Raw genomic sequence first — 57,671 nt, forward strand, 5'->3', positions numbered from 1 at the left:
CTTATTGCTGGTAGGTTGCTCCTCAGCAGAGCCTACTTCCTCTTAACATCCTGATACAAAGATAAATTATAAAAGTTAATTAATAATGAATTATCCAACTTTGTTTGGATTTTAAATGGAAAGTCTATATGAGACGTGTATTTTTGAGTTGTCTGTTATTTCAACTATTGTGTGCTTGCATGTTGTCGGCAGAGATCACCACTTCCATGGAGAAAATTTGTCGCCACTATGGAATTCTCAATGTGCAGCTACGGGATATTGAAAAGCAATCGGGACATCCCTCCATTGCTGGCATGAAGAGTATCTGTGAACAAGTGACAGCCGCTTTTAATCAATCGGATGATGGGGCAAGTGACGGGGAGAGCATGAATACGGGCTATTTGGCGGATGTAAAAGAGCAATTGTCTAGGAAATATCCTCAAAACAGGACGATTAATTTTGTGTTTCATGGGCATAGCGTCCCTAGTGGCTTTTTTAAGACCCCGGTTGTAAATACGTTGTCGGCTTATCCGCATTTGTTTTTTCATTCGCTAAAAAATAAATATCCCTATGCAGTTGCTAATGTAATAACCACTTCTATTGGTGGAGAAAACTCTGTTGCCGGTTGTAAAAGATTTAAGAAAGAGGTCTTGTCTCATCATCCGGATGTTGTGTTTATTGATTATGCCTTGAATGACCGATATGTAGGATTGGAAAAAAGTGAAAAAGCATGGCGTAAAATGATAGAGATGGCATTAAAGCAAAATATAAAAGTTATCCTACTGACACCGACGCCGGACTTGTCTGAAAAATTACTGGATCCTTTATCTCCTTTGGTAAAACATACTGCAATGATTAAGAGATTGGCAAATGAATATCAAGTTGGATTGGTAGACAGTTATGCTTGCTTTCAGGCTTTGGAAAAGGAGGGCAAAAGTATCAATGACTATATGAGCCAACAGAATCATGTAAATGCAAAAGGGCATCATGTGGTGGCTGAAGAAATAATGAAATATTTTTAACGTATTCGGAACGTTTGGGGTGTCGAGAAAAGATAATAATAAGGAATAATATCATGAGGAAAATTCTATTTTTATGGTTGGCATTGCATACAATGCTGTGTGCTTGGTCACAAAAGAAAGTTGTCAACCGGATAAAGCAGGGAGAGAAGCAGACGATTGTTGTTTACGGGACAAGTCTTTGTGCACTTCCTGACGGTACACTGACATGGCCTGCCATGTTACAAGACAGCATCAATGCGATTTACCCAGATGCCGTGGAGGTGATAAACTCTGCCCGCAGTGCAATGTGGTCGACATGGGGTGTTCAAAATTTGGACGAGAAGGTGTTGTCGAAAAAACCGGATATGGTATTGATTGAATTTGGCATGAATGATGCCTATTTGCCTTATCATACCTCTCTGGAGGTTTGCCGTATCAATGTCGAATATATGATAGACCGCATAAAGGAAGCGAACCCGCAGTGCGAAATTGTTCTTCAAATTATGAATATGCCGATCCGGGAGCATTTGGAAAAACGACCGCATATCAATGCATATTATGATGTTTACCGTAAAATAGCCCGTAAAAGGAAATTGAAACTTATCGACCATTATGCGTATTGGACTGGCATATTAAAACAAGGCGAAGAAGAGTTCCTGAAATATGTGCCGGATGGTATACATCCCCGGGCGTTGGCATGGAAAACGTATACGGTACCTTTTATCTTGAAAGAATTGGGTATAAAGTAATCCGGAGAACCGATGCCTCTTCAGTAGCATGCCATGGAAGTCGATGGTGTGAGGGGTAAGATATACGTGAGTTTAGGATAAGTGAAAAAGTCATTTCAGGTAATGTGTATTGTTTTGTATCAAAAAAGTAAGAGATGAATTATAGAAGTCGTAAATTGTTTTGGTCTTGTGCCATTTCCTTTTTGCTCATCTTCTCGTTTGGAGAGTTGAGTGCCCGGGACAAACAGGTAAAAACGCCCGTTGATTATGTCGAACCTCGTATCGATTCCCATAAATCACGTTGGTTTTATTTTTCTTCGGCTAGCCGGCCCTATGGAATGGTTAGTTTAAGTCCGGATACTTGGGTGAAGGGGAGTTGGAACTCCGGATATTTGTATGACTCTACCGAAGTGAGATGTTTCAGCCATGTTCATTGTTGGCAAATTTCGGGTATTCCGGTGATGCCGACAACTGGTGATGTGGAAGGGCATAAAGGCATGGAAGCTTGTAAATCCCGTTTTTCACATGATACGGAAATAGTCAGGCCCGGGTATCATAAGGTGATATTGGACAGGTATGGCATAACGGCGGAACTGACCTCGACTTCCCGGGTGGGGATGCACCGGTATACGTTTCCGAAAGGAGAGACTGCTAATATTTTACTGGATGTCGGGGCCTTTTTGGGGCATGGAGCCATGGAGAAGGCGGCTATTCGGAAGGTATCGGACAAAGAGGTTGCCGGATATGCTGTAATGGCGCCTACCATGAGGCGGAAAAAGAACTGTACGGTCTATTTTGTCGCCCGCTTCAACCAACGTATGGATGAATTTGGCGGTTGGGAACAGAAAGGGAAGGAAAAGCTACTGACCGGCAAACAGGCATTGGAAGGACAGCATGTGGGCGGTTATGCCCGTTTCAAACGGTTGGGAAAGTCGCCTTTGCTGATGAAAGTTGCCTTGTCGTATGTGGATGAAGAGCAAGCCCGCTTGAATTTGGATACGGAGCTGGATCATTGGAACTTCGATCGGGTGGTCAAGGAGTCGTATGCCGAATGGAACCGTGAACTGGGAAAGATCAAAGTCGAAGGGGGTACGGAGCAGGAGCGTATCAAGTTTTACACCGACCTGTGGCATGTTTTGTTGGGACGTCATACCTATTCGGATGTGAATGGTAAATACACGGACAACACAGGGGATAAATCGTTGGTTTGCCAAGTCCCGTTGGAGAACGGGGTACCCACACGGACGGTATATAACTCAGACGGTTTGTGGGGATCGGAATTTAACTTGAATATTCTCTGGTCTATCGCTTATCCCAAAGTAATGAGCGATTTCGTGTCGACTTTGGTCGGCTACTATCCCACCGGTGGCTTGATTGCCCGTGGACCCAGTGGTGGAAACTATACGTATGTCATGGTGGGCGACCAGGCAATCCCGTTGATTGCCGCTGCTTATAATAAAGGCATACGTGATTTTGATTTGGATGCCGCACTGGAAGGTAGTATCAAAAACGCCGAACCGGGTGGTATACGCGACCATGCCGGATATGAGACGGAAGTGAACGACTATATGACGCATTATGTTGAAAAAGGTTTTGTTCCTGAAGGAATAAAGGGCAATGGCGGTCATCGGGAAGGATGTGCGATGACGCTTTTCTTTGCTTACCAGGATTGGTGTTTGTCCCAATTAGCCAAAGGAATGGGGAATGACAGTATATACCGAAAGTATTATAACCGTTCATTTAATTACCGTTACATGTTTGACCCTCAGGCTGGCTGGATGAGACCTCGTATGAAAGACGGAAGTTGGTTGAAAGATTTTGCACCGGTGGGGGAAGGGTTTAACATGCCGGGATTCGTAGAGAGTAATGCCGCTATCTTTACGTATTATGTGCCGCAAAATATGCCGGATTTAATTTATTTGATCGGAGGAAAGGATTCGTTTGTGAACAAATTGAACCGGCAGTTTGAGTTGGCTGCTCCTACTAATTTTATTACTCCACATGGAAGCCATGCTCGTAATTGGGTCGATTATGAAAACCAGCCTTCCTTGCATATGGCTCATTTGTTCAGCCATGCCGGTGCTCCCTGGCTCACCCAGTACTGGGTACGAAGAATCAAGCAGGATGTGTTTGGTGATATAACCCCTTACGGAGGCTATAACGGGGATGAAGACCAGGGACAGATGGGAGCTCTGGGTGTTTTGATGGCAATCGGTCTGTTTGATGTACAGGGAGGAGCCTCCGTGGAACCTCGTTACGAAATAACTTCGCCTGTTTTTGACAAGATAACCATTCAGCTGGACAACCGGTATTATCCGGGGAAAGAGTTCGTTATCGCGGTTAAAAACAATTCAAAAGAAAACGTTTATATACAATCGGTATGTCTGAACGGTCAGGCTCTGAACAGTTTTCACTTCCCTCATTCCGAATTGGTAAAGGGGGGACTACTGGAAATTGAACTGGGGCCTGAGCCGAATAAGAATTGGGGAAATTAAGTATTTATAAATGATAAGATGAAAATAAGATCAGTATTATTGGCGATCGGCTGTTGTTGCCCGTTGGCATTGTACGCTCAAACCAAGTTCGAATCACAAAAGATATATCCTGCTAAAAGAGAAATCTATAAAAAAGGCTGGATTGACTTTAATAAGAACGGCAAGAAAGATATTTATGAAGATCCTGGACAAAGCATCGATAAACGTATTGATGATTTGTTGTCACAAATGACCTTGGAGGAAAAAACATGCCAACTGGCTACATTGTATGGCTATAAGCGGGTTTTGAAAGATGATCTGCCAACACGTGAATGGAAAAATGCAATCTGGAAAGATGGGATTGCCAACATCGATGAACATTTGAACGGGCTGGTCTCTACTCAATATTCTTTTCCATACAGTAGGCATGCTGAAGCGATTAATGAGGTACAACGCTGGTTTGTGGAAGAAACGCGTTTGGGAATACCTGTCGATTTTTCGAATGAAGGGATCCATGGTTTAAACCATGATCGCTCCACCCCGCTGCCAGCTCCTATTTCTATCGGTAGTACCTGGAATAAAACATTGGTGCGTGAAGCCGGACAAATCGTAGGAAAAGAAGCAAAAGCTTTAGGGTATACGAATGTGTATGCGCCTATTCTGGATGTCGCCCGCGATCAGCGTTGGGGAAGAGTACTGGAATGTTACGGTGAAGATCCTTTTTTGGTAGCCCAGCTCGGGCAACAAATGGTAGAAGGTATCCAGGAAAAAGGAGTAGCATCTACGTTAAAACATTATGCTGTATATAGTGTTCCCAAAGGAGGACGTGACGGATATGCCCGGACCGACCCGCATGTGGCTATGCGTGAGATGCATCAGATTCACCTTTACCCGTACCGGAAGATTGTGAAAGAGTCGAAACCGATGGGAGTGATGAGCAGTTATAATGATTATGATGGGGTTCCTATTTGTGCTAGCCATTATTTTCTAACGGATTTACTACGTGGCGAATACGGTTTCAGAGGATATATTGTATCTGATAGCGATGCGGCTGAATATACGCATTCCAAACATAATGTCGCTGAAAGCATGGAGGAGGCTTATCGTATGGAAGTAGAAGCCGGTATGAACGTCCGGACCAATTTCACCGAACCTGAAACGTTTATTTTGCCCGTGCGTAAGCTTGTCCGCGAAGGCCGTTTGTCAATGGAAACGATAGACCGGAATGTGGCTGATGTCTTACGTGTAAAGTTTCAGTTAGGGTTGTTTGATACTCCTTATGTGGAGGATACTAAAGCGGCGGATAAAATAGTAGCGGCACCGGAGTCGATGGAGTTTGTAAAACGCATGGCACGCGAATCGTTGGTTCTGTTGAAAAATGAAAACCAACTTCTTCCGCTGGATAGGACAAAGCTGAAACGTATTCTGGTAACAGGACCTTTGGCTGTTGATACGACTGCCTATATCAGCAGATATGGGGCGCAGAATCTGGATGTTACCAATGTTTTGGAGGGAATTGGCAACGCTGTCGGAAAAGATATAGAAGTACTTTATTCACAGGGATGTGAGGTCGTGGATGCAACTTGGCCGGAAAGTGAAATAATCCCTACCCCTTTGACTGATGCAGAACAAGATTTAATATCCCAAGCGGTAGAACAGGCTAAATCTTCGGATGTCGTGATTGCCGTATTGGGGGAGGATGCAGCTCGCTGTGGCGAAAATAATTCTCGTACAGGTTTGAATCTGCCTGGGCGACAATTTCAGTTAATACAAGCATTACAAAAGACTGGCAAACCGGTTGTCTTGGTTTTAATTAATGGACAACCTTTAACAATCTGCTGGGAGGACCGGTTTATACCGGCTATTCTGGAGGCTTGGTTCCCCAATGCTTGGGGTGGAAATGCCATTGCTGAAGTATTGTTCGGCGATTATAACCCCGGCGGAAAATTGCCGGTCACTTTTCCTAAAACGATCGGGCAGATTGAATATAATTTCCCTTTTAAACCGGGGGCACATGAGGAACAAGCTTCAGAAGGACCAAATGGCTTTGGGAAGACGGCTGTTTATGGTGCATTGTATCCTTTTGGCTATGGATTGAGTTATACCACTTTTTCCTACTCCAATTTGGTCGTCACACCTGAGAAAGGACATACGAAATCTAACATACAGGTGACTGTAAACGTAACGAATACCGGTTCACGGGAAGGAGATGAAGTCGTTCAGCTATATATCAAAGATTTGTATAGCAGTGTCACTACGTATGTCTCTCAGTTGCGAGGCTTTGAACGCGTGCATCTGAAACCGGGAGAAACGAAAACAGTTACTTTTGTTTTGAAGCCTTCTGATTTGGAATTATTGGATATAAATATGAAGTGGACGGTAGAACCGGGCGACTTTATGGTTTGTATCGGTAGCAGTTCGGAAGATATCCGTTTGGAAAAGCGGTTTACGTTGGAGAAATAATTTAAAAAGAATGGATATGAAGAAAAGGTTAGCTATCGTGTGTCTTTCTCTTCTCTGTATGACACAAGGCTGGTCTCAACACACCTACCAGGCCGGACCTGTTGACATGGAGGTTGTGCAACGCGGTGATTCGGAGTTCCCTGTCGGTTTTTCGGCATTTTCGTTGGAGGGCCATTTTGTCTGGTGTGGTTCGGCTATCCGGGCGGAAGAGGATGGAAGATACTATCTGTTTTATTCTGCCATGGAGTCTGGGCCTGGGCAGCCGCCTTTTGTCGATGCCTGGCTGTTAGGGTCGAAGATAGGGGTCGCTGTTTCCGATTCTCCTTATGGGGGATACAAAAATATTGGTTTTGTCTATAATAAGGACGGCTATACTCCGGACCGGAGTTCGTGGGATGCCCAGACCGTTTCGAATACACATATCAAGCGCTTTAATGGGAAATATTACCTGTATTACTGCGGTTCGGTAGACCCGGGAGAGGATGCCCGTATAAAAGGGACGCTGAGTAAAAGGGACCGTATCCAGCAAAACCAGAAACTGGGAGTGCTGTGTTTTAACTCCATAAAAGAATTGCTGGAGGGTAAATATACCTGTAATGAACAACCGTTGCTTATTCCCCGTTCGCGGGTAAAACCGAATAATGTGTTGGAGCCGTCTCCGGAAGGAACAGCGGTGAAACCGGATAACCTTATCATGGTGAATCCGGCTGTCGTTTATTGTCCGACAAACCGGAAATATTTCCTTTATTTTAAAGGGAATGTCTATGACCCCGGCTGGCGTGGTGTGCATGGGGTGGCCATCTCCGATGAACCCGCCGGCCCTTTCCGGGTATTGGACGATAATGTCTTTGAATTTGAAACAGGCACGGCACAGAAGTTGAATGCAGAAGACCCGTATGTTTGGTATCACCGGAAAGACCGATGTTTCTATGCCGTCTTCAAAGATTTTACCGGAGGATTTACTCAAGGTAAGCCCGGTCTGGCTATCATGTATTCAAAAGACGGGCTTCATTGGGATTTGCCCGAGCACTCTTTATTTATGAACAAGGAGATTATCCTGAAGAATGGCGAACATGTCGATGTGGACCGTCTCGAACGTCCCCAATTGTTTTTAGATGAGAACGATGACCCTATAGTCCTTTATTCCGCCTGTTCCATCACTCCGTTGAATCAGAAGAAAGATGGTAGTTCGTTTAATATACAGATTCCGATAGTGAGGCAGCAGAATGCACCGCATACGATTTTAAATTGATGCTTGAAGAAAGGAAGCCCAAGAGTTGGGTAAAGAGTATAAGTGCTTTTGCCAATGGTTTGGGCGGTTCCCTGTTATGGGGAGTGAGGTTCATCTTGATATTTATGATGACCGCCTTACTGTAATGAATGTCGGAGAGCATGACGGAGACTAAACTCACAGAGCGACAGATGAAAATGCTTAATCTTATAAAAGAGTTACCGACAATCACCGCCAAGAAAATGTCGGAGACTTTGTCGGTGAGCCAACGCACAGTAGAACGCGATCTTTCTACATTAAAAAATAAGGGAGTCTTAATGCGTGAGGGTAAAGATAATGATGGCTTGTGGCAAATACTAATAACAATGGGATAATACACAAAATAAACTTGATAGTTATATTATATGCTTGACTAATTATTCTTTGCACATAATTTTGAGACAATCTGATACAAGTAGGACTATAGTGCTGCCTTATCCGGCACTATAGTCCTACTTGTATCAGCACTACTGTGCTACAACCGATTAGACCATATTGTCGCATCTCAAATCCGCTTTGTCGCATTTGTCAACAAATTGTCAACAAAAATCCGGACAAGTTGTGTAATTGCCTTGTACCTTTATTCGGTAAGGGCTCCGGAAGAAAAAGGCTATAATAAATTAGTCGAATGGAAAAGCAAATTACACATCTTTGTGGCGGGTACTATCGCTCGTTCAAGCAGTTTAAAATACATGTAGAAATGATGGATAATAATATGACTTTTTTGCAGGAATGCGCACGTTTTCTGCTGGAAACGCATGAGGAAAAGAACGAGTTGAAACAATGTTTCACGAACCTTTTTTTTGAAACTTATGGACAACAGATCGCCGGAAACTGCGGCTGTTCACACCTGATTTTCGATCATCAACTGATCCCGGTAAGACAACCGGAATTTTTAATCGACCTGATGCATGTTACCCTGAATTTAGGGGTAATAGATTGTTCTTCAGATCATTTAGGCCGAAATCTTAATGCCGTTTTCAAAACGAAATTCTCCTTGTCGACCTTCCAGAGAAAGTTGCGCGCCAATACCCTCAGGGAAAGTATACTGTATAAAAAAATCAAATCATACAAGGACAAATAACCGGTCTGTACATAAAATAATCAACAGTAAACAGTAAGTTAAAAACGGCCGTTTTTCTTTCGGATACCTTCTTTTTTACGGTCTTAGCTGCAATAAAATTATACTCTTTTGCCTTTTCCCGTTTACTACCTTTGCCTCCGTGATCTTTTAAACGATGAAAGAGGAAACCTTTATAAGAGTCTTTATATAAGATATTCTTTATATATTAATAAGAGTGTCCGGCCGACTGTCCCACGACTGTCCCAAAGGTTTCGTTTGTGTAGGGTAGAGTATTTGAAAATGAGAGATTTACGCAACTGTGGTGCTGTCCCGTCCCTGTCCAGGTGACTGTCCCAGCCTGTAACATGATTGTTTAACTTAAATCGTAAGAGATGAAAGATGAAGATTATCAGAGTGTTAACCCCGAAAAAAGAAAGAAAGGGTTTTTGTGCGTCCCCAATTATTGGCTGGACGACTTTTACTCCGATGAACCGGAGCGGCGTAACAAGGCACGTATTTACCTCTGTTTGCTGAAACATGTTTATTTCGCGGATGGCGAGATCGTAGTCAACGGGCAGAGGATGCCTTGCCGTAAAGGGGAGTGGGTGACCACCTACCGGCAGCTGGAACAGAAGACCGGGGTGGCGCGGACGACTATCAGCCGCTTGATCAAGCTGCTGGCAGAAGAGGGGAACATCCGTATACGTTACGACGGTCATTTTACCTTCGTGCAATTTCCTCCGGCAGGAGTTCCGAAAGATGTTCCTGCTTCCGACGGAAAAGAGCCGCCTCCCGCCAAGCCTGCGAAGCCTCGTACTCCGCCTGCCAGCCGACCGAATTATAACAGATTTAAAGATAAAGAATCATGAAAAACGAACAACCGAAAAACGCCGGACAACCGAAGACAGTCAGTGTCGCAGCCGGCAATTACATGAGTACAGACAATGGGATGCCTTCGTCCGAAGAGATGGAACAGGCCGTCGTATTGGCCATCCTGACGCAGAGCACTGCCATTTGCGAAGTGGGCAACCACCTGCGCCCGGAGATGTTTACCAATCCTGCTTATTGCCTGGTTTACCGGGCGATGCTGGCACTTTACCAGCATGAGGCGGATATCGATATGTTGAGTGTGGAGCGGGAGATGCGACGGATCGACCCGGAGCATGCCGCGCAACTGAACGGGTTGGCTTTTATTGCCGATGGCATGTTGAAGGTGCGCAATGCCCGTTTCATCAAGACGTATGCTGCCTGGGTGATCCGTTGCTGGGTGTTGCGGCAGGCCATTGCCGGGATGACTGCGCGTATGATTGAAGCGCGTGAACCGGGTGTCGACGTGATGGCGTGGCTCAATGCTTCGCGAAAGGACCTGGAGAAGCTGGAAGAGGAATTTGCCGTGCATAGCACCACCCGTACGGCGGCCGAAGTGGGCGACCGGGTGCTGGCGGAGATTTATGACGAGCAGGAGCGGCGTCGTGCAGGCGAGCAATTGCAGATCACTACCGGCATCGACGAGTTCGACCATTATCTGGGCGGACTTTACCGTGGCGAACTGCTCGTGCTCGCCGGGCGTCCGTCGATGGGGAAGACGGCGCTGGCCCTTCACATGGCGTTGGCGGCGGCCCGGCAGGGAAAGAAGGTCTGTTTCTTCAGCCTGGAAATGACCGAACGCCAGCTGATCAGCCGCCTGTTATGCACGTTGAGTGGCGTGGAACCGGACAAGCTGCGTTTTAAATTGATGGATGCCGGTGACCGGCAGCGGCTGGATAAGGCGGCAGCCGAACTGCGCAAGCTGCCTCTTTTCCTCAATTATTGCAGCGGTTGCGGGTTGGCGGAGATACGGGCGCGATGCATGGTGCTGAACCGCAAGCATAAGCTGGACCTGATGATCGTGGATTATCTGAACCTGGTCAACGTCAATGCCGACCGGGGAGAGGTGAAGGACACGATGGACCTGGCCCTGGGCGAAGTGGCGGGAGGATTGAAGACTGTATCCATGGAACAGAACGTCGCCTGCCTGGTCTTGGCACAGCTGAACCGTAACTGCGAAACGCGCACCGACCATATCCCGGTGATGAGCGACCTGCGCAACTCGGGCGAGATCGAACAGATCGCCGACAGCATTGCGATGGTCTACCGTCCGGAACAGTATGGCGAACTGAGTGATCCTGTTACCCGCGAATCATTTTATCATGTGGGCCGCTTTTTCGTCATCAAGAACCGTAACGGCGGCACCGGCGAAGTGCGTTTCCGTTACAACGACAGTCTGACACAGATTTATCCGTATAAAAAATAAGATCATGAACATGCAACAACTGAAAGCCGCCAATCCGATAGAACGGGTGGCGGCACGCTACGGAACCTTACTGCGTTCCGGAGCCAATTACAAGATGCTTTGTCCTTTCCATGACGACCATCATCCTTCGCTCGGCATCCATGTGGGCGGACAGTATTTCAAATGCCATGCCTGCGGGGCGGGAGGTGATGTGGTCGGGTTGGTGATGGGGCTGGAGCATTGCTCCTTTGCCGAGGCGGTGAAGCGCCTGGGCGGGGATAGCCGTGCCGAAGCGACCCCGGCAACCCGGAACGTACAGGAGCAGACGAAGCAGGCTGTGCCTGAGCCGACCCCGAAAGTGACTCCGGAAGTGACCCCGGAACAGGAACTTGTCCGGAAACGGGGGATGGAGGCGAATGTTTGTTTTTTATCCTCCCTGGTCCCCTGTGCTTCGGGCCATACGGAATTGTCGGCTACCTGGCTCGACTTCGGTGTGGCGCAGGCAACGGTGTTTGTACCCGATGACTATCGTTACCTGCGTAACCGTATCGTTTTTCCCATCTATAATGCGGCTGGCGGGTTGACCGGTTTCGGCGGGCGGCGTCCGATGGCGGCTTCGGAGGAGGAGCCTAAATACGTGAATAGCCCGAACAGCCTTTGGTTTGACAAGAGCCGGATGTTGTACGGTATCCACCGGGCTGCGGAGGCGATCCGCCGGGAAGGGTTTGCCTACCTGACCGAAGGGTATAAGGATACGCTGGCGATGCATGCGGGGGGGTTGACCAATACGGTAGCCTTGGGCGGTACGGCTTTTACGGAAGGACAGGCGGAGGTGTTGCGTGGCTTTTGTGGGCGGGCGGTCCTTTTGCTGGATAACGATCCGGCCGGGCGGTCGGCAACGGAGCGTTTGTTGGCGCAGCCTCCCGGCGGCCTATCCCTGGACAGCCTGCTGTTGCCCACGGCGAAGGATGCCGACGAGTTGTTCCGCCGGCTGGGGCGTGATGGCTTTAACCGGTATATGCAACTGCTTACGGAAGAGGTGGGGAAAGGGGAGAAACGTCTGCTGGCCTTCTGCCTGAAATATCCCGAAGTCGCCTCGCATGTGGAACGGATGCTGGAGGAGGACGATCTGTCGTTTACCTCGGAGACGTATCGGAATTTATTGCATTTCACGGCGCAGGGTGTGGCTGTTTCCGACCTGCCGGTCCCCGAATCCCTGTTGGCGGAAATCCTTTCCGGTCTTCTTCCGGAGCTGCCGCTTCCAGCCGGAGTACCGGCATCCCTGTTGAGTGAAGAGGAAGGTACGGTCTGTCATGAATTGGCCGGACATTTCCGCCTGGAGTATTACGAAGAACGTATCCTGAGCGAAACCGCCTGCCTGAACGGACAGCTCCGGGCGGCAACGCCTGCCGACGGCTTCCGTCCCGCCTTACTGGCAGACCTTTCCCGCCATATTTCCCTGCTGGTCCGCCTGGGGGAAGACCTGCAGCGCACGCCGGTGGTGGAGAGGAGGTGGTTATAGTGAATGTTACCGGATGCTTCGCTTCACGCTCACCAGATGAGGCCTTTCATAGAACGCTTTGCGTTCTCCTGGGATTGCCGATACCGATTATCTCGCAAATACGACAAACAAGTAGAAATACCGACAAACAAGTACAACCGCCGACAGCCACCGACAATGGCGGACTGCGCCTTTCTGGCGGGGCGTATCTTTACGATGTAATATTACAAGAGAGAGTAAAACAGATTCAGTAACTTTTTAAATCGTAAAATTATGTCAGTAAAGTATCGATTGGTATTGCGGAAGGATATGACCAAAGGGGCGGCAGCCGACGCAAAGTTGTTTTATGCAGCGAGCAGTTCGAATGGAATGTGCGACCTGGCTGGTTTGTGTGATATCATTGCCGACCGTTCGGCAGCTACCGCCGGTGATGTGAAGCTGGTGCTCGATGGGCTTCTGTTTGTGGTAAAGCAGAAGTTACAGGACGGGCAGACGATCCAGCTGGGTGACCTGGGTTATTTCCAGGCAGTGCTGGGGAGTAAGGGGTCGCCTACGAAAAAGGAGTTTACCACAGATTTGGTGAGGCGGCCGCGTGTCGTCTTCCGTCCGGGCAAGACCCTGTTGGAGCTGACCAAGAAGTTGAAGGTGGAGCGTATGGTGCTCGATAAGAACGAACCGGATTCGGGGAGTGGCAGCGGTGGCGGAGATCGTCCGGAAATAGAATAGGCATCGTAGCCGGGATGCAGTCTGTCAGCATCCCGGTGGTCCCAGGTGGCGGAAGATACAGGCTGCCTGTTTAGGCGTCAGTAGCTTACGCCCGGGTTTCCAGCCATTGGCTCTAAGCTGGGACAATAGTTCCTGGCTGATCCCTATCCAGCGGGCGAGTTGCCTGGAGGCACTTTCGGGTTTGACATGCGGGAAATAGAGGATAGCCAGTTCCTGGTAACCCCATGACCGTTCTTTCCCGTAATCGGATTCGGCAGTCTGTTCATCTGTATTCATAATATACTGTTTTTGGATGGTTTACTGTCTCAAATATAGTGAATTATTCTTTGAATGTCAAGCTTTATGCGATGTTTTATCCGGCTAAATTGAATTTTCCATGACAAAATATGAGTTTGTAAAACGTTTCCTTCCGGAAGCCGAAGTTGCGGAGAAACGGTTCCATCTGAATCCGGTCGTTATGTTGGCACAGGCTGCCATCGAGTCGGGATGGAATGAAAGTAACCTGGCGAAATTACATCGTAACCTGTTCGGTATTACCGGATATGGCCCGTCCAACGAGTTCTGGCACGGTTGCCGGGTGGAATTAGCCCCGCGCGGATTGTCTTTCCGCAAGTATCCCGATACGCAGAGTAGCTTTCTGGATTATGCCCGGCTGATCGTTACGGCTTATCCGGCCGCTGCCGCAGTCAGTTATTATCCTTCTGCTTTTGCGCATGAAATTGCGTACAGCAAATATATCAGCGAAGTAAACGGCGATAACCGGACCGCTTACTGTCATTTGCTCGACCGTCTGTCGGTTGCGATCGGCAAGCTGATCAAAGCACCGGTGTGTTGATTGTCTTCTACCAGTAAATTTTTATCGTATGAAAACACTTCGTATCGTTTGTAATTTCCTTTTATCCCTGGTGCAGGCCCTGTTTCCCCGTGGCCTGAAAGGGAGGCACAGCAGCCCAGGCGATCCCGTGGCTGGCGCTGATAGTACTGTTGTCGCTTCTTCTGAAGCAGACGGAGGTGGCACTGGCTGCCATCGGCGCGATCTTGTCGATCATTCGTCCGGGGAGTCCGCCGGGGACTCATACACCGCAGAATCCGCATTAGAGGAACCTCCTCCGGCAATCACGGCCGGCAATTTGATGGGGTGGCTGTTGATTGGAGCAGTGGCGTTGAAACTGTTCTGTTGATAAGGTATAGGGCTGCATGTATCCGAATGGGTGAATGCAGCCCTATTTGTACAAAATAATCCACTGAATTGGCAATTATATGCTATTTTTTGCGGGGGAATGGGGGACTAACTTTGTAATAATAATATACATCATGATAATTTATTTGGTAAAGAAGTAAGTAAATAAACTATTCAGATCGTTTTCGTACTGAATATTGTTATACCGATGATTCTAATCTTATGAGAGCGAGTGGAGAAAAGGGAAAGCTGAAGCCACAGGACGAGGTGGAATTATTTAAAAAGATTTATGTCGCTTATACCCCTGATTTAGTGGCTACAGCGGCACGCTATGTCAGTATGTCTGTGGCGGAGGACCTGGTGCAGGAATTGTTTTTGAAAGTGTGGAATCAGAAGCTCTTTTTATGTGTTAAGGCATCGGAACTTCGTTACTTCCTGTTTGCTTCTCTCAGAAATTCCTGTCTGGACGTGTTGAGACATGAAGAAGTGAAGCTTGGATATATCGATTACTATAAAAAGAACCTGGAAGTGGAGATCCTTTCCTGTTCCGACCAGCCTTTTTATTATGCAGAAGAAAATAATAACCTGGATGCTCTTTTCAGGGAAGTGAATAAATTGCCACCAAAATGCAGGGAGATATTTCTTGAATCTTATATTGACGGGAAAAAATCGGCAGAGATTGCCCGTGAGAAATGTATATCACAACGGACTGTGGAGGCACAATTGTATAAAGCCCTGAAAATGCTCCGCAGTGCACTGACCCTACTTAGTTTATTTTTTTCTCTTTTGAGTAAGTAAATACAGGATAAAGCACGTTTTGAGTATAGAAATGCAAAAATCATGGATAATAAAGAACATATCGATTTTGAGGAGTTGTTGATCCGGTATCTTCAGGGTACGGCTGATGCTCAGTCTTTACAACAATTGCTGGAGGTTGTCAGGAAGTCGGAAGACAAGAAGAATGAACTGGCACGGCTGAAAGCAATTTATGACTCTTTGTCTGTACAGGTCGATGCATTGAAGTATCCGATAGATGCCAGCTGGGAAAAGATGAGGCAGAAGATAGATTCGGAAATACCTGCGACAAAGCTGAAAGGTCCGACAATCAGGAATATTACCACCTTGTGGTCGTATGCCGCAGTCTTTTTACTGGCTGTATTACTGGCAGGACAATATTTTTATTATCAGAATAAAAGTCTGCGGGCAGTACCCCAGGATAGCTATACCCGGTTTGTGGTGGAAAAAGGCAGTGGGAAAAGTTCCTTGTTCTTGCCGGACGGGACAAAGGTGCTGCTGAATGCCGGAACGACGATTCAGTATCCGACACGGTTTGATCAGAAGGAACGGACTGTCATGTTGGAGGGAGAAGGTTATTTTGAGGTGGCAAAGAATGAACAAAAGCCGTTTGTCGTCCGGCTGAAAGGATATGATATAAAAGTTCTGGGAACTGTCTTTAACGTTAAGGCTTATCCGGACATGGATTATTCGACTACTTCCCTTATTTCCGGAAAAGTGTTTCTGACTTCCTATGATACGGAAGGCGTTGTCTGTAACGAACAGGTCCTGCGGCCGAGCGAGACTGCCCGGATCGACAGGCAGAGCGGAGTTATTACGACCTATCGGGGAGATGAAGACTTCCAACTGGCTTGGACGAAGGGACTTTATAAATTCAAGGATAAGCCTTTCTCCGAAGTCGTAGCGGAGTTGGAACGTCTTTATGACGTCACGATCCTGATTGAAGATGAAAAACTAGCCCAGGCTATTTTTACAGGAAGTTTTGTACTGGAGAATACTATAGAAAAAGTGCTGAAACCTTTGGGGCAGTATAATAAGTTCCGGTACAGGATGGAAGGACAGGTTATCCGTATTTACCCTAAATAACAATCCCTGATGTTTAACTTTAAAATAACAGAACCATGGAACCACCCTACTGATCAGCCTAAAGAAAAATTCGGGAAATGCGAGGCACCTCCCGAACTATTATTCATTTCAGTCCTTCCGGCAACGTCGGCAAAACAGTAACGGAAAGACTTCAAACTTAAAATAATACACAAAAATATGGAAAAATATCAAGAGTGGGGCTTTTTGTCTCCAAAAATAAGGCGTATCATGAAATTAACACTATTATTTACGCTGTTATGCATATTGCACATCTCTGCTAATACCTATGCACAAACCACTCAAGTATCGGTAGACGTACAAAATGGTACTTTCTATGATGTGGTGAAACAAATTGAAAAACAGTCGGAATATCTTTTTTTCTACAATAGTAAAGATATCCCGAATGATTTGCCGGTTAGTCTCCAAGAGACTAAATCCAATATCACTGTGATATTGGATCATCTGGTAAAGGAATATAATTTATCGTATAAGATAAATGACAGGCATATATTCCTTACCAGAAATACAGCAGTTCAACAACAGCAACAACAAGGAAAGCGAATAACGGGAACAGTAAAAGATCCGAATGGCGAACCGGTTATCGGTGCCAACGTCATGGAGAAAGGGACAACGAACGGAACGATAACGGATGTCGAAGGGAGAATCTCCCTTAATGTAGCATCAAGTGATGCTACATTAATAATTACCTATATAGGATATGCTTCAACTGAAATTAGCAGTAAGAATGAATCTGTTATCAATGTGACGTTGAAGGAAGACAGTAAAGCTTTGGAAGAAGTGGTGGTTGTGGGATATGGAACACAGAAAAAAGCGACATTGACTGGCGCTGTTAGTAATATTGGTGGCGAAGAGTTAGTAAAAACTCGTAATGAGAATGTGAAGAATATGCTTTCTGGTAAAATACCGGGTGTCCGTGTCGTTCAGAAATCAGGGGAGCCGGGAAGTTATAACTCGGATTTGCAGATTCGTGGTATGGGGGCTCCATTGATTATTATTGATGGTGTTCCTCGTTCCAATATGGATTGTCTGGATCCGAATGAAATAGAATCATTCTCTGTTTTGAAAGATGCTTCGGCTGCTATTTATGGTGTGAAGGCAGCCAACGGTGTAATTATTATTACAACGAAACGAGGAAAAACGTCTAAACTGACTTTGGATTACAATGGATCGGTAGGATGGCAACAAGCATCCAATATTCCGGAGACATTGAATGCGGCTGAATGGATGGAACTGACCAACGAAAACTCCATCAACAAAGGTGGTAGTTTGATGTTCTCGGCTGAAGAGATTGATGCGTATCGTAAAGGTTTGAAGCCGGAGACCAAATGGTCGGATGTCGGATTTGACAAGATTGCACCTCAAACACAACACAGTATCAGCGCACAAGGTAAGTCTGAAAAGATTGATTATTTCATGAACTTTGGTTATCTGAAACAGGATGGTTTCTATTCCAGTGGCGATTTGAATTATGATCGTTACAATGTGCGTACGAATATCAATGGACAGATAACGAAAAACCTGAAAGTCGGTATGCAATTGAATGCTATGATGGGTACGAAGAATGAACCTATCATGGATGCTTGGGAAGTGTACAAAGCGGCATGGATGCATATTCCGACATTACCGGTTTATGCCAATAATAATCCGGCTTATTTGCAACAATTGCCGGGGGCTTATCATCCGATAGCTTTGACAACAGCTGATATTAGTGGATTTAGGAAAAATAAGCAATATTTATTTCAAGGTACATTTTCTGTAGATTATTCAGTGCCTTTCATTAAAGGGTTAAGTGCTGGTGCTATGTATAGCTATGATTACGATAACGCAGATAATCGTTATTCTAGAAAAGAGTATAGCTTGTATGAATATGAAGCAGCCTCTGATTCTTATCAAGCATTTAAGGCATATTCTCCTTCTTTAATTAGTCGTAGTTACGCCAAAAATGAAAAGACATTGTTACAGTTAAAATTGAATTATGAACGTACATTTAATGAAATTCATAATTTGAAAATATTGGCATTATACGAAGAGACAACCAATAAGGGTGACAATTTCGCCGCACAGAGGGAGTTGCCGATGGATGCCGTAAGTGAGATTTTTGCAGGAGCTACCAAAAATCAGCAAGCAACGTCCAATGCCGGAGGCTTGTATGATTTGGCAAATAAGGCATTCGTGGGACGTGTAAATTATGACTTCAAGTCGAAATATTTAGCAGAGTTCAGTTTTCGTTATGACGGTTCTTCTATGTTCGCTAAAGGTGCTCAATGGGGATTCTTCCCTTCTTTCTTAGGTGCATGGCGTATTTCAGAGGAAGATTTCTTTAAGAATTGCTCGGCATTGTCGTTTGTCAATAATTTGAAGATTCGAGGTACGTATGGTATCTTGGGAGATGATGCCGCTTCATCTTATCAGTTCTTATCTGGATATACCTATCCCAGTGGAGGGTATATGTTAGGTAGTTCTTTTATCAGCGGTTTAGGTTTCCGTGGCATGGCGAATCCGAACATCACTTGGTATGAAGCTCGTATGGCTGACTTAGGTTTGGATATCGATATGTGGAACGGGCTGTTGAGTTTCCAAGGAGATATCTTCGGACGTTACAGGACAAATCTGTTGTCTACACGAGTATTATCTGTTCCCGGTACATTAGGTGCTGCGTTGCCTCAGGAAAATTTGAATGGTGATTTGACGCGCGGTTTTGAAATCGGATTGTCTCATACGAATACAATTGGTGATTTCCATTATACAGTTTCCGGTAATGTCTCTTATACCCGATCGATGAACAAATACATTGAGCGTGCAGAGTCGAATAATTCTTATCGGAATTGGCGTGACAATTATAATGATCGTTATAGCGATTTCTATTGGGGATATGATTTCGTGGATTATTTCTATTCCATGGATCAGATCTGGAATGCCCCTGTTCAAGACAACAAAGGTAATTCAATCCTTCGTCCGGGTGATTATCAGTATGAAGACTGGAATGAAGATGGTATTATTGACGATAATGATGCCCGCCCGATTGATTTGTCAGGAGCTCCGCGCATTAACTTCGGTTTTACATTGGCAGGAACGTATAAAGGTTTTGATGTGAATTTATTATTCCAGGGAGCAGCCAAAGGTACTGTTATTAATCAAGTACAGATGGAAAGACCTTTGACTTGGGATAGAGGTGGACTTTCTATGTTTATGGATCGTTGGCATACAGCCGAGATGGGCGCAGATCCGAAAGATCCGAATACGATATGGGTACCGGGGTATTATCCATCTACGAATAATGGAGGTGAAACAACGAACTATTGGACCTCTTCCCGTAGTATCCAGAATGTCAATTACCTGCGTTTGAAAAGTGCAGAAGTAGGGTATACCATCCCGAAGCAATTGATTCAAAAAGTGGGTATTGAAAATTTGCGCGTTTACTTTAATGCCTATAATCTATTTACTCTTACAGGATTGAAATACATCGATCCGGAGCATCCAAGTGATTCATATAGTTGTTTGTATCCTATTACAAAGACCTATAATGTAGGAGTCAATGTCACATTTTAATCGGTAAATATCATGAAAAAGTTAATATCAATATTATTTAGTAGTATTCTGTTGGGAACCAGTTGTAATACATTGGATGTTCCCCCAATTAATATCATCCAGGATAAGGATATTTTTACATCCGAATCGGGTGTTACGGCGTATATATCGTCGCTATACAACGATATGCCCATACAAGACTTGCAAGCTACTGCCCTGGGGATTTAAAAATTTTTGGAATTCTTGGCCACAAGGCGGTCACATGTCCGGTGAATTGGTAAATAATATGTTGTTTTTTGTCTGGGATTCACCCTCTGGGGGTATGTTCCAGTTTTGGGCGTATGACCGGGTAAGGAAAATAAACTATTTAATTGAGAATTTGCCTCAATATGCACCAAACTTCCCTGAAAGTTTGGTGAATACTTGGTTGGGAGAAGCCTATTTCTGTCGTGCTTATTACTATTTTGCCATGGTGAACCGATACGGTGCTGTCCCATTGGTGAAGGAGGTGAAGAATTACCCGGAAACCAGTATTGAGGAATTGCAAATTCCACGAAATACCCAGCAAGAGGGATGGGAATTTGTCGCTGAAGATTTGGATAAAGCGATTGAATTGTTACCAGAAACCAGTTTGGAACGTGGACGTATCAATAAGTATGTCGCTTATGGTTTAAAATCAAGAGCCATGCTTTATGCAGCATCTCTTTGTCAGTTTGATACTCCGGCCAGTGGATATGAAGAACTTTTAGGTATGCCAGCCTCTAAAGCTCAAAGTTATTATCAGGCAGCATACGATGCTGCTTCTAAATTGGAGGGTAAATACTCATTGTATAACAAGTACACGGATAAATTTGAAAACTATTGGAATTTGTTTTTGGATGAAGACAATCCGGAGGTGGTGTTTGCTGAATACTATCAATATCCGGAAAAGACTCATAGTTGGGATGTCCATCAAATACCATTTCAAATAAGAGGACCGGAAGGATATTCGGGTATTTTGAATCCGACTTTGGAAATCGTGGAACTGTTTGACGATGTAGAGGGTAATCCATTTATATTAAAGACGGTCGATGAAAAAGGTGAACCGATTCGTTATGACGATCCGTTCGACATCTTTAAAGGCGTGGAACCGCGTTTAAGAGCCAGTGTCATCTTACCGAACGATGAGTATAAAGGAGAAACGATTGAAATCCGAAAAGGTATTTGGACCAGCTATCCGGATGGCGAGTTGAAAACGACTTCTGACTTTTCAGTGATGTATAAGGATATGCCAGTGATGGGTAAAAGTGGAATGGGACATAATGAAACGACTACTACAGGATTTTTGGTTCGGAAGTATCAGAATCCGAATATGCCTAACAGTCAGGTTATCCATGGACGTTCTACCACTCAGTTTATCGAAATGCGCTATGCGGAAATTTTGTTGAACAGGGCAGAGGCCGCTTTCTATTTAGGTAAAAAGCAAGAGGCATTAGATTTGATTAATCAGGTCAGAGAGAGAGCCGGTGCTAAATTGTATACGTTGAACCAATTGACAGAAGACAATCTTCGTAAGGAAAGACGTATGGAGTTGGTGTTTGAAAATCATAGTTTTTGGGATTTGCGTAGATGGAGAATCGCGGATAAATTGATGAATAATAAGAAATATACCGCTTTGTATCCTTATTATGTGTATGATGAAGGCAAGTATATCTTTACAAAAGAAGAAGTAGGTACTACGTACACGTATGATGTCAAAGTCAATTATGCGAAAGTGCCGGCAGGTGAAATCTCCAAGAATCCGAATTTGTTACCAGACAATCCAGGTTATTAATTTAATAGTTATAACAAGATGAAAAAGAGAAGTATATTAGCGTGTATGTTGTTTGCTTTGGGCATGATCTCCTGTGGTGATATCGATAATATGGATGGTCCCAATGCTGTAATTGCAGGTAGTTTGATAGATGAAACAACGAATAAGCCTATCATATCTGAACAGCCGAATGGTTTCCGGATAAAGATGGTGGAGACGAGTTGGAGTGAATCGGCTACACCAGAATATTTCTGGGGAAAAGCGGATGGTACATTTAAGAACACGAAGATATTCAGTGCTACTTATGATGTACAACCGGTAGAAGGGGCTTTCTTTCCGGTAGAACCTGTATCTGTAACAATCAAGAAGTCTGAAAATATAGACTTTAAGGTTACTCCTTATTTATCGATTCACCCTAAAAAGGTAGAGATTATAGGAGATGCCATTGAGGTTGAATGGAATATTTCCCGAACTAAGGTTGGAGATAAAATTTTGGATACCCGTGTATTTGTTGTTCATGATAATCCGAATGTAGGTACGAATTATTTTACAACGGCACTGAGCCCGATGGTCGATTTGAGTAGTGTACCGGATGAGGTAGTTTTATCAACAACCTATAAACAGACGATAACAGGGCTGACTAAAGGAAAGACTTATTATGTGAAGATTGGTGCGCGAACGAATAATTCGAGCAAACGTTATAACTTTGCGGAAACGGTTAAGTTGGAATATTAATTGTTGTTTGCTCTAAGATAACGTGTGTATATTCAATTGTAACAACAGTTATTGACACAATGATAGCCAATAACTGTTGTTATTGTTTTAAAACGATAAATTAATATCATGAGAAAAATTCTGTATCTTATTCTAGTATCCAGCTTGTGTTGTAATATGTTGCAAGCAAGAGAGTATCATGTATCTCCCAAGGGGAGTGATAATAATGCCGGGACGGTGGAGGCTCCTTTCAAAACTATCAATCGGGCAGCTCGAAAGGTATTACCCGGCGATGTGGTGACGGTGCATGAAGGGGTGTATCGGGAATGGATAAAACCGATGTATGGCGGAACCAGCGACAATCGGCGGATTGTTTATCAGGCAGCCGAAGGGGAAAAGGTGGAGATTAAAGGTTCTGAAGTGATCAAAGGGTGGAAGAAAGAGGGAAAAGGCATTTGGAAGGTGGTGATTCCTAACACGCTATTCGGTGATTTCAATCCTTATAAAGAACTGTTTGATGGCGACTGGATTATCAATGATGGGCGTGTCACTCATTTGGGGGAAGTCTACTTGAATGGAGAGGCGTTCTATGAAGTAGATTCTTTGAGTAAATTACAAAATCCGAAGCCGCATATATGCAAGGCGGATTCGGAGGGAACGACCGACTTTTGGTATTGTGAAACGGATGACAAAAACACGACCATCTGGGCTCGTTTCGGTACCGCAGACCCCAATAAGGAATGTGTCGAGGTGGTAGCCCGTCCGACCTGTTTCTATCCGGATAAGCAGCAATTGGATTATATCACCATCAAAGGGTTTGAAATGAGCCAGGCCGGAACGAAGTGGGCTTCGCCGACGAATGAACAGGTGGGGGTAATCGCTACGCACTGGTGTAAAGGTTGGATTATAGAAAATAATATCATCCACGATGCCAAGAGTACAGGCATTACGTTGGGCAAGGAGCGTACAACCGGCGACGGAGTACTTCCTGCTGATGATGCCGACGGCGTGAAGGATGGACATATCTCTTATATAGAAGTCGTATTCAACACGACACGCCATGGCTGGAACAAAGAAACGATAGGTTCTCACATTGTCCGTAACAATACGATCTATAATTGCGAACAAACGGCCATTTGTGGAACGATGGCTGCCTTTAGCGAAGTTTATGGCAATCATATCTACAATATTCACGTAAAGGATCAGTATAACGGGTATGAGATTGCCGGGATCAAGTTCCATGGGGCGATTGATGCCGTGATAAGGAACAACCGTATCCATGATTGTCCGTTGGGGATGTGGTTGGATTGGATGACGCAAGGAACACACGTGTCGAGCAATTTGATGTATAATAATGGAAATGATTTGTTCATAGAAGTGTCCCATGGCCCGTATATTGTGGACAATAACCTGTTCCTTTCCTCTCATTCACTTATGCAATCAACGGATGGGGGAGCTTACTTGAATAATCTTTTTGGGGGAAAGTTGACCTTGCAAGCAGACTATACCCGTTTTACCCCTTATCACTTGAACCATTCTACCGAGCTTAAAGGTGTAAGTCCGATAAAACATGGCGACCTGCGTTTTTATAACAATATTTTTGTAGGAAGGGGTGATAAAAAGTTGTATGGCTTGGATTTCTTGAATGAAGTGAAAGGACCTATTTATGCCGAAGACAATCTGTTCTGTAATGGTGCTTGTCCCATGAAGGAGAAAGAACAGGGTGTGGTAGAAGATGCGTTCAACCCCTCTTTCAAAGTGGAAGAGGTTGGGGATGAAGTGTATATAACATTCGAAGGGGAAACTAAATTGTCTCGGTTGAAAGGTAAACCGGTCAATACGGAACGTTTGGGAGTAGCCAAGTTGACAAGATACCCGTTCGAGAATCTCGATGGCACTCCGTTTGTATTGGATAAGGATTTCTTAGGGAAAGAACGGTCAACTGTTGCGCCTTCTATAGGCCCGTTTGAAACATTATCAGGTAATCGTATCAAAGTTTGGTGATGGTTGGCAAGCAATAATAATCCACTAAATAAGCAGCTATTTGCTATTTTTCATAGTGATAGCTGCTTTTATATTTGTAACTTGAAATGAAATATTCATGCCATGAAAAAATAAATCTATGTATATGAAGCGAATTGTATTATTTCTCCTGATTGCGTTGGGAGGATTTTTTCAACTCAAAGGACAGGAAGTAAATACCTCTGTCGAGAGAGTGTATGTTGTTTTCAAAACACATTTGGATGTCGGTTTTACCGATTTGAGTTCCGTGGTAACCCAGCGTTATATAACGGAATTTATACCGAAAGCATTGGACGTGTCGGAAAAGCTACGTGCAGAGAATGCTAGTGAAAAATATGTTTGGACAACAGGGGCGTGGCTGATCTGGAAATATCTCCATACGGTATCACCCCAGGATGTGAAACGCCTGGAAGCTGCTATCCGGCGAGGAGATATCGTTTGGAATTCGGTTCCCTATACGGTCGAATCGGAATCGATGAACCTGGATTTGTTTGAAACCTGCCTGCTATTGTCACATAAGCTGGATGAAAAATACGGAAAGAAAACGATTGCTGCTAAAATGACGGATGTGCCTGGACATACACGCAGTATTGTGGCCCCGATGAGCCGTGCCGGTATCCGTTTCCTGCATATAGGCGTGAATCCGGCTTGCCCGATTCCTTCCGTACCAGAATTTTGCCGTTGGAGGGATACGGATGGCAGTGAACTGATTTTGGTTTATCAGCAGGATTATGGCTCTGAGAATGTACTACCGGATGGAAAATCGGTAATCTCGATCAATTTTACCGGAGACAATCACGGTCCTCACTCCTATGAAAAGGTGAAGGCTATTTATGCCGATTTACATAAACGCTATCCGAAGGCTCGTCTGATAGCCTGCTCTTTCAATGAAATAGCGGAGGAACTAGTCGCCATGCAGGATCAGTTGCCGGTTGTTACTTCCGAGATAGGGGATACCTGGATTTACGGCTATGGAAGTGCCCCGGTGCGGATGGCGAAATTCAGGGCGTTGTCGGAACTCTATTCCCGGTGGTTGCGTGAAAAGAAAATAGATAAAAACAGTGATGCAGCACTCGATTTTGCATTGGAGCTGGGATTGATAGCCGAACATACGCAGGGGGTCGATGTGAAAACCCACCTTCAGAATTGGGACAAGTATGATATGGATCTTTTCCTTCCGGCACGCTCTACCGCGCCTTTCCAAAAGGCGGAGGCATCGTGGAAAGAATTGGATGACTATATTTATAACGCGATCCAGTATCTGCCTCAAAATTTGCAAGATGAGGCATTGGCTGAAATGAAAAAGATTGACTGGGTGGAAGCTCCTTCGTTCACGAAGAAAGCGAAAGCGACCTCTTCTACTCCTTGGCAGGCATCGGTTTTGAAAAACGGTGCGTTGAAGATCGAAGGATTGTCTTACCAGATGTGTGATGCCAATGATTATAAAAACTATCTGGACAACTACTTGCGTGCTCATTACGGATGGGCTTTGGCAGATATAGGCAAGCCGGGACTGGATAAATCGAAAGCCGTAAGCGTTTCTCTTCCCGCGCAGACTATCAAACAGGAGATCCGTAAAGATAAAAAAGGGATACGGACAGTCAGCGAACTTGTTTTCCCAGAGCATTCGGGTGTCGACCGGCGGGTATATCCGGAGAAGATGTATGTGGACGTATTGGAGTATAAGAACGGGAAAAAGGCAGAAGTCGCATTGACTATCCAAGGGAAACCCGCTGTCCGTTTGCCGGAAGCCTATTGGTTGTCTTTCAATACGGATGATATCCTTTCCATCGTGGCGGAAAAAGTCGGTGGGCGTGTCGATTTATTCGATGTGGTGGAAAAGGGGAATCGCCAGCAGCACGGAATCGACCGTTATGTGGATCTGGTGACTTCATCCGGAACCGTCCGTATATGGAGTGAAGCCGCTTTTCTTGTCAATGTAGGCGAAGCAAAGGGGATAAACTACTCATTGAAATATCCTGCCAAAGAGGGAGGCATTCATTTTAATCTGAGTAATAATCTTTGGAATACAAATTTCTGCATGTGGAACGAGGGTTCGTTGACTTATCGTTTCACAATCGAACAAATCGATTGATAATTGTCTTGTACTAGCTCCACCTGTTCCTTTTCGTTGAGGAACGTGTGGAGTTAAATTGAAAATATATAAACTTATGAAACTTGTAAAGAGGATAGAAATACTTTTTTTGTGTGTGATAAGTAGTTTAACCGGTTTTTCTCAAACGAAACCTGTTTATCAGGATGCAACCCGGCCGATGGAAGAACGTATCGAGGATGCTTTATCCCGTATGACGGTAGAGGAGAAGGTGAGACTGTTGCATGCCAATGGCGGATATCGTTCTTGGGGTGTTCCCCGTTTGGGAATACCGGATAATAACCCCACGGACGGACCGGTCGGATTGCGTCCGGAAATGGAGTGGAGCAACTGGAACAATGCCCATGCAAACAACGATTCCTGTACGGCTTTCCCTTCTACGATTTGCTTGGCTGCGACTTGGAATCCGGAAATGGGGGTATTGTTTGGCAAGGCATATAGCGAGGAAGCGTTATACCGGAACAAGAATATCATCTTGGGGCCGGGCGTGAATATTTTCCGTACGCCGATGAATGGCCGGAATTTCGAGTATATGGGAGAAGATCCTTATCTGGCTTCCAAGATGGGCGTTTCCTATATCCAGGGCGTTCAGTCGAACCATGTGGCTGCCTGTGTGAAGCATTTTGCGGTGAATAATCAGGAAACCAATTGCAATAGCATCAATACGCTTGTCGATGAAAGAGCGTTGCATGAAATCTATCTGCCTGCATTTAAGGCGGCGGTTCAGGAAGGAAAAGTCTGGACGGTGATGGGGGCTTACAACCAGTATAATGGGCAGCATTGTTGCCATAACAAATATCTGTTGGAGGACATTCTTCGTAAGGAATGGGGGTTTGATGGCGTGCTGTTGTCTGATTTTGGTGGGACGCATAATACGGAGGAAGCCATTTTCAATGGGTTGGATCTGGAGTATGGGACACGTTTGGGTTCTGCCGAAGCGTTTAACAAGTATTATTTGGCCGATCCTTATCTGAAACTGATCCGTGAGGGGAAAGTGGGAGAGAAGGAGCTGAATGAGAAAGTCAGACGTATCCTGCGCATGATGTACCGGACCAATATGTCGGCCGACCGTCCTTGGGGATCGTTGGCTTCGGCAGAGCATATCGAGGCGGCCCGTCGGATAGCCGAAGAGGGAATTGTCTTGTTGCAGAATAAAAAGAATATGCTTCCGTTAAATCCGGCGAACTTGAAGAAGATACTGGTTGTTGGCGAGAATGCCGTTCGGACAACTGCCAATGGCGGTGGTTCGTCTGAAGTGCAGGCTAAATATGAAGTAGTACCCTTGGAAGGTATTCGTAATTGGGTGGGCCGGCAAACGGAAATTGTGTATCAAGCTGGTTATTCTTCCCGGAAAGGGGTGTCGGCAGACAGCTTGAAGAGGGAAGCCGTTCAGGCGGCCAAAGAGGCTGATGCGGTCGTGTTTGTGGGTGGTCTGGCGAAAGAGGAAGGATTGGATAGCGAAGGGGCTGACCGGAAATCGTATGAACTACCTTATGGTCAAAATGACTTGATATCGGCATTGGCCGACGCTAATCCGAGGTTGGTGGCCGTAATGATTAGCGGGAATGCCTATGCAATGCCTTGGCTCAAGGAGGTACCGGCTATTCTTCAGGCTTGGTACGGTGGTACGGAGAGTGGTAATGCCATCGCTTCGGTTCTTTTTGGAAAGACGAATCCTTCCGGTAAATTACCTTTTACTTTCCCGGCTCGTTTGGAAGATAATGCCGCTCATGCCATGGGGGCTTATCCCGGGGATGGAAAGACGGTCGAGTATAAAGAGGGTATTTGGGTCGGTTATCGGTGGACTGAAAAAGAAAAGATCCAACCGCTTTTCGCGTTTGGCCATGGGTTGAGCTATACAACGTTCAAGTATGGGAAAATATCTCTAAGCAAGGAGGTTATGAATGAGTCTGACCAGCTGGTCGTGACAATTCCTGTGACCAATACCGGTTCTTGTGAGGGAGCGGAAACCGTTCAATTGTATATCAACGATCAAAAGGCATCCTTGCCTCGTCCGGTAAAAGAATTGAAAGGGTTTCGGAAAGTCAGGTTAACACCCGGTGAAACTTGTAATGTCTCTTTTGTCGTGGATAAGGAATCGTTGAGCTATTATGATCCGGTAAAACATGGCTGGGTGGCTGAACCGGGGAAATTCCAGGCATTGGTCGGTTCGGCTTCGGATGATATAAAAGCTAAAGTTATCTTTGAATTGAAATAGATATGAATGTAAAAAGCACATACGTAATGTTGTGTTGTATGCTTCCTTTTTGGGTGAAAAGTCAGCCTATGGAAGAATATAATACAAAGGTAAGAGAGGTCATTGTGATTTGTAAGACCCATTTTGATATTGGTTACACGCATCGGGTGAATGATGTGGTCAATTATTATCAGACAGAGATGATTGACAGGGCCTTTAAGGTGATGGATGCTTCCGGTGATTTGCCGAAAGAACAGCAATTTGCCTGGACACTTCCCGGGTGGGTTTTGTCAAAGACGATGGAGGATTGGAAGGGGCAAACCCCGGAACGCAGGCAAAAACTGGATAATAAACTAAAGTCCGGGCAGATTGTGCCTCATGCATTACCATTTACCATGATCTCTGATTTTTGTGGTCTAGAGGAAATGGCACGTGGATTGAATTTTTCATCGGCTTTATGTCGTAAATATAATTTGCCGTTATCCCATTCCGGCAAGATGACGGATGAACCTTCACACACGGGAGCCTTGGCGACAGTATTGGCTCATGCGGGTGTAAAGTTTTTACATATCGGTTGTAACTGGCCCAGCGGATTTGTGAAAACGCCGGGATTGTTCTGGTGGGAGGGACCAGACGGTTCAAGGGTCTTGACCTTGTATTCGGCCAGTTACGGAACAAACTGTGCAGTGTGTCCTAAAGGATGGCAAGGACCGAATGATCCGATGATGGGAGTAAACCTGATGCCGGCAAAAGATTGGCCTTATGCGGTTTGGCCGGCTATCTTGGTGACAGGTGATAACTCGGGACCTCCTACGGCAGAACGGATTAAAGAACTGTTTCAGGAGATAAAAGAGAAAATGCCGGATGTGAATGTGCATATGGGAACGATGGATGACTTTTATGAAGCCCTAATGAAAGATAATCCGCAATTGCCTGTCGTTAAATCCGCCATGCCGGATACATGGATACACGGTATAATGAGTGATCCGGGAGGGGTCCGTTTGTCGCGGGAAGTGCATCCGCTTATCAGTTCGGCTGAAGTATTGAATACTCAATTGGGTGTTTGGGGTGTTCCGGTTGCTTCTGTGTCGAAAGATATTGCAACGGCTTATGAGAAAATGGCGTTGTATGGGGAGCATACGTGGGGCGGCTCAAAATCCGTGAAGGCTTATGGCGAGGCTTTCGAAAAGTTACCTGCAGATGAATATAAGGATCTCGAAGCATCCTGGGAGGATAAGACCGGGTATATTCGTGATGCGTCGGATATCGTTCAGGGAATAACCCAGTCGAACCTGTATTCTTTAGCAACGAATGTTACATGTAAAAAGAATTCTTTTGTCGTGTATAATCCGTTACCGTGGAAACGTTCGGGAGTGGTAGAAATAGATGGTAGGAAAATATATGTGAAGAACATCCCTTCCAGCGGTTATCAGGTTATTCCTGTAAAATCAATGGATAAGGGAGGGCATGGGCAATCGGGAAATTCGATAGAGAATGATTATTATAAAATAACTTTTGATCCTGCAAAAGGTTGTATAGTTTCTTTGTTTGATAAAAAGACGGGTCGGGAATGGGTTGACAAAAAGGCTGATCTTGGTTTCGGACAATATCTGAATGAACGATTTACATTTGAGCAGGCATTGGATTATACGCTGGCTTATCAGCAGGGACGTGCGGGGGATTGGCCTCATCCGGGAATACACAAGCCCGGAATGATATCGGAAAAAGAGGTCCCTTATCGTGCTGCGTCTCCGAAAGATGGTAATCTGAAAATATCGGGGGATAGTTATGTCCAAATGGCAGAATTATTGATGCCGTCAGATAAATCCCGTCATCTTCCGGCTTCTATACTTCGTATATCTTTATATAAAGATCAGCCTTACATGGATATGGAAGTTGTTATACAGGGAAAAGAAAAAGATAACTGGCCGGAGGCGGATTGGCTTTGTTTGCCTTTCCGGATCGATCGTCCGGAATTCAATGTGTACCGGCAGTTAGGTGTGATGAATCCGGCAACCGATATTCTTCCGGGAGCAAATCACCATTTATATACAGCAGAACATGGTGTAACCATTACCGGTACGGATGGAGCCGGTATTGCCGTATGTCCGCTAGATCATCCGTTGATCAGTTTGGGTGTTCCCGGATGCTGGAAATGTTCAGACGATTACGTACCGGAACAGCCGGTTGTTTATCTTAATTTATATAATAATCAGTGGAATACTAATTTTCGCTATTGGTATCCCGGCACGTGGAGTTCACGTGTTCGTATCTGGACGGTTGAAAAAGGCACTACTCCGGAAGAAAGATCCCGATTGTTTATGACTTCGGCATTGGAAGCACGTAATCCGTTACAAGCTATACCTGTAAAGGAAAAGAGAGGAAATCTGCCTGCTGTTCAATCGGGACTGGAAGTATCTCGCCCGGGAGTGACTGTCACTGCTTTTGGTGCGGATCCGGACGGGAATACTGGAACGTTGTTACGCGTTTGGGAACAGGCCGGAGTTTCGGGGAAACTGATGATAACATTGCCAAAAGGAATGAATACTTCAGTAGCAGTACCGGTAAATTTACGTGGGGAAAAGAAAGGAGAACCTATTCCCGTTAAATCCGGAAAGTTTGAATTGGAATTGGGTGCTTATGCGCCAGCCAGTTTTATATTGGAATAATGTTTCTGCGGCAGAGGCGGTTTTGTAACAGTCCATGCCAATAGTTTTACAGCCTGAAATTCTGCCTCCTGAACTCCAACGGCGAAAGCCCCATTACATTGGAGAATGTGCGGGAGAAATATTGGGACTCTTTAAAACCGAGCTTGTGAGCGATCTGATTCACCTTCATGTCTGTCTGGATCAGTAACTTGCAGGCTTTGTTTATTTTCATACGTGTGAAATAATCCATAGGGGAGTGGCCTGTCTCCTTAACGAATTTGCGGTAGAAGTATGATTCCGAATATCCGCAGAAATTAGCGAAATCGGCCAGCTTGAGGTTGTTTTCGATATTATCGTTCATGAAATGTACGACACGGTTCATCACATTTTCAGAATACTCTTTTGGGCGGAAGTTATTCCGGTAGACATCGATGAACAGGAAAGAACCCAGGAAATGGGCAAAACACAGATTGGCGTAATGCATATGATCCATAGAGGTACTTTCGTTCAGCGTAAAGAAAATCTCCTCAAACAGGTCGAGCCGTTCTTCAATGCGTGACTGGGCAGAAGGAGAGACCGTCGTCGGCTTATCGAAACGGCTGGAGAAAAGAGGGGCTTTGCTTCCCCGGAAATGAATCCAGTAGATCGTCCAGGGACTGGTCTCATCGGCTCCGTAAGCATGCGGGATATTCCGGGGCAGGATAATGAACTGGTTAGCCTCCAGATTTTGCCGTTTCCCGTACAGCTCTATCCAGCCGCATCCTTCCTTACAATAGATGAAAAGAAACTCATCGCACCCGGTTGGCCGGTTGATATAATGATGGGAAGCCCTTGAGAAGTATCCCATCGAATAAAGATACAAGTCACCTGTCAGTGGACTATCTTCCATCAGATTGATCATCGGGATAGGAAGATAGATGAAACGTTCACCGGAAAATCCTAGTTCTACTTTTGCCATTTTTCATGTATTTCGCTATTCACAGCCTAAAATAAGCAATAATAATCCACAAATAAGACAAGATTTTGCTATTTTTTATAGGTTGGTAGGACTTTACATTTGCGATTTACTTAAAGTGTGACCTACAATAAGGGGGGATCGTATTAGGCAACACTGAAGTAAATCCGATCAGAGAGGGGATATAGATAGGAGTGATACAATGTTTTTATGCTAGGAACGTGTAGCAAGAAATATTTTGTTTATCTTTATCATTTATTAGTGTATTATTATGAAGGAGAGCACCGAGATACAGACGTTTAACCATTTGTTTACTAACTACAAAGGGCGATTCACACACTTTGCGAGGACGTATGTGGATGATGAAATGACGGCGGAAGATATTGCTGTCGAGAGTTTAATGTATTACTGGGAAAACAGGAAGACATTGGATGATCATTCGAATATTCTGGCTTATATCCTGACGGTAGTTAAACACAAATGTCTGGATCATTTGCGCAGGATGCGTACCCGGGAGGATTTTGTAGAATACCTGCAGGAATATGAAACCCGCAGGCTGAATTTACGTATTGCTACCCTGGAAGCCTGCAATCCGGAAAGGATATTTTCCGACGAACTCCAGAGTCTTGTCGATAAGGCGCTGGCTTCACTTCCCGAACAGACACGCGATGTTTTTATCAGAAGCCGCTATAATAATCAAAGTCATAAAGAAATTGCCGAAGCGTTGGGTATCTCTACAAAAACAGTCGAGTTTCATATCACCAAGGCTTTGAAAGTACTGCGTGTCGCCTTGAAAGATTATCTGCCCGTATTTTTGTATTTACTGATGAAATAAAAGACTAATCAGGTTTATTTGAAGTATTTTGCAAAATAAATCACTTTTCCACTAGGGATATCTTCCAGCTAAACGCTTAATAAATAGAAAGGCGAAAAAATGGAGAAAAAAACATTATATAGATATTTTGAAGGTATAGCTTCCCGTGAAGAAGAGGAGGCTGTCTACCGCTGGTTGGATGCCACTCCTGCCAATGAGAAGGAATTACTCAGGGAACGTGAGTTCTTTGATGCAATGATTCTGGCAGGAAGTGCTGAAGACGTTAAAGGAAAGGAGGAAGGGGAACAGAAACGAAAACGTTCCGGATTCCGGATACATTCTTTCGTGCGTGAAATGTTGAAGGTGGCTGCTGTGGTAGCCATAACGGTCGCTTGCGGGCTGTATTTCTATGTATCTGAAAAGAAAGGACTGCTGGCTGCTATGAATACGATAACTGTTCCGGCGGGACAACGGGTGAATTTGACATTATCGGATGGAACGACAGTTTGGTTGAATGCCCGTTCGGAGATGGTTTATCCGGCCATTTTCTCCGGAGCGAAACGTGAAGTGAAGTTGGATGGAGAAGGTTACTTTGAAGTGAAGCATGACAAGACATCTCCTTTCGTGGTCCATACCCGGAAATGTGATATAGAAGTATTAGGTACAAAGTTCAACGTGGAGGCCTATTCGGATACGGAGGAATTTTCAACATCCTTGATGGAAGGTTCCGTGAAAGTTACGGATAATTCAGCCGTTTCGGTTCCTGTCCTTTTGAAACCGAACCAGGAAGTTCATCTGAAAGACGGCCGGTTGTTGGTTTCATCTATCGATGATTACGACCACTTCCGTTGGCGTGACGGATTGGTTTGTTTTACCGATATCGCTTTTCATGAGTTGATGAAACGTTTCGAAAAATGTTACGGTATATCCATTATGGTTGAAAATAAGAATCTGGAAGAATATTCGTGCAGCGGTAAATTCCGTATTTCCGACGGTTTGGATAATGCATTGCGTATTTTACAACGAAATGCTAAATATACTTTTGAAAGGAATGAGGACAACACGATTGTCTATATAAAATAAGTCTAACTAAAAAATGAAACAGCCTATGAAACAAACATGAAAAGCAAAGTTAATCTTAAATGAAATGCCGATAAGTGTCCCCACACTCACCGGCATCCAATTAACACAATTAAAAATAACTGTATTAATCAATTAGCAACAACAAAGATATGAATAAAAAATTCTTATCGTGGGTTTTCTATGACAAAACCCAACGGTGTAAACACTTTTTTAGAATCATGAAGCTAACCACAGTGTGTTCATTTGCATTGGCGTTCAGTCTGTATGCAGGAAATTCCAATTCCCAGAATATCAAGGTTACTGTAAAACAAAATAATGCAGAACTGCGGGATGTCTTGAATACCATCGAAAAACAGACTGATTATTTATTTGTATATGACAAATATGTAGATGTAAACCGTAAAGTATCGGTCAATTCCAAAAAACGTCCCTTGGAAGAGGTTTTAGGAGAGTTGTTTGGTGAAACTGGTATTAAGTATACGGTGGACGGGGCTTATATTGTTTTGTCATCAAAAGAGAAATTAGCCAACGTCATGAATCCGGTAATCCAGCAAGAAAAAAAGATCACAGGTGTTGTGAAGGACATCAATGGAGACCCGGTTATTGGGGCGAATGTTGTGGATAAAGGCAACAATACTAATGGGGTTATAACTGATATTGATGGACAATTTTCCATCAATGTTGCACCGGGTGCAACATTGATGATATCCTATATAGGATATGTTCCGGTAGAAGTATCGATAAAAAATAAAAACTCCGTAGAGGTTACATTGATGGAGAATAGTGAATTATTGAATGAGGTTGTGGTAGTCGGGTATGGTACACAAAAGAAGGTGAACCTGACTGCTGCGGTAGCTACGGTTGATACAAAGGCTTTGGAAAACCGTCCTTCAATTTCATTGAACAAGTCTCTTCAAGGGGTTGTTCCGGGTTTGAATATCACATCGGGCAATGGTAAGTTGAACTCCAATCCGTCTATGAACATTCGCGGCATGGGATCCATCAACTCGGGTGCCGAACCGCTTATTTTAGTGGATGGCGCTGCTATAGATGCTGCGGATTTGGCTAATATGAACCAGCAAGATGTAGAGTCTATCTCTGTATTGAAAGATGCTTCGGCTGCTTCCATTTATGGAGCCCGTGCAGCATTTGGTGTTGTTTTGATTACAACAAAAAGAGGTAAGGAAGGTGCATTAAACATTAATTATAATAACAATTTCGAGTTTGATATGCCTATCAGGTGGTATGATCAATTGAATAGTTATGATTTTGTGAATTACCGAAATGAAGTATCGCTGCGTAATGGTGGAAATATTGAGTATGGTGCGGAACAAGTAGAGCGTATTCGCCAATTTGTGAATGGTGAGTTACCTTTATCTCCGTCCGGTCATCCGGATACGACTGTACCGCAGGATCTGTTGATAAAATGGACGAACAATCCTTCCATAACATGGCAAAATGCTTACACAGCGGCAGGTGTTGGTAATACCAACTGGTATAGGGAGATTTATAAAAGCCATTCCTTCTCGCAAACGCATAACATCAGTGTCAGTGGCGGTTCTGATAAATTTAAGTTATATGCTTCCGGAGCGTACAAGAAAAATGATGGACTTATTGCATTTGGTGAAGATAAGATGAACAAATATAATACCAGTGTCCGTATGGATGCCCAGATTACCGATTGGATGTCTTTCTCATTCGGTACACGTTGGCAACGTCAGGATTATGACCGCCCGACAGAATTAGAGATAAATTCGGCTGGAGGTATTTTTGGTTCTATGGCTACTTATGAAGTTGCTCCCAATTTCCCGATTTATGACCGTAATGGTTATCTGATTGCATGGCCATCTTCTCCATTAGGATTGGCAGAAGGAGGAACAACCCGGTCGGTTGTCGATAACCTTTATCAACATGGGGAAATGATTATTACGCCATTGAAAGGTTGGAGGGTTGTCGGTAATTTTACGTATGCAACGGATATGTATAATAGTAATGAAGAAGGTAAGGTGGTTTATAACCATGATTTCGATGGAAAGCCGTGGGCTTATACACGTTACCGTTCGAATTCTTATATCCAAGAGGTTAATTCGAAGACTAACTTCATGACCACCAACTTGTATACGGACTATGAGAATACGATCCAAAAGCATCATTTTAAAATATTAGCCGGTGTACAGACTGAAAATAAAAGATTGAGAAGCTATAATGCCTATCGTAATGGCATTTTGGTTGATGGTTATAGGGTTTTGGACACAACGACTGGTGTAGGGTTGAATGGATCTGTTATTCCTCCATCTGTCAGTGGTAATCTGAATGCATGGTCTACTGCCGGTTTCTTTGGTCGTGTGAACTACGATTTTGATAGCCGTTATTTGTTTGAAGTGAGTATGCGTTATGATGGATCTTCCCGTTTCCGTAAAGGTAGCAGATGGTGTTTCTCTCCTTCATTTTCTGCCGGTTGGAATGTATCAAATGAAAAATTCTGGGAACCACTGGCTGATTATGTGAATACTTTCAAACTGAGGGCTTCTTATGGACAGTTGGGTAATCAGAATGTGACAGATGATAATGGAAATCCCATTTATTATCCTACTTATGTGAATTTACCGATAGGTATAAATAATGGTATGATTGTTAACGGATTGAGAGTAAATACGGTCGGAATGCCGGGACTAGTATCTTCCTCTTTGACATGGGAAACAGTTAAATCGGTAAATGGTGCGTTTGATTTTGGCATATTGGACAATCGTTTAACTGGTTCGTTTGATTATTTCGTTCGAAATACGGAAGATATGCGAGGACCGGCTCAAGAATTGCCTAATATATTAGGAACAGCAAATCCAAAAGAAAATAATACATCTTTGCGTACAAAAGGATTTGAATTGAGTATTAACTGGAGAGATCGTTTGGAATGCGGGCTTTCTTACGGCGTAGGTTTGGTTTTATCCAATTCGAAGACGAAGATAACAAGCTATCCTAACTTGACCGGAAGTTTAGGAACTTATATCACCGGTGAATACGTTGGGGATCTTTACGGTTATGAAACAAAAGGTATCGCCCAGTCAGACCAAGAGATGCAAGAGCATTTGTCGAAAGTGGACCAGTCACGTATCGGTAGCGGATGGCAGGCAGGAGATATTATGTATGCGGATTTGGATGGTGATGGCGTGATCACAACTGGTAAAAATACCTTGAAGGATCATGGAGACTTAAAGAAAATCGGTAATGATAGAGCCAAATTTCCGTTTGGTATCCGTTTGAATGCAGATTATAAAGGATTCGATCTGAGCTGTTTCTTCCAAGGTGTAATGCATCGTGATTTTTGGCCAGCAGATGCGCATACTTTCTTCGGTTACTGGTGGGGGGGGGGTGCCGGTTGGCAAGGTTGTATGGATTATTGGCGTCCTGAAGGTAGCTTCTTCGGAGCCAATTCGGATGCCTATCTTCCTTATCCAACAGGTGACGGTCGAAACTATCAGAAGCAAACACGGTATTTACAGAATGCTGCCTATATCCGTTTGAAAAATCTTCAGGTGGGCTATACGTTACCGGTTAAGTTGACGAAGAAAATAGATATACAAAGGCTTCGTTTTTATTTGTCATGCGAGAATTTGTTTACAATAGATGGATTGAAAACAGATATGTTTGATCCGGAAACATTGAAAACAAGTGACTACCCGATTAATAAGGCGGTTTCATTCGGTTTAAGTGTAACACTTTAATTTATAAAACAATGAAAAAATCTATTATAGCAATTTTGATGGGAGGAGTTATCGGTTTTACATCCTGTGATTCTTTTTTGGATGAGGCTCCTCAGTCTTCAATCACCCCGGAAGGTTATTTTAACGATGCAGATCAGTTGGGGTATTATACGATGAATTATTATAATTTTGATGGCGTCAATTATTATGATAATGATGGGGGGACCGATAGTCAATACGGTAGTTATTCCAATAAATTTGCTAGTAACCAGGCACAGGTGTTCGTCGGCGTGGATCAGGGTGGCGAATGGGATTTTGGAACTATCCGAGCTTGTAACTATTTTTTTGAACAGGTTGATCTGCGTTTGGAGCAAAATGCAGTTACGGGTGAAAAGAGCATGATCAATCATTGTATCGGTGAGATGTATATGATACGTGCCAATGCTTATTTCGGTAAATTGCAGACATTTGGTGATTTCCCTATTGTGACAACAGTGCTTCCCAATGATTTGCAGATATTGACAGATTCATCTCGTCGTGCTCCGCGTAATGAAGTGGCTCGTTTCATTTTGAGTGATTTGCAGAAAGCAGCAGAATTGATGTTAGACAAATCGCCTGATGGAAATAATCTGAGATTATCTTCTTATTGTGCTAAACTTTTGGCTTCTCGGGTCGCTCTTTATGAGGCTACGTGGTTACAAAATTTTAAAGGAACACCATTTGTTCCTGGTGGTCAAGGTTGGCCGGGAGAGGTAATGTATAAAGGATATCAGTATCCGGCAGGAAGTTTGGAAAAAGAGGTAGAATATTTTTTGGATGTAGCCATGAAAAATGCCAAAGAGGTTGCTGACCATTTCCCGTTAACAACCAATAAGATGGCATCGATGATCGGTATGGATGCTGCTGCAGACGAGGAGGCTCATCAGGCTTTTGCAAAAGCTTGTTACGAAAACGATTATGTCAATATGTATTCGGCAATTGATAAATCAGCGTATCCCGAAGTTTTGATGTGGAAGGTTTATTCCAGAGCTTTAGGAGTGACTAATGAGGCTTTTCGCAGAATAGAAGGATCGGCAAATGTATGTTATACTCGTAGTGGTGTGGATTGTTATTTAATGAAAAACGGTCTTCCTATTTATGCCTCTAACTCAGGGTATAAAGGTGATAAAACTCTTTCTGATACTCGTTTTGACCGAGATGGACGTATTTGGTTGTTCTTAAAAGAGGAAGGGCAACTTAATGATTTGGATCAAGCAACGACAGGTCCTTCGGGAGAGTATGCGATTATAGTTGAACCCAAACCGCAACTTTTTAATGCGAATAATAATTTACGTAATCCGACAGGTTATGCTTCGAGAAAAGGAGCTTCTTTTGATGCGGCAGAAAAATTAGAAAAAGGACAGGCGGCTAAGATTATGTTCCGTGCAACGGAAGCTTATTTGAACTATATCGAAGCTTGTTATTTGAGATCGGGAACTCTTGACGGAAGTGCAACAATGTATTGGAAATCTATTCGTGAAAGAGCTGGTGTGAATCCGGATTTGGATCTTACAGATCAAAATACAAATATTGCAAAAGAAGCGGAAACCGATTGGGCGGCATATACTGCAGGCGAATTATTATCTGATACTCGTTTGTTTAATATTCGCCGCGAAAGAAGATGCGAGTTTATGGGAGAAGGTTTCCGTTGGATGGATTTGAAGCGTTGGAGAGCGTTGGATCAACTGAAGAGTAAACCGTATTTTATGGAAGGTTTCAATTTCTGGGATTCCAATTATGCCATGTATGATCCTTCTGAAATTATTGCGGACAAAAGTGGTAGTGCTACTATGTCTCCTAAATCAGAAAGTAAATATTATCGATTTATGAATAGGACAGATGTAAGTAATATATTTAAAGATGGTATGCGTTGGATGATGGCTTATTATCTGGATCCTATTCCACAGAAAGTATTTACTGTTGCATCTTCCGATGGAGAAGGTACTGATTGCCCAATCTATCAGAATCCTTATTGGGAGAAGACGGGAAATACTCCTGCACAAAATTAGGAGATAACAACAATTTGTATTTACTTATGTAGAGGTTGTGTCAAAATCCTGTTTTGTCATGGTGGACTTGATCCGTCATCTTATTCTAAATGTTGATTATCAGTCTAGGATGCGATCCCAGATCAAGTCCGGGATGACAGAATAGTGTATTTTGACACAGCTCCTTTTTAATTTCTAAATAGGTTTGCACTATTAAGTTATGATAAAGGTGGAAAGTGGATAAGTGGACTAGTTTTATTGGATGAAACAAAGTAAAATAGTAATGAAATGAAGAAGTTGATATGTCTTTTGTTATGTTTATCCGGAGGAATAACAGCCCAAACCCTTCCTGGAGGATATAATAAGAAATTAAAAAGCGCATCTGTTGCAGTGACGGATGATACCTTGACTGTTTCGACCGGGAAGATCGAACGTAAATGGTGTTGGAATGAAACCGGATTGAAAACAATCTCTATCAAAGACCTGTTGTTGAACCGAGAATGGGAAAAGGAGAGACCTGAGATTACTTGCGACTGGAATCTGCCGGGAGCTATCAATCCCAATTCGCAGGCAACCTTTGTGTCTTTGGAAGCGCGTAAGAGTGATGATGAAGGTTTTATCAATCCCCATTTGGAATTGATTACCTACCTGCGTTATGATTCGGCACGATTGGAGGTACAGCATGTTGTATGGGTTTTCCCGGATGCGCCGGGGATTCGTACACAATTGCGTGTGAAGGCGATGGATGGTTTTAATCCGGAAGGTCTGCCGGAAAAGGAAACGACGCGGAATTATTACGGGCATACCCTGTCGGTTCCCAGCGGTCAGACGGAATATGTACCGTTGGATTTCTCGGTCAAGAACGAACGCCTCTATTGGGGCTATTACAATAACCCGGGGTCACGCCACGACCAAAGCCGGGATATGCTGAAAGAGGAACGGGTAGTGGGTTATCCGGTCTTTCAGGACGAAGATATAAATTGGGCGAGTGGTGTCGGTGTCGATTACGACGGGAACGGTGTTTGTGTAGTGAAAGAATCCCATAAATGTGTCAATCAGCAAGGACATAATACCGGAAGTTTCTATGCCGGTCCGAAAGGGCTTTCGGTAACGGGATGGGGCTTGCAGCCGAAAGAGATCGTGACGGATCGTTTCCGTGAGTGTTGGGCGACGTGGACGATTGTCTATGAAGGTGGAAACGATGGTATGCAGCTTGCCTTGAAACGTTTCGACCGTGCTCGTTATCCGGTCTTTCCGGAGCGTGACATCATGATCATCAATGATACTTGGGGACCGGCCGATCCGGGTGGCGCGCAGTTCGCGAAAGAGGATTATCTACTGAAAGAAATACCTCTCTTGGCAGATTTGGGCGTAGACGTGTTGCGCATCGACGATGGTTGGCAGATCAATCCGTGGGGCGGTGAAAAGGAGGTCTTTCTTCCCAGCTATCCGGATCAATGGAAAAACATCAAGGCGGCTTGTGAAAAGAATAAGGTGGATCTGGGATTGTGGATCGCCATCCGACGTGCGAAGCAAAAAGACCTGTTATGGAATCTGGAAGATGCGAATGTGGTGACTTGGAAAGTCGATTTCGACCATCTGAATAACCGGGAGGCCTTCGAGAACCGTTTTAAGAACATTCGTGAGATCATGAAGCGTCGTTGGATGAAAACACAGTTCTCTTTCTGTCCGGAATATGACGATCCCCGTTATGGCTGGTATTATGCGAAGGAATATGGCAGTATCTATTTCCAGAACATACAGGAGGCACTCCCCGAACATTTGATCATGGTGCCCTATCATGTGTTGCGTCAACATTGGCTGATGAGTAAATATTTTAACAGTAACAAGTTGCAGGTATTACTCCAAAATCCGAAGCGGGTCGATACACGGTATAGCGATGCCGACAAGCACGGGCATGGGTATTGTTTTGCCATGGGATTGCCGTTTATCCCGGTCTTTTTCCAGAGTGCACAATACTTGGACGAAGCTGGCCGTCAGGAGTTGAAGTCGCTGATAGCTCTTTATAAGGAACACCGCAAGGAGATGTTCGATTGTTATAGTTTCCCGATCGGGGAGACCCCGACGAATGAGGCTTGGGCCGGTTTCCAGTTCATCAATGACAAACAGGATGGTGGATACTTCCTGCTGTTCCGTGAGTTGCACAACCAGCAGCCAGCCCATGAAATCCGTTTGAAGTTTTTGGCAGGAAAGAAATTGGGCATAACAGATATTCGGACAGGAAAGACATTTACCAAACAGGTATCACCGGATGGCATGTTGGAGTTTGAAATCGGGAATCCGGCAGACTATTCATACTTGAAGTATACGGTATTAGAATAGAAGGGCGGGAAAAAGTTTTTTAATATCTACAATATCTACAACTATGCTTTTAGGGATATGAAAAACAATCCAGTTGCAGATGGTTGTAGATAGGAAAGTATCTACAATTATTTAGCTGTATCTACCACTGTATGTGGATATTTTATTTTTCTATTTTACTTTTGGGTGCGTTCTTGAAAAGCTATGGATAAAGGAATAAGGTAGTGAAAATAGTTTTCTGCCTAGGAAACTAAAGTTTTGTCAGCAGGAAACTTTAGTTTTCCAAGCGCAAAACAAAAGTTTCCTTAGGGGAAAACTACTTGGGCGTATGGTAGTAGGAGGACGGACTTGGTAGATGGAAGATGATTTGTTTTTACAAAAAATGGCTGAAAAGTGGCAAATAGTGGTAGATAAGGCGGAAATATGGTAGATGCTTTTTTATCTACAACTGTTTACAACTATATTATAAACTGTTTATTATGGTGATGATTGTAGATGTTGTAGATAAATGAATTAAATAATAGTTTGGATAAAATAGTAATGGAAGAGTTATGAGATCGTGTATTAATTTGATTTTGTTGGCAGGAATGAATGTCATGTTGGCCAACGCCCAATCTTTAAAACCGGTGTCCGGGGATATTATCCCGTTCATTAGTAGTTATGAGGGAACACAGGTGAAGAATAAAACCTCGTTATCTCTTCAAACGCAAGAGAATATACAGACAGGTAGCCATGCGGGTTGGAAAATGACTGTGCATAAGAAGTCTGTCCCCAACGAACCCGATGCAACCGACTATGAACTCACTTGGAAATTAGAAAAAGGCCATGCGGATGATATTGTCGTGGGGGTTGACTTTGCTTTCCGGGACTGGTCGGCCGACAATTATGTGTTTGTTCCCGCTATCGTCTATGATGGAAACCGTTTCGATGTCAAGAACATCGGCTATCCTCCTTACTGGTATGACAAGAGCGAGTGGCGGAAAGATATGCCGACAACGACCACGGTTCAGCCAACCTTGGGCAAGAAGGGAAGCGGTGCCGCCCAAATAGAGCTGACAACCGGGAATGCCTCCACCCCCTTGATGGCCTTTTATGCACCGGACAAGAAAAAGGCTTGGATGGTACAAACAACCCAAGGAAATAACAATGGCAACCACGGTTTGACGATTGCTGAAAATGACACGAAGACGGAAAGTGTCTTTACGATCACTTCGCCTGCCGTGCGTGAGAAACGGGCTGTTGGAGCCGGATTTGCTGCATCGGGGGATGAAGCGGCAGATTACAAGCAGGGGGATGCCGTCTCTATCCGTTTCCGGGTATATACCTTTCCGGCAAAGAGCTTGAACGACCTGTACCAGCGTTTCTTGAAAGAGCGCAAAGGGTATAATCCGGTAGACCGTCGGGAAGAGCTTCCGTTCAGTGAGGCTTGGAAGCTGGTGAATAACCTCTACCAAACGGAACGTTGGGATGAAGAGATCGATATGTATTGGCTGAGTAAGGTCGGTGCAAATACCAGTTGGAATTTTATCTGGCAATTGGGATGGGTCGGCGGTGGTCAGAATACTTTACCGATCATGATGAAGGGCGGCGAACAGGGCAAAGAGCGTGCCAAGAAGAATATTGAGGTCATTGTTTCCAAAAGCCAGGCACGTTCGGGATTGTTTAATGCCTACGGGAATGGAAAAGAGTTTGTCAGCTTTGGGTTCGGTTCTCCTTTGAAAAATAACGAATCGTTGGTTCGTTCACAAGGCGACTGGTTGTATATGGCGCTTCGCCAGTTCGACTATTTGGAGTCGGAAGGGGAGGTTGTTCCGGCACACTGGAAGTCGGCTATGCAGAAACAGGCAGATGCGTTTACCCGGATGTGGGACCGTGAAGGGCAGTTCGGCCATTTTGTAGATGTAGAGACCGGAGATATTTGTATCGGTAATTCAACGGCAGGCGCGATTGTTTGTGGCGGCCTGGCTTTGGCATCGCAGAGGTATTCGAATCCGAAATACTTGGAAGTTGCCAAACTGGCAGGACGTAAATACTATACAGATTATGTCCGGAAAGGATATACCACCGGAGGACCGGGCGAGATATTGTCTACACCGGATAGTGAGTCCGCCTTCGGACTGTTTGAAGCCTATATGGCACTCTATGAAGTGACCGGCGACAATGAATGGCTCACCTATTGTTCGGAGCTATTGCCTATTTGCGCCAGCTGGACGGTCTCTTATGATTTTGTATTTCCGGTTCAATCGCCAATGGGCAAGATCGATGCCCGTTCTTGCGGTGCTGTTTGGGCAAGTGTGGCGAACAAACACGGAGCTCCAGGAATTTGTACTTGGTCGGGTGATTGTTTGCTGAAATATTACCGGGCGACAGGTAATAGGTATGCATTGGAATTATTGACAGATATAGCCCATGGTGTTTCTCAGTATATCAGCCGTGAAGACCGGTCAATAGGCAATATGCCACCGGGAGGATCTTGTGAGCGTGTCAACTTGAGTGATTGGGAAGGTAAGGAGAATATCGGTGGCAATATTTTCGCCTCTTGCTCTTGGGTAGAAGCGGCGATAGCCTTGACAATGGCACAGTTACCCGGTATCTATGTGCAACCGGATAAAGATGTATTGGCGGTATTCGACAATATCCAGGCAGAAAGAGTTAAATCGGAAAAAGGACGCTATGTACTCAAACTGACGAACCCTACCCGTTTCCCGGCAGAAGTGACGATTTTCAGTGAAACGGGTAAGGAGGCAAAAAAGACGTTGTCAGGCTTTTTCGGAAAAGAAAAGCGAACAGTCTCTTTGTCTCCGGGGGAAGTGCAGGAGGTGGTGCTTTTGTAATAATAGTATACCGATTTAGCAATAATATGCTATTTTTTGATAAAGACAATGATGTTAATTTTGCATCAGACATTAATTGGGGATATCATGAAAAATTATTTAATAGTCGGAGGAGTGGCGGTAATGTCGCTACTCCTTTCGTGTCAAAAGGGGCCGCTGATATTGGCCGATCAGGGACAGAGTGAGTATGTGATTGTTGTTTCGCCAAAGGCAACCGAGAGTGAGCAACATGCCGCCCATGAGTTTAGCCGGCTGTTGGCATTGAGCAGCGGTGTCACCCTCCCGGTGGTTTTGGATACGGAAGCCGGAAGAAGACATGAAATCCTTATTGGTGCTTCGCAACGAACGGACATAGATACGGCTACGCTTGGAGAGGACGGTTTTACGATTCGGACGGAGGGATCGCGATTGGCGATTGTCGGTGGCAAGGACAAAGGTACACTTTATGGGGTTTATTCGTTCTTCGATCAATATCTCGGCTATCGTTGCCTGTCGTCGAAGGTGTTGGATTATCCGAAACTGAAACAAGTGGAGGTCGGAAAAATAGATGATACGCAAGTACCTGTTAATCAATTTCGGGATACGCATTACCGTGATGCGTTTGATCCATTCTATTCGGATTGGCATAAAATAGATCACTGTACGTTGGACGGGGTGACAGATGGCGAATGGGGATATATGGTCCATACGTTTGAACTGCTGGTGCCACCTTCGCTGTATTTTAAAACTCATCCGGAATATTACGCATTGATTGACGGGAAACGGAATACTTCGCAGTTGTGTCTTTCCAATCCGGATGTGTTTGATGTCCTGGTAAGGAATCTGGAAGAAGCGATGGGCCAGTTCCCGAATGCCTCTTACTGGTCGGTCAGTCAAAATGACAATTACGGGTATTGCCAGTGCGAGAAGTGTGCAGCGATGGATGAACAGGAAGGGAGCCATAGCGGTTCGATCCTGGCTTTTGTCAATCGGGTAGCCGAACGTTTTCCTGACAAGATGATCTCGACATTGGCTTATCAGTATAGCCGCAAGCCGCCTCGCACGATTGTGCCGCGTGAAAATGTACAGATCATGCTTTGTGATATTGAGTCGGAACGCCAGAAGCCGATCGCAACGAATCCGGATGACAATTTCGGGGAAGACCTTCGTGCGTGGGGCAAATTGACCCGGAATATCATGATTTGGGATTATGTGGTGCAATTCCGGAATTTGGTCAGTCCGTTTCCAAACTTACGCGTCTTGCAGCCCAATATCCAGTTTTTTGTAGAGAACGGTACCAATGCGCATTTCCAGCAGGGAAATCGTGAAATAGGTGGTGAATTTTACGAATTGCGCCAGTATTTGATCTCCCGCTTGCTTTGGAATCCGGATTGTGACGTGGAGGCGGAGATGGATGATTTCCTGAAGCATTACTACCGGGAGGCAGCTCCTTATATACGCCAGTATATAGATATCATACATGATGAATCGGAGGCTTCCGGCGAAAAGCTGGGGATTTTTATGAACCCGGAAGATTATAGCGAGAAAGGTTTTCTGCGTGATGAGTTGATGGAGCGTTATGAAGCTCTTTTTCAACAGGCAATGGAGGCTGTTAGCGGACAACCCGACATCTTGTTGCGGGTGAAAGTTGCCCATATGCCATTGACTTATGCCTTGTTCAATATAGCCAAGAAGCGGGGAACGTCCGAAGGCCGTTGTTTTGAGCAGGTAAATGGCAAGTGGCAGGTGCGTCCGGAGATGATCACTCGCCTGGATGAGTTCGTAGAGCTTTGCCGGAAGACTGGCGTGACCCGCCTTTCCGAATGGCATACGACTCCGGATGAATATGATGTGCAGATGCATGAGTTTTTTCAGACCATTCATTAAAAACAGATATGAAAACAAATAGCAAAACGTTACAGGTATTATTATGGATTGTCTGTAGTCTTTTTATGACCGGCTGCAGGAATATGAAGGTAAAATATGAAGGTTTCTCATCCTCACCCTCTGCTTCTATGCGATTGGTAGAAAGTGATTTGAGAAAGTACATGGCAGAGGTTCCCGGTGCCGCGAATCGGGATTACCTGTTCTGTCTGGATCAGACCATCACGGATGGCTCCTTCGGTTTTCAATTGAAAGACAATCAGGTCAGGATGTTCGGTGGTGACGAGATCGGTGTGACACATGCTTTTTATACCTTGCTGGAAGAGTTGGGCTATACGTTCGATGTGACAGGGGTATCTGTACCGGCTGTGAAGAAAGACCTATCGTTGTTGACTGATAAAAGCATTACTCCTAAAGTACGTTGGCGAGGTATCCGCCAGCATGTGAATTTCCCGATGGATATATCTTCTTACTCCATTGACGATGCGAAAGAATATATCAATTCCTTGTTGCGTATGCGTTTCAATAAAATCGCATTCCACAGCTATCCCGGACAATGGTATGAAACACAGGTGGGTGATAGTCTGGCATTAGCCGGAAACTTCTTTTATGGCGATACTCATTTTATGTATGACAGCGAATTTTTGAAGAAGCATATCTCCACGAACGACAGTGTCTTTTGTATTCCGGAAGCGGAGCCGATATTTACTGATCCCGGCAAGCGTAGCCGGTTTGCCGTTGCTTGGATGCAGGAATTGGTTAATTATGCGGCTGATCTGGGATTTTATGTTCAAATGTCTTTCGAACCACGTTTGGCAAGTGTAGAGCAGGCTGTGCAGACTGCCGAAGATATCCGGAAAACCTATCCCCGTATAAACGCACTTGAAATGATTACGGAAGAAACCGGTGGTTGGGGACCACGATGTACGGCAGAGGAGGTAAAGAACACCTTGAAAACTTATTTTCCCAGTGAAATCGCGAATGACTCGATCGTTTGTGCCCCGATACAGCCCCAGCAAACCGACTTGAATGCGTTATACACACAGGTGGGCATTATTACCCAGGCAATTGGACAGTTGCAGGCGAAAGAGGCTTTCGGACCGGAATTGAAATTGGGTATTTATTCCACGATCACACGATACACAAACGGTGCTTACCGCCTGGCTCGTCTGACATTGCCGGAAACGCAAATCTGCCTGATGGCTTCGCACGGAAGTGGTGGCACGGCAACAGCTGTTGCCGACCTTATCCGGACAGCGGACGATATGCGTCACACCGAAATTTATTCGTGGATCGAGTTTGACGGACTCATGTATCTCTATCAGAACTCGATTGATGGGAATGCACGCCTGATGGAGCATATCGGGAAGCTGTTGCCTGAGGAACAACAAGGTTCTATCTTATACAATCATTGGCGGACAGCAGAAAACCGGACTTCAGCCCGTTATGCCATGACTTCTACTTTGGAAGGGGGAACGATTCCGGATGTCTTTTACGAACAGTATGCCGGAAGGTTGGCTATCAAGGATGTGGAGAAATATAAGAAGATACTGGCATTACTCCAGCAAGCCAATGATCATTCCCGGACTTATTTGGGTAATATTGGCTTCTGTTGGATGGGAGCTTGGCGGTCGGGAGGTTCTTTCCCTTGGATGAATAAGGAGCATGTACAAACAGCCCGCACGTATTATTTTGAAGCGGGACAGTTATTGGCTGAACTGATCGCACAGATAGATAAAACGAGCCCGGCTTATGATTACCTCGCTTTTATGGGGAACCGTGTCCTTTGTTCGGTGATTTATATGGATGCGTTCTTGGAGGCAGCCGAGATCCGGACCATTCGTAAAGAGGCTGATGGCAGTGTCTCTGAATCGGAGAAACTGCGTGCACAGGAGATATGCAACCGGGCTTTGTTGTTATTCGACCAATATATGGAAACACATGCACAGATGATGCCCGACCGGGGGTGCGAAGGGACTTTGGTCAGTATCTGGAATGCACCGATCCGTGGCTTAAAAGTGTATCGTTCTCAATTGGGAGGAGTGGCTCCGGAGGAACTGCCTCATAGCGATACGCCTGTCGATGCTCCGCCGTTGCCTATTTTTTATAATGACTGATTTATAGCATGTATCATGATTAAGTTTTGTACAAGATGAAACGCATTGTTAATAGTTTGATTTTTAGTTTACTGGCTTTATTATTAGTTGGTTGTACCGGAGAGAGTAAGTATGTGCTGCAATCTCCCGATGGCAGTCTGTCCGTAAAGGTCGGGCAGTCGGATAAAGGTGATCTTATCTACCGTTTTTACGCAGGGGATGCCATGGTGATCGATTCATCCCGTTTGGGGTACCGTCTGAAAGATGGGAATGAATTTCCGGCAAGTGGTTGGACTGTTACGAAAGAGGAAAAGACAAGTAGGGATGGTGAATGGCATCCCGTTTGGGGAAAACGCTCTGTAGTTCCGGATAAATATAACCAGCTCACGCTTCTGTTGGAAAATAAGGACAGTCAATCCGGTATTAATAAACTGACAGTCGAATTTCGCCTTTACGACGATGGGCTGGCTTTTCGTTATCTGATCCCGGAAGGGGTGGATGAAGCTGCCGAGTGTGAATTGACACAATATAATTATGTAGCAGATCCTACGGCTTGGTTTTATAATGGTGAAAATGCAAACTATGGACCAGTCAAGTTGAGCGAAGTGGATGCGGTTCGTCCGTCAAATGTGACTTTGCAGGTAGCAGGCGATTTGTTCCTGAATGTGCATGAGGCTTGCTTGACGGAGGGCGATCCGTTGCGACTGGCTTCGCGCAAAGGGGAGCATACGCTTTCTGTCGCCTCTTCTCCGGGTGTGTTCGGACAGTTGAAGGGTGGTTTTACTTCTGCTTGGCGGGTGGTCATGGCGGGTAAGACTCCTGGTGCGCTGGTGGATAGCCATTTGTTGGAATTGCTGAACCCTGATCCTGATCCGGAGATAGATTTCTCATGGGTGAAACCGAGTGTCGCTGTTTGGGATTGGCGTATCGACGGGGCAGAATGGGACGGCTTTACCTATTCGATGTCCTATCCTTCGTGGATAAAAATGGTTGATTTTGCAGCAGAGCAGGGATTCAAATATTTGGTGCTGGATGCCAATTGGTACGGTCCCGAGTTTGAATCGGATTCCCATCCGGTGGAAGGAGATAAGGCGAAAGATGTGCAAAACCTGATTGCTTACGGTAAAGAGAAAGGGGTTGGTATCTGGCTATACCTGAATGATGTGGGCGGACGGAAATATCCGATCGAACAAACATTGAAACAGTATGGCGACTGGGGGGCTGCCGGGGTGAAATACGGTTTCATGCGTGGTAGCCAGGAAGAGAAGAACTTGTGGACACAAAAGATTACCCGGCTTTGTGCAGAGAATCATCTGTTGGTCGACTATCACGATGGCCCGGTACATCCTTACGGGCAGATGCGTACCTGGCCGAATGCCGTGACACGCGAATTTTGCCATGCTCAGTTGGATGCCCATCGGGTATTTACTCCGACTACGTTCTGTACGACGGTATTCGTCAATATGGTGGCTGGCCCTATAGATATGAATAATGGTATGTTTGATCTTCGCCAGGGTAATACGACCCGTGTCGACGAAAACCAACCGGTACCTTCTACTTTGGTTTCAGAGGCGGCCCGTACGTTAATCGTGTTTTCCGGTGCGACCATCTTACCGGACATTCCGGAGTATTATAAAAAATATCCGGCATTGCTCGACTTCCTCTCTGCACAGAAAATGCCCTGGAAAGAAAGCCGTACGCTGGCAGGAGAGATCGGAGCGTATATCGTGATGATGCGGGAGACGGATGATGCGATTCTGGTAGCAGCAGCCACAAATGAGTCGGGACGGATAATAGACTTGCCTCTTTCTTTCCTTCTTGAAGATTCTTACGATGTTCAGATTATGGAAGACGGTGACGATGCCCACTATCTGACGAACCGCGAGACACTGAAGGTCTCTCAGAAGAAGGTCACGAAATCGGATACTTTGAAATTGAAACTGGCTCCAGGTGGTGGTGCTTGTCTTCTGTTTAGGAAAAAGTAATATGTATGAAACATTTCAAATTGCTTTAAAGTTGAATTATTTAAATACGATGTTATGATGATGAATATATCAAAAGGTGTGTTTACTCTTTTTACTGTAGTCGGTTTGGCTGCTTGCAGCAATGTGCAGATTGAAGGTTCCTGGATCGAGCCTGTCCCCGGTATGCCTGAGATGGTACAAGGTGTTACGTTAGAGAATGGGGGAAGGGCTACTTCCATCAATATGGCCACCCTGCAATATGAGTCTTGGGTGAAAAATGGAGACAAGCTGGTGTTGTCGGGTAAAAGTATAGGTAACCACCAGACTATATCTTTTTCGGACACATTGCAGATAGAAGAGCTTACGACTGAGAATTTGGTGTTGAAAAGAGGTGATTTAGTTATAAAATATCAGAGACAAAACTAGAGTTAGGGGAAGAACCTAAATTGAATACAATGAAAAAGAAAATAGCTTATTGTTTGTTTGCATCTGTATTATCTTCTGTGATTTATGCAGATGTTGTTCCATCTTCAGTCGATTATGTGGTGCGTCCTCTCTATGGTTACAGGGCGGACGGAACTCCCGGGCGTATTGTAACGGTTAAATTGAAAGGAAAGGAACTGAAAGGAGAGCTTTCCGTAGATGTGATAGCCAAAGGAAAAACAGAAAAGAACCATTTTGCATTGAATGCGAAAGATTCGACGGAGGTCGAAATTCTGTTACCTTCCACAGTACCTACAGGGAAGAAGTCGGAAGTCACCTTGGTTCTTCGTGGGGCGGATAAGGTGTATAAGCAAAAAGTCAGTGTTATGCCTATGCGTCATTGGAATGTTTATTTGTACAACCATGCTCACGTAGATATAGGATATACCAATACGCATAAGAACGTAGAACAGCTTCACAAGAATAATATCATTGAAGGGATAAAACTTGCAGAAGAGACGAAGAGCCATCCGGAGGGTGCCCGCTATGTGTGGAACCCTGAAATTGGATGGCCGCTCGAACGCTTATGGCAATCCAATCCGGAGATGCGGGATGGGGTCATAGATGCAATCAAGAAGGGACAAGTGTGTGTGGATGCCAGTTATCTGAACCTGAATACTAGCATTTGTACAGATGAAGAGATGTTCCACATTTTTAAATTTACACGGGAAATGCAACGGTTAAGCGGACAACCCGCAGACGTTTTCCAACAGTTCGATATTCCGGGCATATCGTGGGGACTTGTTCCGGTAATGGCACAGGAGGGAGTTCGGTATATCATTTCCTGGCCTAATTCCGACCGGGCGGGAAATGCCCATGCCAATATGGATGGTAAGCCTTTTTGGTGGTTGGGGCCGGATGGAAAGTCGAAAGTCTTGTTTTTCCAACCTGGCAGTTATGCCAATAGCGGGAGTATGGGAAAAGGCGGAGAGACGGGACGTCCGTGGTTCGGCCAGCGTGATCCGGAAAAGGTTCCGAAAGTAATACGTACCGGATATGCGAATGTAGACTTTACCAAGCAGTTAGAGTCTATGGAGAAAGATAATTACCCCTACGATTTTGCCTTGTTCTCCTGGTCCTTGTGGGACAACAATCCCTTGGATGCCGATATCCCTTTTGCGGTGAAGGAGTGGAATGAAAAATATGCCTACCCGAAGATTCGTATTTGTGGTGGCCACGAAATCATGTCGATGATAGAGGATAAATATGGAGACCAGTTGCCGGTCGTATCCGGCGACTATACGGAATACTGGACGGACGGCTTAGGTACGGCAGCCGGCCTGACCGCCAAAAACCGAAATGCCAAAGAGCGGTTGACGCAGGCGGAAACAATCTGGTCCATGCTGGCAGATGGCGGGAAAGCTCCACGTGAAGATTTCGATGAGGCATGGCGTTATATCCTTTTAGGTTCGGAACATACCTGGTGCTTTGAGAACCCGACCGAACCTTATTTCCAGGATGCCATCTGGAAAGTGAAGCAGTCTTACTTCCATGAAGCCGAAGATCGCTCGATCGATATGCTGGATGAATCGCTGGCTCCTGCCACAGATAAGTCGAATGGGGCACTGGGTCCTAAGGAAGGTCCGGCAAATGGAGGTATCGCCGTCTTTAATACGCATTCATGGCCGCAGAGCGGTGTGATCCGGTTGACGGCAAAGGAGAGTTTGAAAGGGGATAAAGTGGTCGACCAGCATGGTAAAGAGGTACTTTCCCAACGCCTTTCTACCGGTGAGCTGTTGTTCTATGTCCCGGAAGTACCAGCATTGAGTTCCCGTCATTTTCGGGTAGTGGAAGGCAAATGTTCTTTGTCGGGCAGTTGCAAAATAGAGGGAACGACACTGGAAAACGATTGTCTGACGGTGCATGTGGACCAGGCAACCGGTAATATTGTTTCTTTATTGAAGAAAGGTGCTGAATATAACTATATTGGCGAGGGAGCCAATACATTCTCCTGGTTGCCGGCGAATGTGGATGCTCCTCAGGCGGATACGGTATTATCTGTTTCTGTAGTGGAAGAAGGTCCTTTGGCTGTAGAACTGCGTGTGGTATCGAAAGCAACCGGTTGCCGGAGTGTCTCCCGTTCTGTCCGTTTGTTGGCAGGCCAGCCATGGGTGGAAATCTCCAATGTCGTGGATAAATTGCCTTTGGTGGAGAAAGACGGCATTCATTTTGGCTTTGCCTTCAATCTGCCGAACTCAAAGACCCGTGTCGATATTCCCTGGGGAGTGATGGAAGTGGAAAAGGACCAGTGGCCGCAGGGTAACCGTAACTGGCTTGCGATGCAGCGGTGGCTGGACGTATCGAATGCGACTCATGGCGTCACCTGGTGCTCGTTGGATGCTCCTCTCTTTGAGTATGGCAACCGTACGGCAAACATCGCACTCGGTTGGGGAGACAAGGGAAATTGGTTGGAGAAGCTCGAACCGAGTTCAACCGTTTATTCATGGGTGATGAATAACCACTGGCATACGAACTTCCCGTTGACCCAAGATGGTCCTGTCCAATTCCGTTACCGTTTGTATCCGCATGAAGCTTACGATGTGGTGGAAGCGAACCGTTTCGGAATGGAACAATCGCAACCGCTGGTATACGTTACGGCAGATAAAGATCCGCAGGTTCAGCCATTGATAGCTGTCGACAACCGGAAAGTGTACTCGACGATAATCAAATCACTGGAAAGCGATCGTGCTTTGATCGTCCGCCTTCGTTCCTTGTCCGACAAAGAGGAAAGTGTAAAACTGTCTTTTCCTAAAAAGGTCCCGGTGCGTATTTCTGTCTGTGACCAGGAAGAGATAGCCGGAGAGAGAACCGACGGCAATCTGGTGATGGCTCCGTATGGACAAATAACATTGAGATTGGAATACTAAGAAGCGTTATTTGGGATAGTATAGTAGTACTAGCAGGGGTAGCACAGTAGTGTTACTCTATTTAGGACAGTAGTGTGGGGAGACCTAACACTACTGTCCTGTTTTTTTTCTGAAAGTATTTATTTTATTCTCGTGCTGTATGAATCATGGAGAACAGATTTTCGGGAGGAGTTGTAGAAGGAATGGCACAACCTGCATTCAGTATAAATCGGGGATTGTTCTTGAATACTTCTATTAATTCGATTGTTTTTTCTCTGACCAATGCAGGTGTTCCAAATGCCAATACTCCGGCAGGATCAATATTGCCTGCAAAAACAGTTTTACCATGCATCTTTTCTTCAGCCCGATTGATGTTTGTTTTGTAATCCAGTTCTAATACATCTGTTCCGCATGTAATCATTTGGTCGATAATAATATCAGTGTTGCCACAGATGTGTAATAGATACGGAACCCCTAATTGATGGGCGTATTCACAAACTTTCTTTTCATAAGGGAGTGCAAACCTCTCATACATATCCGGTGACAACATGGATGGCCCCGCCGGACTATCTCCGTTGGATACCATATCTGCACCGGCTTCTGCCATCATTTTGATAAATTGGGAAGTGGCTTCGTAACAATAATCCAGAAATTCGAAAACCCTGTTTTCTTCTTCCAAGCATAAGTCCATCATCATATTTTCTACACCACGGATCATTGTGGCGAGTGAGAATGGTGCCTGATCACAATTTCCCCGGATATAAATCTCGTTTTTGAAATAATCTTTTAGCAGGCTGACAGCTTCGCACCAGATTGTGGCGTATGGATAGCTTTGTACATTGACCGGTTTTAACTGGTCCAGCTCAGTTAAAGAGGATAAAATACCAGTATGAGAGCGGGCCGGTTCTGTTTCCGGGAAATCGACTTTTACCCCGCATGCACCGGCAAGTGTAACTGTATCAATGTCTACAACAATGCCATCATACTGATATTTTTCTACTGCGCGTATAAAACATTCGGCTATAACCTTCGGATTGTTGCGGTATTGTTTCATGGTGTATCCTGCCTCATTGACGGCCATCATGAAATTGTGCAGCATAATAGGTGTCTTATCCGGCTTTTTGCCGGAAAGAGCTGCTTGTATTCTTTCGTATCCTGTCATGTTAATTGTATTTATGAATTTTCTAATTCTATTTCTTCTAATGATTTATTGGTCGTTTCAAACAAGTATTTCTTAAAGAAAAAGTATCCTGTAAGTGTCGTGATCGCAAAAAAAGCGAAACAATATCCTCCGCCATTTGGAAGTGCCCCGGTTGCGATGGGAAACAAGAAGGAAATACTTCCGTTTACTATCCAGTTGGATAATGAGCCGATGGACATACCCTGTGAACGGATATTGTTGGGGAATATTTCTCCTAACAAAACCCATGAAACCGCTCCCATAGAAGAAGCAAAGAGAGCTACGAAGGAGACTAACGCCATCAATAAAACCCATGCCGGAAAACCAGTACTGAAATAAGAGGCAGCCAATACAGCCAACGTTACGGACATTCCTGCTGTACCGAAAAGAAGCAACTTTCTTCTTCCGACTTTATCGATCAATGACTTTGCCAATAAAGTGAAAGCAAGGTTGGTTATCCCGATAATAACAGTTTGCCCTATGGCTGCGTTGGTAGAGAATCCTGCCGCCCTGAATATGTCTGTCGCATAATACATGACGATTGCAATTCCCGATAATTGACTGAAAATACCGACTGCAATGCCTATTAGCATGAATCGCAGATAGGGTTTTTTGAATAGTGGAGGACAATCTTGCTTATTGTCTTGTTTATGGAGTGATGCTTGTATCTCCCGGACCAACTTTATACTGTTTTCCTGCGAATTATATTCCTGTAGAGCTATATTTGCTTCCGATATGTATCCTCGTTGAATAAGCCATCGTGGACTACGTTTGGCTTGCAGTAAGAATGTAAAGAAAAAGAGAGACGGAAGAGCCATTGACAGAAACATATATCGCCAATTGTATTCGCCTGTATCGATTAGCAGGTAATCAACAAAGAAAGCGGCCAATATGCCGACCACGACTCCCAGTTGGAAATTGATGGTCGAGCTTCCCCGATGTTTAGCAGGGGTAATCTCAGAAAGGTAAATCGGCATGATGACAGAAACTGCTCCTACGGCAATACCTCCTAATATCCGGGCAATGATAAACATCGTAAAGTTATAGGCAAATCCAGTTCCCAGGGCGGATACCAGGAATAATAAAGCAGCTATTTTCATGCTATCCCGTCGTCCGAGCCTGTCTGCCGGCCAACTGGCAAATGAAGCTCCTAAGATACAACCGACAAGACCGGAACTGACTGACCAGCCGACCATTGCATCCGAAAGATTGAAATAGGATGTAAAAAAGGGCATGGCCCCATTTATTACCGCTGTATCGTAGCCGAAAAGCATTCCGCCCAAGGTGGCTATCCAAAAGTATAAGATATGCGTTTTCATGGAATTATTTTTTACAAAGATAACTCCGTTAAATAGGTTTGCGTTTAAATTCGGTATTATAGCACTATTTTGAAATAATATTTATTGAGAGGTACTTTTCTTTTTGTATGAAGTGGGAGAATAACCGTTGTATTGTTTGAACACGGTGGAGAAATAGGCCGGTGAAGAAAATCCCAGATCATAGGCGATATCTTTGATAGAGAACTTGCCTTCTTTCATCATTTCTTGTGCTTTTTCCATTTTCCTGCGGATTATATATTCAGATGGTGGTATACCGGTCTCTTCTTTAAACGAATGTTTGAATCTGGATACGGAAAGATTGCATTTGTCGGCAAGGGTTTCTAAGTCAAATACTTCAAAAAGGTTCTCATCTATATAACGGACAATCTTGGTTATGCGGTCACTGTATGTCCTGCCGGATATTTTTTCACCGGCATGTATGATATGAAGTAAAAGGGACACGAGTAAATTGTTCAACTCCATTTTGGTTAGCGGCTCTTTGCTACGGAAGTAGATAGATATGATTTTTAGAAGCAAACGTTCGCATTCGGCTCCCCCCTTAAAGAGTCGTTTGGGCAATTGCAGTAGTCTGGAAAAAAGTTCACAAGCAT

The 57,671-nt window shown here is 44.7% G+C and carries 38 protein-coding genes and 1 pseudogene (1 of these 39 running past the window's edge); 34 read left to right on the plus strand and 5 right to left on the minus strand.

Annotated features, from left to right (window positions below; genetic code table 11):
* Positions 1-128 precede the first annotated feature (128 nt).
* The 12 genes and pseudogenes from NBH15_RS18455 (at position 129) to NBH15_RS18510 (ending at position 13,477) form a co-directional block, all read left to right on the plus strand.
* Positions 129-1,001: an SGNH/GDSL hydrolase family protein gene (locus NBH15_RS18455; RefSeq protein WP_233566721.1), complete on the plus strand. Its 873-nt coding sequence runs from the start codon at positions 129-131 to the stop codon at positions 999-1,001.
* A gap of 53 nt (positions 1,002-1,054) precedes the next feature.
* On the plus strand, positions 1,055-1,729 hold the full coding sequence (locus tag NBH15_RS18460) for an SGNH/GDSL hydrolase family protein (protein WP_128133066.1): 675 nt from the start codon (positions 1,055-1,057) through the stop codon (positions 1,727-1,729).
* A gap of 134 nt (positions 1,730-1,863) precedes the next feature.
* On the plus strand, positions 1,864-4,203 hold the full coding sequence (locus NBH15_RS18465; protein WP_128133065.1) for a GH92 family glycosyl hydrolase: 2,340 nt from the start codon (positions 1,864-1,866) through the stop codon (positions 4,201-4,203).
* 18 nt (positions 4,204-4,221) lie between these two features.
* A complete protein-coding gene (locus NBH15_RS18470) occupies positions 4,222-6,645 on the plus strand; it encodes a glycoside hydrolase family 3 N-terminal domain-containing protein (RefSeq protein WP_250823268.1) in 2,424 nt (807 codons plus the stop codon).
* Between the two features lie 16 nt (positions 6,646-6,661).
* Positions 6,662-7,897 (plus strand): glycoside hydrolase family protein, encoded by a 1,236-nt coding sequence (locus NBH15_RS18475; protein ID WP_233566720.1) that lies wholly within the window; start codon positions 6,662-6,664, stop codon positions 7,895-7,897.
* Positions 7,897-7,983 (plus strand): annotated as a pseudogene (locus tag NBH15_RS29385) (AlbA family DNA-binding domain-containing protein); the annotation flags it as partial. The gene NBH15_RS18475 and the pseudogene NBH15_RS29385, both read left to right, overlap by 1 nt.
* 54 nt (positions 7,984-8,037) lie before the next feature.
* On the plus strand, positions 8,038-8,250 hold the full coding sequence (locus tag NBH15_RS18485) for a DeoR family transcriptional regulator (protein ID WP_244050796.1): 213 nt from the start codon (positions 8,038-8,040) through the stop codon (positions 8,248-8,250).
* Positions 8,251-8,543: 293 nt separating this feature from the next.
* Entirely contained in the window at positions 8,544-8,999 is a 456-nt protein-coding gene (locus NBH15_RS18490) for a hypothetical protein (protein ID WP_128133060.1), read from the plus strand.
* A 371-nt stretch (positions 9,000-9,370) separates the two neighbouring features.
* Positions 9,371-9,847, plus strand: coding sequence for a helix-turn-helix domain-containing protein (locus NBH15_RS18495; protein ID WP_128133059.1), 477 nt, complete (start codon positions 9,371-9,373; stop codon positions 9,845-9,847).
* Complete coding sequence (locus NBH15_RS18500; protein WP_128133058.1) at positions 9,844-11,271, plus strand: replicative DNA helicase; 1,428 nt, start codon at positions 9,844-9,846, stop codon at positions 11,269-11,271. The genes NBH15_RS18495 and NBH15_RS18500 overlap by 4 nt, the downstream gene beginning before the upstream one ends.
* 4 nt (positions 11,272-11,275) lie before the next feature.
* The gene (locus NBH15_RS18505; protein ID WP_244050797.1) at positions 11,276-12,772 is read left to right on the plus strand and encodes a CHC2 zinc finger domain-containing protein; all 1,497 of its coding nucleotides are present in this window, start codon (positions 11,276-11,278) and stop codon (positions 12,770-12,772) included.
* Positions 12,773-13,024: 252 nt separating this feature from the next.
* Positions 13,025-13,477, plus strand: a complete 453-nt coding sequence (locus NBH15_RS18510) for an HU family DNA-binding protein (RefSeq protein ID WP_244050799.1) — start codon at positions 13,025-13,027, stop codon at positions 13,475-13,477.
* A gap of 24 nt (positions 13,478-13,501) precedes the next feature.
* Here the strand turns inward: NBH15_RS18510 and NBH15_RS18515 are convergent, their stop codons facing one another.
* Complete coding sequence (locus NBH15_RS18515; protein WP_128133057.1) at positions 13,502-13,753, minus strand: DUF4248 domain-containing protein; 252 nt, start codon at positions 13,751-13,753, stop codon at positions 13,502-13,504.
* Between the two features lie 100 nt (positions 13,754-13,853).
* Here NBH15_RS18515 and NBH15_RS18520 point away from each other — a divergent pair, with 100 nt between their 5' ends.
* The 11 genes from NBH15_RS18520 (at position 13,854) to NBH15_RS18570 (ending at position 31,594) form a co-directional block, all read left to right on the plus strand.
* Positions 13,854-14,312, plus strand: a complete 459-nt coding sequence (locus NBH15_RS18520; protein WP_128133056.1) for a glucosaminidase domain-containing protein — start codon at positions 13,854-13,856, stop codon at positions 14,310-14,312.
* A gap of 567 nt (positions 14,313-14,879) precedes the next feature.
* Positions 14,880-15,455 carry an RNA polymerase sigma-70 factor gene (locus NBH15_RS18525; protein ID WP_128133054.1) on the plus strand — a complete coding sequence of 192 codons (576 nt, stop codon included), beginning with the start codon at positions 14,880-14,882 and terminating at the stop codon, positions 15,453-15,455.
* A gap of 42 nt (positions 15,456-15,497) precedes the next feature.
* Positions 15,498-16,538 (plus strand): FecR family protein, encoded by a 1,041-nt coding sequence (locus NBH15_RS18530; protein WP_244050800.1) that lies wholly within the window; start codon positions 15,498-15,500, stop codon positions 16,536-16,538.
* Positions 16,539-16,766: 228 nt separating this feature from the next.
* Entirely contained in the window at positions 16,767-20,108 is a 3,342-nt protein-coding gene (locus NBH15_RS18535; RefSeq protein ID WP_250823269.1) for a TonB-dependent receptor, read from the plus strand.
* Between the two features lie 12 nt (positions 20,109-20,120).
* Complete coding sequence (locus NBH15_RS18540; RefSeq protein ID WP_250823270.1) at positions 20,121-20,315, plus strand: hypothetical protein; 195 nt, start codon at positions 20,121-20,123, stop codon at positions 20,313-20,315.
* Positions 20,316-20,409: 94 nt separating this feature from the next.
* The gene (locus tag NBH15_RS18545) at positions 20,410-21,900 is read left to right on the plus strand and encodes a RagB/SusD family nutrient uptake outer membrane protein (RefSeq protein ID WP_250823271.1); all 1,491 of its coding nucleotides are present in this window, start codon (positions 20,410-20,412) and stop codon (positions 21,898-21,900) included.
* Between the two features lie 18 nt (positions 21,901-21,918).
* Positions 21,919-22,614, plus strand: a complete 696-nt coding sequence (locus tag NBH15_RS18550; RefSeq protein WP_250823272.1) for a DUF3823 domain-containing protein — start codon at positions 21,919-21,921, stop codon at positions 22,612-22,614.
* 108 nt (positions 22,615-22,722) lie between these two features.
* Positions 22,723-24,597: a right-handed parallel beta-helix repeat-containing protein gene (locus NBH15_RS18555; RefSeq protein WP_250823273.1), complete on the plus strand. Its 1,875-nt coding sequence runs from the start codon at positions 22,723-22,725 to the stop codon at positions 24,595-24,597.
* A gap of 124 nt (positions 24,598-24,721) precedes the next feature.
* On the plus strand, positions 24,722-26,710 hold the full coding sequence (locus NBH15_RS18560; protein ID WP_250823274.1) for a DUF5054 domain-containing protein: 1,989 nt from the start codon (positions 24,722-24,724) through the stop codon (positions 26,708-26,710).
* 76 nt (positions 26,711-26,786) lie between these two features.
* Positions 26,787-28,946, plus strand: coding sequence for a glycoside hydrolase family 3 C-terminal domain-containing protein (locus NBH15_RS18565; RefSeq protein ID WP_250823275.1), 2,160 nt, complete (start codon positions 26,787-26,789; stop codon positions 28,944-28,946).
* Between the two features lie 68 nt (positions 28,947-29,014).
* Positions 29,015-31,594: a glycoside hydrolase family 38 N-terminal domain-containing protein gene (locus NBH15_RS18570; protein WP_244050803.1), complete on the plus strand. Its 2,580-nt coding sequence runs from the start codon at positions 29,015-29,017 to the stop codon at positions 31,592-31,594.
* A 46-nt stretch (positions 31,595-31,640) separates the two neighbouring features.
* Here NBH15_RS18570 and NBH15_RS18575 read toward each other — a convergent pair whose 3' ends face one another.
* Positions 31,641-32,531, minus strand: a complete 891-nt coding sequence (locus NBH15_RS18575; protein ID WP_128133603.1) for an AraC family transcriptional regulator — start codon at positions 32,529-32,531, stop codon at positions 31,641-31,643.
* 268 nt (positions 32,532-32,799) lie between these two features.
* Between NBH15_RS18575 and NBH15_RS18580 the strand changes: the two genes are divergently transcribed.
* From NBH15_RS18580 to NBH15_RS18630, 11 genes are all read left to right on the plus strand, one after another.
* On the plus strand, positions 32,800-33,363 hold the full coding sequence (locus NBH15_RS18580) for an RNA polymerase sigma-70 factor (protein ID WP_128133604.1): 564 nt from the start codon (positions 32,800-32,802) through the stop codon (positions 33,361-33,363).
* 99 nt (positions 33,364-33,462) lie between these two features.
* On the plus strand, positions 33,463-34,425 hold the full coding sequence (locus NBH15_RS18585) for a FecR family protein (protein WP_128133605.1): 963 nt from the start codon (positions 33,463-33,465) through the stop codon (positions 34,423-34,425).
* 218 nt (positions 34,426-34,643) lie between these two features.
* Positions 34,644-38,147, plus strand: a complete 3,504-nt coding sequence (locus tag NBH15_RS18590) for a TonB-dependent receptor (protein WP_244050804.1) — start codon at positions 34,644-34,646, stop codon at positions 38,145-38,147.
* Positions 38,148-38,158: 11 nt separating this feature from the next.
* On the plus strand, positions 38,159-40,174 hold the full coding sequence (locus NBH15_RS18595; RefSeq protein WP_244050805.1) for a RagB/SusD family nutrient uptake outer membrane protein: 2,016 nt from the start codon (positions 38,159-38,161) through the stop codon (positions 40,172-40,174).
* 267 nt (positions 40,175-40,441) lie between these two features.
* Positions 40,442-42,496 carry an alpha-galactosidase gene (locus NBH15_RS18600; protein WP_250823276.1) on the plus strand — a complete coding sequence of 685 codons (2,055 nt, stop codon included), beginning with the start codon at positions 40,442-40,444 and terminating at the stop codon, positions 42,494-42,496.
* A 530-nt stretch (positions 42,497-43,026) separates the two neighbouring features.
* On the plus strand, positions 43,027-45,309 hold the full coding sequence (locus NBH15_RS18605) for a hypothetical protein (RefSeq protein ID WP_250823277.1): 2,283 nt from the start codon (positions 43,027-43,029) through the stop codon (positions 45,307-45,309).
* Positions 45,310-45,396: 87 nt separating this feature from the next.
* Positions 45,397-47,175, plus strand: a complete 1,779-nt coding sequence (locus tag NBH15_RS18610; protein ID WP_250823278.1) for a glycoside hydrolase family 20 protein — start codon at positions 45,397-45,399, stop codon at positions 47,173-47,175.
* 8 nt (positions 47,176-47,183) lie between these two features.
* Positions 47,184-49,289, plus strand: coding sequence for a hypothetical protein (locus tag NBH15_RS18615; protein WP_250823279.1), 2,106 nt, complete (start codon positions 47,184-47,186; stop codon positions 49,287-49,289).
* Between the two features lie 35 nt (positions 49,290-49,324).
* Positions 49,325-51,253 carry a glycoside hydrolase family 97 protein gene (locus NBH15_RS18620; RefSeq protein ID WP_250823280.1) on the plus strand — a complete coding sequence of 643 codons (1,929 nt, stop codon included), beginning with the start codon at positions 49,325-49,327 and terminating at the stop codon, positions 51,251-51,253.
* 54 nt (positions 51,254-51,307) lie between these two features.
* Positions 51,308-51,658: a lipocalin-like domain-containing protein gene (locus NBH15_RS18625; RefSeq protein WP_250823281.1), complete on the plus strand. Its 351-nt coding sequence runs from the start codon at positions 51,308-51,310 to the stop codon at positions 51,656-51,658.
* Between the two features lie 29 nt (positions 51,659-51,687).
* Positions 51,688-54,582 carry a glycoside hydrolase family 38 C-terminal domain-containing protein gene (locus NBH15_RS18630; protein ID WP_250823282.1) on the plus strand — a complete coding sequence of 965 codons (2,895 nt, stop codon included), beginning with the start codon at positions 51,688-51,690 and terminating at the stop codon, positions 54,580-54,582.
* A gap of 124 nt (positions 54,583-54,706) precedes the next feature.
* Here the strand turns inward: NBH15_RS18630 and NBH15_RS18635 are convergent, their stop codons facing one another.
* From NBH15_RS18635 to NBH15_RS18645, 3 genes are all read right to left on the minus strand, one after another.
* On the minus strand, positions 54,707-55,723 hold the full coding sequence (locus NBH15_RS18635; protein WP_250823283.1) for a uroporphyrinogen decarboxylase family protein: 1,017 nt from the start codon (positions 55,721-55,723) through the stop codon (positions 54,707-54,709).
* Between the two features lie 11 nt (positions 55,724-55,734).
* On the minus strand, positions 55,735-57,060 hold the full coding sequence (locus tag NBH15_RS18640) for a sugar porter family MFS transporter (protein ID WP_250823284.1): 1,326 nt from the start codon (positions 57,058-57,060) through the stop codon (positions 55,735-55,737).
* An 81-nt stretch (positions 57,061-57,141) separates the two neighbouring features.
* On the minus strand, positions 57,142-57,671 hold the 3' portion of the coding sequence (locus tag NBH15_RS18645) for an AraC family transcriptional regulator (RefSeq protein ID WP_250823285.1). Its footprint extends 337 nt past the window's final position; the window shows 530 of its 867 coding nt (coding positions 338-867); its start codon lies off the right edge, out of view; the stop codon is at positions 57,142-57,144.

It is taken from the genome of Parabacteroides caeci (genome assembly GCF_023656795.1).
Taxonomy (GTDB): Bacteria; Bacteroidota; Bacteroidia; order Bacteroidales; family Tannerellaceae; genus Parabacteroides; species Parabacteroides segnis.

Coding starts and splice junctions, on each gene's coding strand:
- NBH15_RS18560 (WP_250823274.1), top strand. CDS start 24,722: ATGAAGCGAATTGTATTATTTCTCCTGATTGCGTTGGGAGGATTTTTT.
- NBH15_RS18570 (WP_244050803.1), top strand. CDS start 29,015: ATGGAAGAATATAATACAAAGGTAAGAGAGGTCATTGTGATTTGTAAG.
- NBH15_RS18590 (WP_244050804.1), top strand. CDS start 34,644: ATGAAGCTAACCACAGTGTGTTCATTTGCATTGGCGTTCAGTCTGTAT.
- NBH15_RS18565 (WP_250823275.1), top strand. CDS start 26,787: ATGAAACTTGTAAAGAGGATAGAAATACTTTTTTTGTGTGTGATAAGT.
- NBH15_RS18615 (WP_250823279.1), top strand. CDS start 47,184: ATGAAAACAAATAGCAAAACGTTACAGGTATTATTATGGATTGTCTGT.
- NBH15_RS18620 (WP_250823280.1), top strand. CDS start 49,325: ATGAAACGCATTGTTAATAGTTTGATTTTTAGTTTACTGGCTTTATTA.
- NBH15_RS18625 (WP_250823281.1), top strand. CDS start 51,308: ATGATGATGAATATATCAAAAGGTGTGTTTACTCTTTTTACTGTAGTC.
- NBH15_RS18510 (WP_244050799.1), top strand. CDS start 13,025: ATGTCAGTAAAGTATCGATTGGTATTGCGGAAGGATATGACCAAAGGG.
- NBH15_RS18475 (WP_233566720.1), top strand. CDS start 6,662: ATGAAGAAAAGGTTAGCTATCGTGTGTCTTTCTCTTCTCTGTATGACA.
- NBH15_RS18585 (WP_128133605.1), top strand. CDS start 33,463: ATGGAGAAAAAAACATTATATAGATATTTTGAAGGTATAGCTTCCCGT.
- NBH15_RS18580 (WP_128133604.1), top strand. CDS start 32,800: ATGAAGGAGAGCACCGAGATACAGACGTTTAACCATTTGTTTACTAAC.
- NBH15_RS18490 (WP_128133060.1), top strand. CDS start 8,544: ATGGAAAAGCAAATTACACATCTTTGTGGCGGGTACTATCGCTCGTTC.
- NBH15_RS18495 (WP_128133059.1), top strand. CDS start 9,371: ATGAAAGATGAAGATTATCAGAGTGTTAACCCCGAAAAAAGAAAGAAA.
- NBH15_RS18630 (WP_250823282.1), top strand. CDS start 51,688: ATGAAAAAGAAAATAGCTTATTGTTTGTTTGCATCTGTATTATCTTCT.
- NBH15_RS18525 (WP_128133054.1), top strand. CDS start 14,880: ATGAGAGCGAGTGGAGAAAAGGGAAAGCTGAAGCCACAGGACGAGGTG.
- NBH15_RS18515 (WP_128133057.1), bottom strand. CDS start 13,753: ATGAATACAGATGAACAGACTGCCGAATCCGATTACGGGAAAGAACGG.
- NBH15_RS18635 (WP_250823283.1), bottom strand. CDS start 55,723: ATGACAGGATACGAAAGAATACAAGCAGCTCTTTCCGGCAAAAAGCCG.
- NBH15_RS18505 (WP_244050797.1), top strand. CDS start 11,276: ATGAACATGCAACAACTGAAAGCCGCCAATCCGATAGAACGGGTGGCG.
- NBH15_RS18545 (WP_250823271.1), top strand. CDS start 20,410: ATGTTCCAGTTTTGGGCGTATGACCGGGTAAGGAAAATAAACTATTTA.
- NBH15_RS18640 (WP_250823284.1), bottom strand. CDS start 57,060: ATGAAAACGCATATCTTATACTTTTGGATAGCCACCTTGGGCGGAATG.
- NBH15_RS18540 (WP_250823270.1), top strand. CDS start 20,121: ATGAAAAAGTTAATATCAATATTATTTAGTAGTATTCTGTTGGGAACC.
- NBH15_RS18520 (WP_128133056.1), top strand. CDS start 13,854: ATGACAAAATATGAGTTTGTAAAACGTTTCCTTCCGGAAGCCGAAGTT.
- NBH15_RS18610 (WP_250823278.1), top strand. CDS start 45,397: ATGAAAAATTATTTAATAGTCGGAGGAGTGGCGGTAATGTCGCTACTC.
- NBH15_RS18535 (WP_250823269.1), top strand. CDS start 16,767: ATGAAATTAACACTATTATTTACGCTGTTATGCATATTGCACATCTCT.
- NBH15_RS18500 (WP_128133058.1), top strand. CDS start 9,844: ATGAAAAACGAACAACCGAAAAACGCCGGACAACCGAAGACAGTCAGT.
- NBH15_RS18465 (WP_128133065.1), top strand. CDS start 1,864: ATGAATTATAGAAGTCGTAAATTGTTTTGGTCTTGTGCCATTTCCTTT.
- NBH15_RS18600 (WP_250823276.1), top strand. CDS start 40,442: ATGAAGAAGTTGATATGTCTTTTGTTATGTTTATCCGGAGGAATAACA.
- NBH15_RS18605 (WP_250823277.1), top strand. CDS start 43,027: ATGAGATCGTGTATTAATTTGATTTTGTTGGCAGGAATGAATGTCATG.
- NBH15_RS18485 (WP_244050796.1), top strand. CDS start 8,038: ATGACGGAGACTAAACTCACAGAGCGACAGATGAAAATGCTTAATCTT.
- NBH15_RS18555 (WP_250823273.1), top strand. CDS start 22,723: ATGAGAAAAATTCTGTATCTTATTCTAGTATCCAGCTTGTGTTGTAAT.
- NBH15_RS18595 (WP_244050805.1), top strand. CDS start 38,159: ATGAAAAAATCTATTATAGCAATTTTGATGGGAGGAGTTATCGGTTTT.
- NBH15_RS18575 (WP_128133603.1), bottom strand. CDS start 32,531: ATGGCAAAAGTAGAACTAGGATTTTCCGGTGAACGTTTCATCTATCTT.
- NBH15_RS18470 (WP_250823268.1), top strand. CDS start 4,222: ATGAAAATAAGATCAGTATTATTGGCGATCGGCTGTTGTTGCCCGTTG.
- NBH15_RS18550 (WP_250823272.1), top strand. CDS start 21,919: ATGAAAAAGAGAAGTATATTAGCGTGTATGTTGTTTGCTTTGGGCATG.
- NBH15_RS18460 (WP_128133066.1), top strand. CDS start 1,055: ATGAGGAAAATTCTATTTTTATGGTTGGCATTGCATACAATGCTGTGT.
- NBH15_RS18530 (WP_244050800.1), top strand. CDS start 15,498: ATGGATAATAAAGAACATATCGATTTTGAGGAGTTGTTGATCCGGTAT.
- NBH15_RS18455 (WP_233566721.1), top strand. CDS start 129: ATGAGACGTGTATTTTTGAGTTGTCTGTTATTTCAACTATTGTGTGCT.